This window comes from Halobacteriovorax sp. RT-2-3 (assembly GCF_047085075.1).
Lineage (GTDB): Bacteria > Bdellovibrionota > Bacteriovoracia > Bacteriovoracales > Bacteriovoracaceae > Halobacteriovorax_A.
On record NZ_JBKIYF010000003.1, the window covers coordinates 377,961 to 435,307 of the forward strand.

Annotated in this window: 61 protein-coding genes and 2 tRNA genes (2 of these 63 cut by a window edge); 24 read left to right on the forward strand and 39 right to left on the reverse strand. The window is 34.5% G+C overall.

All coding sequences use genetic code 11. The features are described from left to right. Both ACMAYX_RS12270 and ACMAYX_RS12275 read left to right on the forward strand, forming a co-directional pair. Nucleotides 1–645, forward strand: the 3' portion of a protein-coding gene (locus ACMAYX_RS12270; protein ID WP_103218824.1) for a cysteine desulfurase family protein. 504 nt of this gene lie to the left of the window's left edge; 645 of the gene's 1,149 nt are visible here — the last part of the coding sequence; the start codon falls outside the window, past its left edge; it ends in the stop codon at nt 643–645. A gap of 90 nt (nt 646–735) precedes the next feature. Then, nucleotides 736–1,707 (forward strand): hypothetical protein, encoded by a 972-nt coding sequence (locus ACMAYX_RS12275; RefSeq protein ID WP_412463033.1) that lies wholly within the window; start codon nt 736–738, stop codon nt 1,705–1,707. Here ACMAYX_RS12275 and ACMAYX_RS12280 read toward each other — a convergent pair. Together ACMAYX_RS12280 and ACMAYX_RS12285 are read right to left on the reverse strand one after the other, a co-directional pair. Beyond that, on the reverse strand, nt 1,702–2,493 hold the full coding sequence (locus tag ACMAYX_RS12280) for a hypothetical protein (protein ID WP_412472003.1): 792 nt from the start codon (nt 2,491–2,493) through the stop codon (nt 1,702–1,704). The genes ACMAYX_RS12275 and ACMAYX_RS12280 overlap by 6 nt on opposite strands. Beyond that, a complete protein-coding gene (locus tag ACMAYX_RS12285; protein WP_392990673.1) occupies nt 2,493–3,662 on the reverse strand; it encodes a hypothetical protein in 1,170 nt (389 codons plus the stop codon). The genes ACMAYX_RS12280 and ACMAYX_RS12285 overlap by 1 nt, the downstream gene beginning before the upstream one ends. Before the next feature lie 81 nt (nt 3,663–3,743). On the opposite strand from ACMAYX_RS12285, the gene ACMAYX_RS12290 reads away from it, so the two are divergent. Both ACMAYX_RS12290 and ACMAYX_RS12295 read left to right on the forward strand, forming a co-directional pair. Then, nucleotides 3,744–5,942, forward strand: a complete 2,199-nt coding sequence (locus tag ACMAYX_RS12290; RefSeq protein WP_103218820.1) for a hypothetical protein — start codon at nt 3,744–3,746, stop codon at nt 5,940–5,942. Between the two features lie 14 nt (nt 5,943–5,956). Continuing rightward, nucleotides 5,957–7,042: an RluA family pseudouridine synthase gene (locus ACMAYX_RS12295; protein ID WP_103218819.1), complete on the forward strand. Its 1,086-nt coding sequence runs from the start codon at nt 5,957–5,959 to the stop codon at nt 7,040–7,042. Here ACMAYX_RS12295 and ACMAYX_RS12300 read toward each other — a convergent pair. Next, the gene (locus ACMAYX_RS12300) at nt 7,005–7,733 is read right to left on the reverse strand and encodes an HAD family hydrolase (protein WP_412472004.1); all 729 of its coding nucleotides are present in this window, start codon (nt 7,731–7,733) and stop codon (nt 7,005–7,007) included. The two genes, ACMAYX_RS12295 and ACMAYX_RS12300, sit on opposite strands and share 38 nt — an antisense overlap. A 70-nt stretch (nt 7,734–7,803) precedes the next feature. Next, complete coding sequence (locus ACMAYX_RS12305) at nt 7,804–8,406, reverse strand: hypothetical protein (RefSeq protein WP_103218817.1); 603 nt, start codon at nt 8,404–8,406, stop codon at nt 7,804–7,806. A gap of 162 nt (nt 8,407–8,568) precedes the next feature. On the opposite strand from ACMAYX_RS12305, the gene ACMAYX_RS12310 reads away from it, so the two are divergent. After that, nucleotides 8,569–8,644, forward strand: a tRNA-His gene (locus ACMAYX_RS12310). Nucleotides 8,645–8,798: 154 nt separating this feature from the next. On the opposite strand, the gene ACMAYX_RS12315 is transcribed toward ACMAYX_RS12310, so the two are convergent. Both ACMAYX_RS12315 and ACMAYX_RS12320 read right to left on the reverse strand, forming a co-directional pair. Beyond that, nucleotides 8,799–10,379, reverse strand: coding sequence for a hypothetical protein (locus ACMAYX_RS12315; RefSeq protein ID WP_412472005.1), 1,581 nt, complete (start codon nt 10,377–10,379; stop codon nt 8,799–8,801). Beyond that, nucleotides 10,372–11,118: a TIGR02147 family protein gene (locus tag ACMAYX_RS12320; RefSeq protein ID WP_412472006.1), complete on the reverse strand. Its 747-nt coding sequence runs from the start codon at nt 11,116–11,118 to the stop codon at nt 10,372–10,374. Before ACMAYX_RS12320 ends, ACMAYX_RS12315 begins: the two co-directional genes overlap by 8 nt. A 342-nt stretch (nt 11,119–11,460) precedes the next feature. Here ACMAYX_RS12320 and ACMAYX_RS12325 point away from each other — a divergent pair, with 342 nt between their 5' ends. Then, the gene (locus tag ACMAYX_RS12325; protein WP_412472007.1) at nt 11,461–11,682 is read left to right on the forward strand and encodes a hypothetical protein; all 222 of its coding nucleotides are present in this window, start codon (nt 11,461–11,463) and stop codon (nt 11,680–11,682) included. A gap of 623 nt (nt 11,683–12,305) precedes the next feature. Here ACMAYX_RS12325 and ACMAYX_RS12330 read toward each other — a convergent pair. From ACMAYX_RS12330 to ACMAYX_RS12340, 3 genes are all read right to left on the reverse strand, one after another. Next, a complete protein-coding gene (locus ACMAYX_RS12330) occupies nt 12,306–12,914 on the reverse strand; it encodes a hypothetical protein (RefSeq protein WP_412472008.1) in 609 nt (202 codons plus the stop codon). A gap of 159 nt (nt 12,915–13,073) precedes the next feature. Beyond that, nucleotides 13,074–14,690: a hypothetical protein gene (locus tag ACMAYX_RS12335; protein ID WP_412472009.1), complete on the reverse strand. Its 1,617-nt coding sequence runs from the start codon at nt 14,688–14,690 to the stop codon at nt 13,074–13,076. Nucleotides 14,691–15,120: 430 nt separating this feature from the next. After that, nucleotides 15,121–15,513, reverse strand: a complete 393-nt coding sequence (locus ACMAYX_RS12340) for a GFA family protein (RefSeq protein ID WP_392990647.1) — start codon at nt 15,511–15,513, stop codon at nt 15,121–15,123. Between the two features lie 65 nt (nt 15,514–15,578). On the opposite strand from ACMAYX_RS12340, the gene ACMAYX_RS12345 reads away from it, so the two are divergent. The 3 genes from ACMAYX_RS12345 (at nt 15,579) to ACMAYX_RS12355 (ending at nt 18,372) form a co-directional block, all read left to right on the forward strand. Further along, entirely contained in the window at nt 15,579–15,932 is a 354-nt protein-coding gene (locus ACMAYX_RS12345) for a MerR family transcriptional regulator (protein ID WP_392990645.1), read from the forward strand. Nucleotides 15,933–16,220: 288 nt separating this feature from the next. After that, the gene (locus ACMAYX_RS12350) at nt 16,221–16,781 is read left to right on the forward strand and encodes a hypothetical protein (RefSeq protein WP_392990644.1); all 561 of its coding nucleotides are present in this window, start codon (nt 16,221–16,223) and stop codon (nt 16,779–16,781) included. Between the two features lie 19 nt (nt 16,782–16,800). Further along, nucleotides 16,801–18,372, forward strand: coding sequence for a flotillin family protein (locus tag ACMAYX_RS12355; RefSeq protein WP_412470950.1), 1,572 nt, complete (start codon nt 16,801–16,803; stop codon nt 18,370–18,372). Between the two features lie 26 nt (nt 18,373–18,398). Here the strand turns inward: ACMAYX_RS12355 and ACMAYX_RS12360 are convergent, their stop codons facing one another. The 9 genes from ACMAYX_RS12360 to ACMAYX_RS12400 form a co-directional block, all read right to left on the reverse strand. Beyond that, nucleotides 18,399–19,175 (reverse strand): MBL fold metallo-hydrolase, encoded by a 777-nt coding sequence (locus ACMAYX_RS12360; RefSeq protein WP_412472010.1) that lies wholly within the window; start codon nt 19,173–19,175, stop codon nt 18,399–18,401. Between the two features lie 4 nt (nt 19,176–19,179). Then, complete coding sequence (locus ACMAYX_RS12365) at nt 19,180–20,112, reverse strand: hypothetical protein (RefSeq protein ID WP_412472011.1); 933 nt, start codon at nt 20,110–20,112, stop codon at nt 19,180–19,182. A 160-nt stretch (nt 20,113–20,272) separates the two neighbouring features. Beyond that, entirely contained in the window at nt 20,273–21,943 is a 1,671-nt protein-coding gene (locus ACMAYX_RS12370) for a methyl-accepting chemotaxis protein (RefSeq protein ID WP_412470953.1), read from the reverse strand. Between the two features lie 169 nt (nt 21,944–22,112). Then, nucleotides 22,113–23,072 (reverse strand): FAD:protein FMN transferase, encoded by a 960-nt coding sequence (locus ACMAYX_RS12375; RefSeq protein WP_412472012.1) that lies wholly within the window; start codon nt 23,070–23,072, stop codon nt 22,113–22,115. Then, nucleotides 23,069–23,473, reverse strand: a complete 405-nt coding sequence (locus ACMAYX_RS12380; RefSeq protein ID WP_412469991.1) for a TlpA family protein disulfide reductase — start codon at nt 23,471–23,473, stop codon at nt 23,069–23,071. Before ACMAYX_RS12380 ends, ACMAYX_RS12375 begins: the two co-directional genes overlap by 4 nt. Nucleotides 23,474–23,522: 49 nt before the next feature. After that, complete coding sequence (locus ACMAYX_RS12385) at nt 23,523–24,686, reverse strand: DUF3570 domain-containing protein (protein ID WP_412472013.1); 1,164 nt, start codon at nt 24,684–24,686, stop codon at nt 23,523–23,525. After that, a complete protein-coding gene (locus ACMAYX_RS12390) occupies nt 24,673–24,840 on the reverse strand; it encodes a DUF4266 domain-containing protein (RefSeq protein WP_392990630.1) in 168 nt (55 codons plus the stop codon). Before ACMAYX_RS12390 ends, ACMAYX_RS12385 begins: the two co-directional genes overlap by 14 nt. Before the next feature lie 68 nt (nt 24,841–24,908). Continuing rightward, entirely contained in the window at nt 24,909–26,258 is a 1,350-nt protein-coding gene (locus ACMAYX_RS12395) for a hypothetical protein (RefSeq protein WP_412472014.1), read from the reverse strand. 3 nt (nt 26,259–26,261) lie between these two features. Then, on the reverse strand, nt 26,262–27,656 hold the full coding sequence (locus tag ACMAYX_RS12400; protein WP_392990627.1) for a hypothetical protein: 1,395 nt from the start codon (nt 27,654–27,656) through the stop codon (nt 26,262–26,264). A gap of 131 nt (nt 27,657–27,787) precedes the next feature. Between ACMAYX_RS12400 and ACMAYX_RS12405 the strand changes: the two genes are divergently transcribed. The 3 genes from ACMAYX_RS12405 (at nt 27,788) to ACMAYX_RS12415 (ending at nt 29,401) form a co-directional block, all read left to right on the forward strand. Then, nucleotides 27,788–28,162: a VOC family protein gene (locus ACMAYX_RS12405; protein WP_392990625.1), complete on the forward strand. Its 375-nt coding sequence runs from the start codon at nt 27,788–27,790 to the stop codon at nt 28,160–28,162. 236 nt (nt 28,163–28,398) lie between these two features. Continuing rightward, nucleotides 28,399–29,148: a hypothetical protein gene (locus ACMAYX_RS12410; RefSeq protein ID WP_412463044.1), complete on the forward strand. Its 750-nt coding sequence runs from the start codon at nt 28,399–28,401 to the stop codon at nt 29,146–29,148. Nucleotides 29,149–29,158: 10 nt separating this feature from the next. Then, entirely contained in the window at nt 29,159–29,401 is a 243-nt protein-coding gene (locus ACMAYX_RS12415; RefSeq protein ID WP_412463045.1) for a DUF6868 family protein, read from the forward strand. Nucleotides 29,402–29,406: 5 nt separating this feature from the next. On the opposite strand, the gene ACMAYX_RS12420 is transcribed toward ACMAYX_RS12415, so the two are convergent. Both ACMAYX_RS12420 and ACMAYX_RS12425 read right to left on the reverse strand, forming a co-directional pair. Further along, the gene (locus tag ACMAYX_RS12420) at nt 29,407–30,150 is read right to left on the reverse strand and encodes a hypothetical protein (RefSeq protein ID WP_412472015.1); all 744 of its coding nucleotides are present in this window, start codon (nt 30,148–30,150) and stop codon (nt 29,407–29,409) included. A 51-nt stretch (nt 30,151–30,201) separates the two neighbouring features. After that, complete coding sequence (locus ACMAYX_RS12425) at nt 30,202–30,387, reverse strand: hypothetical protein (RefSeq protein WP_412463047.1); 186 nt, start codon at nt 30,385–30,387, stop codon at nt 30,202–30,204. Nucleotides 30,388–30,563: 176 nt separating this feature from the next. Between ACMAYX_RS12425 and ACMAYX_RS12430 the strand changes: the two genes are divergently transcribed. From ACMAYX_RS12430 to ACMAYX_RS12445, 4 genes are all read left to right on the forward strand, one after another. Further along, nucleotides 30,564–32,153 carry a methyl-accepting chemotaxis protein gene (locus ACMAYX_RS12430; RefSeq protein ID WP_412469995.1) on the forward strand — a complete coding sequence of 530 codons (1,590 nt, stop codon included), beginning with the start codon at nt 30,564–30,566 and terminating at the stop codon, nt 32,151–32,153. A 340-nt stretch (nt 32,154–32,493) separates the two neighbouring features. Continuing rightward, nucleotides 32,494–32,838, forward strand: coding sequence for a hypothetical protein (locus ACMAYX_RS12435; protein ID WP_392990605.1), 345 nt, complete (start codon nt 32,494–32,496; stop codon nt 32,836–32,838). A 73-nt stretch (nt 32,839–32,911) separates the two neighbouring features. Beyond that, nucleotides 32,912–33,484 carry a hypothetical protein gene (locus ACMAYX_RS12440; RefSeq protein ID WP_412463049.1) on the forward strand — a complete coding sequence of 191 codons (573 nt, stop codon included), beginning with the start codon at nt 32,912–32,914 and terminating at the stop codon, nt 33,482–33,484. A 7-nt stretch (nt 33,485–33,491) separates the two neighbouring features. Beyond that, a complete protein-coding gene (locus ACMAYX_RS12445; RefSeq protein ID WP_392990601.1) occupies nt 33,492–34,064 on the forward strand; it encodes a hypothetical protein in 573 nt (190 codons plus the stop codon). On the opposite strand, the gene ACMAYX_RS12450 is transcribed toward ACMAYX_RS12445, so the two are convergent. Beyond that, nucleotides 34,061–34,657, reverse strand: a complete 597-nt coding sequence (locus ACMAYX_RS12450; protein ID WP_392990599.1) for a hypothetical protein — start codon at nt 34,655–34,657, stop codon at nt 34,061–34,063. The two genes, ACMAYX_RS12445 and ACMAYX_RS12450, sit on opposite strands and share 4 nt — an antisense overlap. After that, nucleotides 34,647–35,441 (reverse strand): biosynthetic peptidoglycan transglycosylase, encoded by a 795-nt coding sequence (locus tag ACMAYX_RS12455; RefSeq protein ID WP_103218795.1) that lies wholly within the window; start codon nt 35,439–35,441, stop codon nt 34,647–34,649. Before ACMAYX_RS12455 ends, ACMAYX_RS12450 begins: the two co-directional genes overlap by 11 nt. Before the next feature lie 205 nt (nt 35,442–35,646). Here ACMAYX_RS12455 and ACMAYX_RS12460 point away from each other — a divergent pair, with 205 nt between their 5' ends. Then, nucleotides 35,647–36,489, forward strand: coding sequence for a hypothetical protein (locus ACMAYX_RS12460; protein WP_392990595.1), 843 nt, complete (start codon nt 35,647–35,649; stop codon nt 36,487–36,489). Between the two features lie 16 nt (nt 36,490–36,505). Here ACMAYX_RS12460 and ACMAYX_RS12465 read toward each other — a convergent pair whose 3' ends face one another. The 4 genes from ACMAYX_RS12465 to dapF are packed head-to-tail and all read right to left on the reverse strand — an operon-like array spanning nt 36,506 to nt 38,993. Continuing rightward, on the reverse strand, nt 36,506–37,036 hold the full coding sequence (locus ACMAYX_RS12465; RefSeq protein WP_412472016.1) for a TIGR00730 family Rossman fold protein: 531 nt from the start codon (nt 37,034–37,036) through the stop codon (nt 36,506–36,508). 1 nt (nt 37,037) lies between these two features. After that, nucleotides 37,038–37,823 (reverse strand): TlyA family RNA methyltransferase, encoded by a 786-nt coding sequence (locus ACMAYX_RS12470; protein ID WP_103218792.1) that lies wholly within the window; start codon nt 37,821–37,823, stop codon nt 37,038–37,040. Further along, nucleotides 37,823–38,212 carry a hypothetical protein gene (locus ACMAYX_RS12475; RefSeq protein ID WP_103218791.1) on the reverse strand — a complete coding sequence of 130 codons (390 nt, stop codon included), beginning with the start codon at nt 38,210–38,212 and terminating at the stop codon, nt 37,823–37,825. Before ACMAYX_RS12475 ends, ACMAYX_RS12470 begins: the two co-directional genes overlap by 1 nt. Then, a complete protein-coding gene (gene dapF, locus ACMAYX_RS12480) occupies nt 38,205–38,993 on the reverse strand; it encodes a diaminopimelate epimerase (protein WP_392990592.1) in 789 nt (262 codons plus the stop codon). The genes ACMAYX_RS12475 and dapF overlap by 8 nt, the downstream gene beginning before the upstream one ends. A 132-nt stretch (nt 38,994–39,125) precedes the next feature. On the opposite strand from dapF, the gene ACMAYX_RS12485 reads away from it, so the two are divergent. After that, nucleotides 39,126–39,202, forward strand: a tRNA-Ile gene (locus ACMAYX_RS12485). A gap of 392 nt (nt 39,203–39,594) precedes the next feature. Here the strand turns inward: ACMAYX_RS12485 and ACMAYX_RS12490 are convergent. The 4 genes from ACMAYX_RS12490 to ACMAYX_RS12505 all read right to left on the reverse strand — a co-directional run bounded on the left by ACMAYX_RS12490 (nt 39,595) and on the right by ACMAYX_RS12505 (nt 41,882). Continuing rightward, nucleotides 39,595–39,870 carry a DUF4242 domain-containing protein gene (locus ACMAYX_RS12490; RefSeq protein ID WP_392990588.1) on the reverse strand — a complete coding sequence of 92 codons (276 nt, stop codon included), beginning with the start codon at nt 39,868–39,870 and terminating at the stop codon, nt 39,595–39,597. 462 nt (nt 39,871–40,332) lie between these two features. Further along, a complete protein-coding gene (locus tag ACMAYX_RS12495) occupies nt 40,333–40,698 on the reverse strand; it encodes a cupin domain-containing protein (RefSeq protein ID WP_412470000.1) in 366 nt (121 codons plus the stop codon). Nucleotides 40,699–40,738: 40 nt separating this feature from the next. Next, complete coding sequence (locus ACMAYX_RS12500; RefSeq protein ID WP_412472017.1) at nt 40,739–41,437, reverse strand: type II CAAX prenyl endopeptidase Rce1 family protein; 699 nt, start codon at nt 41,435–41,437, stop codon at nt 40,739–40,741. A gap of 160 nt (nt 41,438–41,597) precedes the next feature. Next, nucleotides 41,598–41,882 (reverse strand): hypothetical protein, encoded by a 285-nt coding sequence (locus ACMAYX_RS12505; RefSeq protein ID WP_412472018.1) that lies wholly within the window; start codon nt 41,880–41,882, stop codon nt 41,598–41,600. Nucleotides 41,883–42,033: 151 nt separating this feature from the next. Between ACMAYX_RS12505 and ACMAYX_RS12510 the strand changes: the two genes are divergently transcribed. Continuing rightward, entirely contained in the window at nt 42,034–43,650 is a 1,617-nt protein-coding gene (locus tag ACMAYX_RS12510) for a GMC oxidoreductase (protein ID WP_412470003.1), read from the forward strand. A 25-nt stretch (nt 43,651–43,675) separates the two neighbouring features. On the opposite strand, the gene ACMAYX_RS12515 is transcribed toward ACMAYX_RS12510, so the two are convergent. After that, nucleotides 43,676–45,220 carry a carbon-nitrogen hydrolase family protein gene (locus tag ACMAYX_RS12515; protein WP_392990580.1) on the reverse strand — a complete coding sequence of 515 codons (1,545 nt, stop codon included), beginning with the start codon at nt 45,218–45,220 and terminating at the stop codon, nt 43,676–43,678. Between the two features lie 124 nt (nt 45,221–45,344). Between ACMAYX_RS12515 and ACMAYX_RS12520 the strand changes: the two genes are divergently transcribed. Then, complete coding sequence (locus ACMAYX_RS12520; RefSeq protein WP_103218781.1) at nt 45,345–45,947, forward strand: radical SAM protein; 603 nt, start codon at nt 45,345–45,347, stop codon at nt 45,945–45,947. Here the strand turns inward: ACMAYX_RS12520 and ACMAYX_RS12525 are convergent. Together ACMAYX_RS12525 and ACMAYX_RS12530 are read right to left on the reverse strand one after the other, a co-directional pair. Next, entirely contained in the window at nt 45,944–47,134 is a 1,191-nt protein-coding gene (locus ACMAYX_RS12525) for a nucleotide sugar dehydrogenase (protein WP_412470004.1), read from the reverse strand. The genes ACMAYX_RS12520 and ACMAYX_RS12525 overlap by 4 nt on opposite strands. Nucleotides 47,135–47,138: 4 nt before the next feature. Then, the gene (locus ACMAYX_RS12530) at nt 47,139–48,692 is read right to left on the reverse strand and encodes a tail fiber domain-containing protein (RefSeq protein WP_412470005.1); all 1,554 of its coding nucleotides are present in this window, start codon (nt 48,690–48,692) and stop codon (nt 47,139–47,141) included. Between the two features lie 117 nt (nt 48,693–48,809). Here ACMAYX_RS12530 and ACMAYX_RS12535 point away from each other — a divergent pair, with 117 nt between their 5' ends. Genes ACMAYX_RS12535 through ACMAYX_RS12550 form a run of 4 tightly spaced genes read left to right on the forward strand, consistent with a single transcriptional unit; the run spans nt 48,810 to nt 51,891 of the window. Continuing rightward, entirely contained in the window at nt 48,810–49,769 is a 960-nt protein-coding gene (locus tag ACMAYX_RS12535; RefSeq protein WP_412470006.1) for an NAD-dependent epimerase/dehydratase family protein, read from the forward strand. Continuing rightward, nucleotides 49,759–50,331: a polysaccharide deacetylase family protein gene (locus ACMAYX_RS12540; protein WP_412463058.1), complete on the forward strand. Its 573-nt coding sequence runs from the start codon at nt 49,759–49,761 to the stop codon at nt 50,329–50,331. The genes ACMAYX_RS12535 and ACMAYX_RS12540 overlap by 11 nt, the downstream gene beginning before the upstream one ends. Then, a complete protein-coding gene (locus tag ACMAYX_RS12545; protein ID WP_412470007.1) occupies nt 50,321–51,232 on the forward strand; it encodes a radical SAM protein in 912 nt (303 codons plus the stop codon). The genes ACMAYX_RS12540 and ACMAYX_RS12545 overlap by 11 nt, the downstream gene beginning before the upstream one ends. Further along, the gene (locus ACMAYX_RS12550; RefSeq protein ID WP_412472019.1) at nt 51,229–51,891 is read left to right on the forward strand and encodes a PIG-L deacetylase family protein; all 663 of its coding nucleotides are present in this window, start codon (nt 51,229–51,231) and stop codon (nt 51,889–51,891) included. Before ACMAYX_RS12545 ends, ACMAYX_RS12550 begins: the two co-directional genes overlap by 4 nt. On the opposite strand, the gene ACMAYX_RS12555 is transcribed toward ACMAYX_RS12550, so the two are convergent. The 6 genes in view from ACMAYX_RS12555 to ACMAYX_RS12580 are tightly spaced (at most 5 nt apart) and all read right to left on the reverse strand, a layout consistent with a single transcriptional unit that may run on beyond the window. Continuing rightward, nucleotides 51,884–52,957, reverse strand: coding sequence for a DegT/DnrJ/EryC1/StrS family aminotransferase (locus ACMAYX_RS12555; RefSeq protein ID WP_412472020.1), 1,074 nt, complete (start codon nt 52,955–52,957; stop codon nt 51,884–51,886). The genes ACMAYX_RS12550 and ACMAYX_RS12555 overlap by 8 nt on opposite strands. After that, entirely contained in the window at nt 52,957–53,634 is a 678-nt protein-coding gene (locus ACMAYX_RS12560; protein ID WP_412472021.1) for a hypothetical protein, read from the reverse strand. Before ACMAYX_RS12560 ends, ACMAYX_RS12555 begins: the two co-directional genes overlap by 1 nt. After that, nucleotides 53,635–54,474: a hypothetical protein gene (locus ACMAYX_RS12565; RefSeq protein ID WP_412463062.1), complete on the reverse strand. Its 840-nt coding sequence runs from the start codon at nt 54,472–54,474 to the stop codon at nt 53,635–53,637. Between the two features lie 5 nt (nt 54,475–54,479). After that, nucleotides 54,480–55,574 (reverse strand): hypothetical protein, encoded by a 1,095-nt coding sequence (locus tag ACMAYX_RS12570; RefSeq protein WP_103218772.1) that lies wholly within the window; start codon nt 55,572–55,574, stop codon nt 54,480–54,482. After that, a complete protein-coding gene (locus tag ACMAYX_RS12575; protein ID WP_412472022.1) occupies nt 55,571–56,476 on the reverse strand; it encodes a radical SAM protein in 906 nt (301 codons plus the stop codon). Before ACMAYX_RS12575 ends, ACMAYX_RS12570 begins: the two co-directional genes overlap by 4 nt. After that, nucleotides 56,476–57,347, reverse strand: the 3' portion of a protein-coding gene (locus tag ACMAYX_RS12580) for a radical SAM protein (protein WP_392990557.1). Its footprint extends 58 nt past the window's final position; the window shows 872 of its 930 coding nt (coding positions 59–930); the start codon falls outside the window, past its right edge — the gene reads right to left on this strand; its stop codon occupies nt 56,476–56,478. Before ACMAYX_RS12580 ends, ACMAYX_RS12575 begins: the two co-directional genes overlap by 1 nt.

The window sequence follows — 57,347 nt, forward strand, 5'->3', positions numbered from 1 at the left end:
CAAGGCGTACCTTACCTTTGTGATACAACTCAATTTGTAGGTAAAACTTGTTTTAACTTTGAAGAGTCAGGTATTGATTATGCAGTGATCGCTGGACACAAAATTGGCGGAATGACAGGCTCTGGTATTCTCGTAGCTAAAGATCCTACAACTTTAAAGCCTCTTATCATTGGTGGTGGTCAAGAAAAAGGCCTACGTGGTGGAACACAAAACTACTTAGGTAACGAAACGCTAGCAGTAGCGCTTACATATTCAATGAATAACCTACAAAAACACGAAGCTATTAATAGCAAACGTGAAGAATTTGAAAAGAATATTAAAGCTAAGTTTCCACAAGTTGTTATCATTGGTGAAGAAGCTCCAAGACTTTCTTCAACAACATATCTTTCATATCCAGGTATCCACGGACAAGCAGTTCAAATGGAACTTGAGTCGGAAGGTATTTATGTAACAACTTCATCAGCATGTTCTGACAATAATCCTCAGACATCTAAAGTTCTTAAGGCCATGGGAGTAGCTGACGATATTGGTCGCGGCGTAGTGAGAATTTCTTTAGGGCTATGTAACGATCCGGCCCTCTATGATAGAATTGAAAATGCACTTACAATTGCATATGAAAAACTATCTAAAATTAGAAGCTACTAGAACTTGAAAAAAAACAAATTACTAATACCTATATTGATACTTATCGGAGTTATCACTTCATGTAGTGATAACTCTCGAAAGTATAGTTATATGAAAGCCGACAAAAGCTTTCTCTCAAAAAAAGACTCAGACACAATCTACTTCGCTTACACTTCTAGTTTAAATTCAAAAGTTGAATCACACAGTGACGAACTTATTGTTTCTTCTAAAATTGAATTTGGTGGAGATGCACTACTTTATAAGTTCATTTCTGCATTAAAAGAAAAGCTTAGTAATCTTGTTCTGATTGATGGTGGACAGATTTTAGAAAAAGAGTATGACCTTGCTGGCGAGTTGATCCTAAATCAATTGGCCAATTTCAATTATGATGCGATTCTCTTATCTGATCATGAATTAATTAATTTTAAAAATAACCTTCTTCCTCGTGAGCTTCCATTTGTAAATTCTAATCTTATTTCACTAGATACAAATTCAGCATTTAATCAATATGGTAATCAAGAGTATGTCGTTAAAGAAGTTGGTGGAATTAAGGTTGGAATTATTGGATTGACGCCATATAAGCCAAAGTTAAAAAAAGAAGATGGCCTAGAAGGGATCCTTTTTGATGATGTTGTTGCTCGTGTAATTGAAATCAAAAAGGCACTAAAGGGTAAAACTGACCTTAATATTGCACTTCTTCACTCACATACAGAGTGTAGCGATAAGATCGATTATAAATTTAAGAATTGTTCACTTGATAAGCAAGCAACAGAGACTATTCTTAAACGCTTACCCCCAGATACCTTTGACTTAATTTTCACTGGAAATAGTTTTGAACCATATATGCAGGTATCGGGCTATCCAATTATTTCAAATATAGGTCATGGTGAATTTATCACTCTTGTAAGCTTTAACAAAAAGACAAAAGAAGTGAAGGCTGAACAAATTAGGGTATGTTCTCATTTTTATCAAGCCGTAGATAGCTGCTATATTGACCCAGAAGATATTGATAGTATCAAGAAAGTAAGAAAATCTCGTATTAAGCTAAAACCTGCTACAGTTTTTGGTAAAGAGATCTTATAAGCAAATAAGAATCCCCTCATCATTACAGAATGTACTAAGTCCAGGAAAGCAAAAACCTGCCGGAGATCCATTAAAACAAAGAGAAGGAAACTTCGTATCTAAAACCTTATAACCACGAGGGCAAGCTGGTTGATTCTTTGTTCCACACTTATCCTTTCCACAAAATTTACTGCCACCTTGTGCACAATTAAAGTCGACGACTTCGTAACTGCCTTCCTCACAAAGATCACACTTATACTTCACCACATCCTTACACTCGATATTCACACCGTGACAAAGAGTTCCACTTTTTAAAGTTTTAGATTTTAAATAATCCAAACCACCATTTACAAATACATTATCAAAATATGATTTCTTAAGTTGATTGTTAAACGGAGAAAACTTTTTAGAAACAGTATGATTTAGAAGAGGATAGTTTACACTCTCTCCATCAATTATAAGATTAAGCTTTATCTTATCCTGTACATGAAGATTCATCTTAAAATCACTAATTCCTTCTTTAGAAAGAATTGCATCATCATTAAAGCTACATTTCCCCGAGGATCTCTTAGTCACTCGGTACTCTCCTAGAGATTTATTAAATGGTGTTTTATAAAAGTAGCAATAGTCATTAAAGGTAAATAGAAGAAGCCATGTATTCTTCGGTTCATAAACCCCTTTACTTCCCTGATAGAGTTCATTAATTTGAAAGTTATTAGTAAAGGCCAACTCTTCTTCCAAAATGAAATTCTTTTGGTTGCAAGAAATGAAATTTAATAGAAGTAATAAACCCATTATAAACTTCATTATAGTGTCCTCATACAACGAAAAGCGATTTTATAATCTGATCCTATCTCGTTAGAAACAAAAGGATCAAAAGCAATATTATTAATGCCAAATCCCTCTCCATCCCAATATCCACGCATTCCAGTCTGATGAGCTTTTTGATGCCAACTAAAATAAAATGAAGCCAATTTTATATTTTCACTTGGATGAATAATATTTCTTAAGTATTCAAGTGGGCCGCCAAAAATTTCATAAACACCGGCCCATGAAACATTGTGACTATTTTTTTGGATATAATTCTGATCCAGACACTCACTAGAATAATCTTTTTTACAAAGTTTAATTCTTTCTTCTTTAGTTATTTCGTCAATATGAAATTCTTTCATGCGCTGAATTTTATTAATTAGAGTTTTGGTGTTCTTTCTTTCCCATGGGTAAAAAGGCGCTCTTAAGTACTTTGTTGTCGTATCATTTAGATCTTCTGGATGAATTGATATAGCATCAAAGACACGGGCACTTAAAATTGATTTCCCTTGAAAAGAACAATAAGCATCCATCTCATCAATTGAAAGCCCGTAAGCATAAGAGTACTTATTTCTATCCTGTATTTTCTTTGCCGCTTCTTGAGCAACTTTATCTTTAGAGATCTTTGCCCAATTTAGAACTTCCCAGTTTTGCACATGGTATTTATCAACAAAAATATTGCGATTGAAGTTATCCCATGAAATAGTTACATCTCTTTTATTGGCCAAGAACGGATAATATCTTTGAGGAACATAGACTTCCTGACAACTGTCGACAAAGCTAAGTTTAAGTTCTTCATCAAAGCCATCGGCCTTAACTGTATAATCATAGTAGCGGTAGCTAGGCATCTGATGGTAGCTGTAGTTACCCTTCAGCGTAATTGGTACTAATTTCTTATTAATATGGACATTGACAAGCTTCTTTTCCAGTAAACAGGCCATATACTCTGGAAAACATTGGTAATACTGGTCATCTACATAGCTAAGCTTCTTACACATTCCCTCTTTATCGAGGTGTGCGTTCTCCCATTCAAACTTTAATGTTTTAACAATTTCGATAATTTCTTCATTTGAAAGCTTAGGGCCAGAGCTTTTCTTCGTGAAAAGCCAATACCCGAGTCCAACACTCAGAATAAGAATGGAAGTAAAGATTATTTTTTTAAACATTTCTCACTTATATGTAACACCCAATCAATGGTAAAATTATAACTAGAAATCCCCTATGTTAAAAGGTTTCAAAGGAAGATTATGGATTGGTTAGATAGTTTAAATGATTTAGAAGTTAACGGAAATGAGACAATGTCATTTTTTGACTACTACGAGCTCTTCAAAAAATTTCCAGATAGGGAATTAAGACCAACTTCGGCCTATCTTCAAGACATGGTGGACTATTTTGGACGCGATGATCACGGACACCTCAATGTTTTTCAAAAAGATGATCAAGATGCTCCTGCAGTTTTTGGTCAATATAAAATTGAAGAAAAAATAATTGAGCAGTTAAGAAATTTTGCTGAAGAAGGTTTCAATAATAAATTTATTTTACTAGTAGGGCCAAATGGTTCATCTAAGAGCTCACTTGTAAAACGCCTTATGAAAGGTGCTGAAGATTACTCTAAAACTGATGAAGGCGCTCTTTACACTTTTAGCTGGATATTCCCAATCAATACTGTCATTAAGGGTAACCTTGGACTTAACCAAACTCATTCTTCGGTAAATTTAAATTCTTATGCTTTATTAGAAGATAAAGATATCTCAGCAATTCTCGCTTCGGAGCTTAAGGATCATCCACTTCTTCTCATTCCAAAAGAAGTAAGAAAAGATATTATTCACTCAGCTTTTAACGACCAACCAGAGAAATTAGAAGAAATTGAAAAATCGTACCTTGTGCGCGGTGATCTTTCGAAAAGAAATCGTATGATCTACGATGCACTCTTAAAAAACTACAAGGGTAAACACGAAGAAGTATTAAAACATATCCGTGTTGAGCGCTATACAGTTTCTCGTCGCTATTCTCGTAGTGCCGTTACAATTGAGCCTCAATTACATGTTGATGCAAAGATGCAACAGATTACAATGGATCAAAGACTTGCATCACTGCCACCTTCTCTACAATCACTGAACCTATTTCAAATGTCAGGTGAAACAATTCATGCAAATCGTGGAATCCTAGAATACTCAGATCTTTTAAAGAGACCACTTGATACTTTTAAGTATCTACTTATGACAATGGAATCTGGTTCAATTAATCTTGGTGGTATTCTAACTGAGCTTGATATTTTCTTTATTGGAACATCTAACGAAGTTCATTTAACAGCATTTAAACAACATCCAGATTTTAATTCATTTAAAGGACGTTTTACATTTATTCGCGTTCCTTACCTACTGGACTATAAGTGTGAGATGGATATTTATAAGAAGCAAATTGATAGCATTAAGGATCGTACTCGATTTGAGCCGGGGTCACTTTCTGCCATTGCAAAATTCTCAGTTATGACGAGAATTCGCTCTTGTATGAGTAAACACTATGAAGATAACAAAAAATTATCTGCAATTGTGACAACTCTTAATCCACTTGAGAAATGCGCGCTTTACTCAAGTGACCGCCAGCTTCCGGCCCATCTTAATGTTGAAGAAGCACAGCTTCTAAAACACAATATTGGAAAAGTTGAATCTGAGTTTGAATTCGATAATCTCTATGAAGGTAAGTTTGGTATATCTCCTCGTGATATCAAGAATATGATTTATCGCCTTGCGGACTTAAATAAAGATATTACTTTCATTGAAGTCCTTGAGTATTTCAGAAGAATTATCAACAAAAAGTCTGAGTATGACTTCTTAAACATGTCTGCCCATGGTGACTACCATAATCCAGAAAAGTTCATCCAACTTATAAATGAAGACTGTCTCGATCAATTTGATCGTCAGCTAAGAGGATGTCTTGGACTTGTCGATGATCGTTCATACGAAGAGTACCTAAAGAAGTATATTCAAAATATCAACGCACTTATTAAGGGTGAAAAGATAAAGAATGAAGTGACTGGAAAATATGAGGAAGGCGATGCTTACCAAATTAAAGAATTTGAAAACAATATTTCTTTAAAAGAAGACCCTTCAACTTTCCGTTCACACTTAATCTCTAAACTTGGGGCATGGTCGTTAGATAACCCAGGACAGAAAGTTGATTATATAAAGATCTTCCCTGAGGTTGTTGATCGTCTTAAAGAATCTTTTAGACAAGAGCAAGAGAAGGTCATTAAGAATATTTCTAAGAACTTAGTCTTCTTTGAAGCTGAAAAAAGTGGCAAGGATGTTCAAGGCCACATTCCTTTAAAGGAAGATATTAAGAAAGAAATTCAACAAATTATTGATAATCTTAATACAACTTATGGTTATTCACAGAACGGATCATTTGCGCTAATAAAGTATCTAATTAAAGAAAGATATTAGTACTTTATTAGATTATGGCCATTCTCAATAAGAAATTTACAACACAAGTATATGAAGTCACTTACTATGTTGAGGAAACTCAGCATGGTATGAGACTTGATCAATATATGCAAATCTATCTTGAGACTTGGTCACGTCAAGAAGTAAAAAAACGTATCAAGGCAGGCGATGTTCAAATCATTGGCCGCCCTGGAAAACATCGTCCTTCAACAACTCTCCACTACAAAGAAAGAATCTTCTTTAGAATCGAAAGAACAACTCAAGAAGATGAGTACTGGCGTGGTGAATTAATTGAGTTAGACGAGAAACCAGAGATTATCTTTGAAGACAAAGAGCTTATTGTTATGAATAAGCCTCCTTATATGGCCTGCCACCCTACTGGCCGCCACCTCTTCTACTGTGCAACTGTTATGTTTGAAGAGAAGTATGAAAAAACCATTCACTCTATTCACAGGCTTGATCGTGAAACATCAGGGGTCATGATGTTAGGAAAAGAGCCCCAGATAGCCAACTTAATGGGAGAAGAGTTTATCCACGATCGCGTAAAGAAGTGTTACTTTTTTATCGCCAAGGCAAATGAAGACTACAACGGCGAAATCGAGTTCTATTCAGATGAGCGACTTGGCGCTGGTGAAGAAGGTTTAAAGCGTGTCTATATCGACTCTTACCCTGTTGATTCCCATGAAGGTAAACACGCCTACACAGACTTTAAGGTTTTATTTAAGGAAGGCGACTATGTTATTGGCTTGGCCTTCCCTCAAACGGGACGCCAACACCAGATTAGAGTTCACGCTATGCTTAGAGGACTTCCACTAGTTGGCGATAAGCTCTACCTTGGCTCATTTGAAATGTTTCAAAGATTTAAGGACAATTTAGCGAGCCCAGAAGAATATGATCAAATGGAGCACAATCGCCACTGTCTCCATGCCATAGGACTCAAGCTTCACTACAAGGGTGAAGATCGCATGTATATTTCTTCACTGCCAAAAGATTTCATTCCACTTATTAGTGAGAGATTTACAACTCCTGTTGAAGAAATTGAATCGACTGTAAAAGATGCTGCTAGAGATTATTTTTCAGGTAGTTTAAAACCCCGCTAGGCCCTGCATTCTCGCTTCCTTCAAGAATTACGTGAGGTCTAACTGCAAGCTTATCGAGAACTGATTTAATATTTGAAACACCAATTGATGTTTTCACTTTATCAAACATTGATTGGTCGTTAAGGCTATCTCCAAAATAGATGGCATCTTCGGCCATATTTAAATTTGGATAGAACTTATTAAAAAGTACTTTCGTCGCATTTGCTTTTGAAAGATTTCCACACCAAAAGTTTAAGTGAACATTTGAAGTTGAATAATTAATTCCCTCTTCATCCATAAGATGACAGATTTCATTTTTAAATTTTTTATCTGCAAGATCACAAAGCTCAATTGCACGATCTGCAACTCGTCCTAGAGAGTCACTTGTTAAATAAAGGTTAGGATATTTTTCTTTAAGCTTTATACAAAAGGCTTCAAGTTTTGCTAACTCACTTTCAGGAACAAGAAATTCATTTTGAATAAGTCCTGCTTTATCACGCCAGCTAATTGCTCCCCCACCTTCAGAGATAACAATTGGAAGTGAAGTAAAGTGAGTGATTAAAAAGTGTGCCCAAGAGATTGAGCGGCCTGTAACAATGACAAAAGGGACTTTCTTCTCATCTGCTAATTTTAAAATATCGAAAAGCTCACTACTCATTTCTGTGTGATGAGTAAGTGTTCCGTCGAAATCTGAGAGAATAATTTTTGTCATTGGATAGTCCTCTTAATTAAAAAGGCGGCACTAGGCCGCCTTCTTAGTTATATATAATTTCTGGAAGATATTATAGTGGAAACGATACACCAGCAAGGAATGCTGTGAATGAATCTTTAAGTCCAACTTGAACTTCCATTGTTCCATTTAGGTGTTTAAAACCTTCGATTGGAAGTTGTCCGTTGATACCAGTGTTAAGACTGATTGTTGTATCGTAAGTTTTAGTGTCACCATTTAGTGAAAGCCCTACTGGTAGTGAAGCATATGGATAAGCTTCTTTACCCCAGAAAGAGAATCCTTTAGTGATAGTTGGTGCCATCGAGATTTTTGTAATCCCTTGGTCAAACTCAGTTGAACGCTCTAGAATCCCTTTCACAGAAACTCTTGGTTGTTGCATATAATCTGGATAGATTTCATAGTCAGCACCAACAAATAGTCTTTGTGAACGCTCACCACCTGAGATACCAATCCCACCATCTACGATTAATTTTTCATCTAGTTTTTGAGTGTAACGAACCTGCATACCCATTCCGCCCTTATCAGATGTAATTCCAGTAAGTTCCGTTGCAATTTGCTTGCTTCCGCTAAGCATTGGCATCGTTGATTGACCAATCCCATAAGCAAAAATTGAAGCTTGTGAAAGCATCATTAATGATAGAAATACCTTTTTCATATATCCTTCCTAGTTTTTTGGTAACTTCACTAATCATTTTAATGCCTTGGAGCATTTATATGCAAGATATTCCTAGGACGCTTCGCACAAACCTTACACATTATGCAATTAACTGTTGACTCATAAGGCCCAAGCATTTATAAATAATTCCACATTCTTATGGTGACCGTAGTTCAGTTGGTAGAGCGCCAGATTGTGATTCTGGTTGTCGTGGGTTCGAGCCCCATCGGTCACCCCATTAAAAAAAGCCCCCGTATTCATACGGGGGCTTTTTTTATTTGTGGATGAATGATTGGGTTTTGTAGCTACGGCAATGTCGTGGGTGGCCCTCACGATGAGGGTCCCCCGCGAGGCCACGATGGCCGTAAAGCGGGGTCACCAACTCTACATACCTAGTAACAACCTTCAATAAAATTCTCATCCTCATTAAGACAAAATCTGTAATATGGTTTCCAATTGATTGTACGGCCATCCACCATCTTGAAGTTAAATGAACCAAAGTTTTCATGGATAGCTGACGCTATTTTACCGTTATCATGAAACTTAATTTCACCATCCAAAACAATTTCCTTCCCTTGTAGAACAGTTTCCATGCTATCAATGCGTCCACTTATTAAATTACCTAAATCATTGAACTCTATTTGCCCGGTAAACTCAAACGATCTGTCTGCTAAGCCTACATTTATAGCAGACTCCGTTATCACTAACTTTGCAATCTCATCCTCGTGAAAAATAACTTCGCTTAAGGTTTCAAATGAAATGCCATTAAACTCAAGATCTCTAGCTTCTCCAAAATTTATTTTTTTAAAACCAAGGTTTGTCTTTAAGCTAAATGAGTTAACGGGGTTCCATTTATTTTGAAAAAACAAAAGCCCGCCGGCCCAGTCAGAAGAAGATGAGCAAGTGAAATCAACGACGTTCCCCATAGAGACTTCCAGCTTTATTTTTCTTTCTCCAGAACATATTAGATTCGTTGAGGATAAATTTAAATTTACTTCACCATCTGTATCAATATTTTTTAAGTTACCATTTTCATTAAATACAACTCTCAAAATGTCTCCATTTAGTATTACCAAATCAAGATCATTTAATTTAAACTTCAATGGGTTATTTACAGAAAAGTCTCCCACTTCCTTTATCTGTGAATTCTTGTAGAATGAGATCGTCTGAGCAGGAAAGTCTATCTCATTACTCCCAATCTTTATTTTTTGATTTTCTTTGTAAGACTCTGCATACCCACTTTTTAACTTGGAATCATTATAAAATGTTAAACCATTTTCTTTTCTAGTACCGTTCCTCCAAGAAAAGAGCGAGAAAGTTACCCCATGTGCATCGAAGTGACGAAAGTCAATTGACTTAATTAACTCAACGTAATCTCTCAGTGATTGGGATGAGATACTATTCGTACTCAAACGAGCGTTTAAATACCTCGCAGAAATAGAGTTTGTGTGACCAGAAATGTTTACAGCTTCTCGAAGAATTAGCTCGTGCAAGATTGCTGAAGCCTTAGAGGTATTATCCATTAAGTCCCATAATTTTTTATCTATGGTATACCTTTTTTGACCTGGAAACCTTGGAGTCCTCTGAACAATAACTTGCTCCAAAGAACAAGAGGGAGGTATTCGGCCATCAATAGTATCTGGAACATCAATTAAGTTATCTGAAGTAAATTCGGTTTCAGAAAAAAATAAATCAAACCAATTTTGATACAACTTTTTTCGACTCGGATTAATATCATTAAGTCGATTTAATGCTAGCTCAACTTTTTTTTCAACACTTAATGTCTCAGCACCAAGATCAATATTTAATCCATAAACAGCTTTAGCCTCATATAGGTCATAGAATTGCACATAGGTCTTTCCATCTGTCTTAGTGCACAGTATTCCATCTCCACCATTTCCTGTCTCATGCCCTGCATACACTGCTCTTGATGTGATAATAGACAAAAATAATAATAAAATCTTTCTATTCATTTTCGATCTCCTTACGCTTCCTACTTAAAGGGAATAATTGAACTGACAATTTATAAACTTCTTTTTTACTTCCAGTTTCGAGTTTCTTAGACAATCGCTTTCTAAACGACTTAATCATCTTTTTTGCTTCATCGATTTTAGAGGGGTCGATGGCCATTGTAACAGTTGAAAAATCCCTCTCTTCAATTGGATCATTGAGAACGGAATTCATAGCGAGTTCTAGAGTTTGAACTGTATGATTCTTTAATGAAACATTTAAGATATCTGTAGGTGTTTTATATTGGATGCCTGATGCTTCAAAGCTTCCATCTTTGTTTTCCACTAACATTTCAAGTTTTATAAGCCTATCTAGAGCGAACTTTGCTTCTCTCCGTGAAATATTTAATCTCTTGGATATCCATTCAGGCTGTGCTTTAAAATTTGGAATTTCGGCCAAAGATAGAATCGCAAAGTAATACCAATCAGAAATAGCCTTAAAATAGTCCAATGATAAATTAGATTCTTCTTTAGCTTTCGTACCTGATAATATTTTCTCAGACTCGATAGGATTAACTCCAAGACCAGACAAAATGTTTTGTCCCATCTTTTTTGTAATGGCTCTTTTTCCATTCAATATCTCAGATAAAGCTGAAACTTGAATGCCTAACCTATTAGCATAAGCCCTCAGCGAATAAGATGGATTCTTTGCCCTTGCATTTGCAAATTCAATTGAAAGTCTTTCTATTATCTCGTTTTGCATAAGAAGATTTTTGCAGATAAACAATAGAACAACAACAGGTTTTAGAACAAAGTGTTCTGTTTTACTTTTAGAACACAGAAATATTGTTCAATCATTTTCCATTACACATTATTCCTTGCCACAGCCGGATGTGACACTACGCTCGGGAAAGTTTTGGCCGTAAACGACAAAGTAGTGGGTGGCCCTAACGATGAGGGTCCCCCGCGAGGCCATGATAGCCGCAAAGCGGGGTCACCAACTCTGCGTTATTTCAAAACCTTTATAAGAACAATAACTTATTTCAAAAATCTAAAGAACAACTCAATATCTAAATATAATCTGAATTTAGTATATAATTAACAAATGAGAGATTTTTTTACAGACATCTTTTACGAATTATTCGTAAACGTTTTGCATTACATCGGTTCATTCGTTAGATGGATATTTTCAGGAAGAAGAACTTCATTCAACGACTTTCATACACAAAATGAAAAAAAATGGTATGACGTTTTTATATCTGTTAGCATCACAATTATTATAGGCTTCAGCATTTACTATACTTATAACCAACTAATAAAGCGATAAGTCTAGATGAACTACTTAATTACATTTTTAATTTGGCTTAGCGTTATAGAAATCCTCAAACAAAGAAATAAAAATTGTAAGATACAGCCAGACTTAAATAAAATTCTTCTAACAAAGAAAGAGTTCTGGGAAAGTTCACCAAGAAAAAAAACAATATATCGCTTTCTTTATTTTATTTTCTTATTATTTTTCACATTTCCAATGCTGGGTGCTTTCTCACAAAGATTTGAGTTAGTTTTTTTCTCTCTACCAATTATTATTACACTAATCTTTATTCTAATTATCTTTTTCAAATGTCCTAACTGTAAAAAGAGTATATTTCTACAGGATCTTTCAACATTAAGTACTAAATTTTCTAAGGTTTGTTTTAATTGTGGTCATCCAGAGTCTTTACCTAAGAACATAGAACCACAAGTAATAGTAAGGCCTTTTATAAAATGGCTTTTTTATATTTTTATCGCTTTTCCTTTAACAGTAATGACGCCAATTATTATCTACTATGGAATTACAGAATACTTTTCAAAATATATGGAATGATAAATATCTATCACAATGGATTAATTTAATTACGCGTTGACAACGAAATAGTACCTACAACAATATTTACTTGTAACTTTACCATCTTATCTCCTATTATTCTTTTTTCTAAATCCATTCCTTGAAACAATATTTATAATACGTTTTAAAAATTTTGATTTAAAATCATAAGCTTCTAATAGATAATCAAAGGAGATGACAATTTTCTCATCTTGTCCAACTATCCACTGTGTAAAATGAACTTTAAATAGAACAATACATCTTCTGAATTCTTCATCAAAAAAAACTTCAAAGCTAGGTTTTTCAGCAGGAGTAACGCGAAACTTAACATTAGTAATCAAAAGTGATGATAGCTTGTCCATATCTTTATCAGGAATAATTTCAAACTTTAAAATTCCATAAACCTTCCCATTTTCATTAGATCTACTATAAGACAAAATTCGACTATTCCCCTTCATCTGTGTGAGATCAATATTAAAAGATCCCTCTTCAACGACATGATAGTTTTTTGCTGGTAGGAGGTCTTTAATAAAAAGAAGTACTGTTGTTACTCCCCAAAATATTAAAAACATATATATTTTTTTGTATTGAATTCTTCCTATAAAATCAATAATCTCAATACGAGTAGAATAAGCAATGGCACCGAACAAAGAGAATATCAGTGATTTGAATAATGAATATGTCATTAGCTGCATAAATAGTACTTTAAAAAACTTAAAGTATTCATATTTATGTCCATTCTGTGCAGTATCTTTATATTGGAAGTCCAATGCTATACCTATTGTTTAAGTGATAAATAATATTGTTATGTTTATATCTATTCATAAAGCCTAAAATAGTTCATATTTATATCCCTATAGTTTTACTGACTTCACATAATCACAAATATATTTCTCATCACCACCACGAAACTTCGGACACTCTTTAAGGATTCGAGACTTCGCAATGGCCCTCTCTTCTTTCTTAAACTCTTTTATATGGAAGTAGTTATAACAAGCTCTAAAGTCTCCATTCTCACAACCAAGTGAGATGAGTTCCTTCTGCTCCAGATATTTATTATTAACGTATGAAATATAAGAAGCTAAACGACAGTAGCTAGTGTCTTCATTCAAACATGTGTTTTTCCATTTTTGAAAATAAGTATCTAATACAGATTTTTCGTAGAGATTACTAAAAGAAATAATATCAACACTTCTTAAGTCTTGGGGCTTAGCAAGGCTTGCAATTAGATCATCAATAGAACGATATTTTAAAATTTCAACTTGTCCAATCCAAGGAGAGCCTAGAGCGCCTTCTTTTAGGGAGAAAGATACCTCATCTCCCTCTTTGATTCTTGGATAGGTATAAGTACAATATGTAGAACTACCAATTCCGAGGCTCTCACCTGTTTCCCAATCTGCAATGTAATAACACTTATGATTATTATTCTTATGCGGAACAAACATACCAGTTAAATAAGAGTGTTTTTTTACTCCTTCGGTATCATCCATATTAATATTCAAAGCCAATAGTGTTCCAGTGACTACAAAAACGGATAAAATCCCAGACATGGCTATCGTAGCTTTTTTCTCGGTTGGAGATATTGATCCTTTGTCATCAGGAATAAAGTTCAAGTAAATATAGTAGAAAACAAATGTAATAGTGAGAGCGTAGCTAAATAATGGAATAAAATCGATTACCCCATCAATTTGTACATTTACTAGTGCAACCATACCAAAGATAGAAAATACCGTGGGTATATTAACAATTAACGTCCACTTTCTCTTAGCTTTTTTCATTTCGGGCCTAGAAAGTGATTCTCTATTTTCTTTTGCATGCTTGGATGAAGATTTTGCTATTTTACTTTGTATATAGCCACCAAAATAAATAATAGCGATAAGAGTTAGTACAAGAGACCAATCACCAATCGTTTTTAATTCATCGTTGTAAAGCCTTGGGGCAATAATAAGGAATGGTACAATTGCAGCAATTACGAAGTTGAAAATCTTCTGCTTCGACTTCTTTTTTTCAATAACATCAGGTGTGACATATTCCTTTGGTCTTATTTGAAGTAATCCTTCAAGATAAACTAGGAGGTCATAAAACTCTTTTTCTTTCATTACTGTAGATGGAATTTCAACATTCTTTCCATTGCTAAGGTCTATTCTAATTGACGGAATTCCACTTCCTGTTATCTGAGTAACATTAACAATTTCATTTATTAAAACGACGTGAACCTTTTTAGAAAAGAGAAGTTTTGGGATGATCATCTTGTCTTCGTAGACTTCAATCTTCTTCTTTACCCTAGAGCCTATGAATGCAATTAAGACAAATCCAAAAAATACTAAGGATACAAAAATAAGTGAAATATTTGCTTCCGTTGCAGCCCTATATAAAGCAAAGAGTGCAAGTCCTCCAAAAATTAAAACACTAATTACAAGCATGGACTTTTGAATGCCATACTCATAAGTCTTGAGTAACTTTTCTTCCATTACCTCTCTATCCCCATATAAACATCTGATATTAGAGAACTTATCGACATATTAAGTAAAAAATTGGAAAGAAAATTTAAAGTCTTACTTTCAGTGACTTAGTAGAAATAACTTTATATTATCTAAAGATTATTTAAATTAACATCAGGAAGCGGAAAAACCACTTTAGCAAAAAAAGCGAACTAAGAAATTAGATATCTACACTTTCAACTCAAAGGATCGAATATCGAGAAAGTTTACGACAACTTTTCTCCAAAGAAAGTGTGACTTTGTGGGCGATGAAAACTTATAAATCGAATCGTAAGCGCTATATCGATAGGATGCGAGATCAAGAGTATAAGCATCTAATATTTCATCACTTAAAAAGTCGAAAAGAAATAAAAAGTTTTTTGATTGAAAAAAAGTGTACAAATATAGTTATAAAATAAAACTACCGAGGATGCTTAAAAAATTGCTTAGCTTCATCGCAAATTTTAATCCAATCAGGCTTTTCTGAGACAAATTCATGAAAGCTATTTTCGAGATCCATATCATCATCTATAAGGTTTGCAGGAATTGGAAAGGAAGTCTCATAAGAAGTAATTTCACCTAATGCCGACCCACAATTAGCACAGAAGTCCCTTTTGTACTTAAAGCCTTCTTCAGGATGATAGGTCTTAATGAACTCATTACCCTTTGTTACTTCAAGAGAGTCTTTTTTAATAAAGACCATCACACTGGCCCCAAGTTTTCGACATCTCGAACAGTGGCAAGTTCCCATCAACGATGGCGCTTCCTTTAGAGTGAATTTAATTTTTTTACAACAACAACTACCAGTTAACATTAATCCTCCAATACGATATGCTAGACATCATAAACTATGACATTGTGTTAAGGTAAAGGGTTACGATGAAAATTAATGAAATTGTTGAGAAAACGAATGTTTCGGCACGCTCAATTAGATATTATGAAAAGATGGGTTTAATTAAACCTGATAGAGGTACTAATAACTATAGGGAATACACTAAAGAACATGTAAAGATCATTGAAAGGATCAAGCTCTTTATTTCTGCGGGTGTTTCTCTAAGTAAGATTCAGTACATAGTCCCATGTACACTTCACACTGATCGCGTGCCAATGTGTAGGGATCTTGAAGAATTATTCTTTGATGAAGTAAAAGCCATTGAACAAAGAATTAAAGATTTAAATAAAAGTAAGAAGGTACTTCTCAAAATAATAGAGAATCGTGTCGTCGTTGAATAAAAACAGATAAGAGAAATTATTTTTAATATACTTGCTCTCTATTTTAAAAAAAAAAATTTAATCAAAGAAAGTGATAAAAAACAAAAATGATCACTTTTAGTGCTCCAAAACAACTGAAACCTCCACAATATAAAATCGAACACTTACAAAACAAACCTATATTTAAAATAAAGAACAAAAACCACCAATTCCCTCTCCCAGAGCCACTCTAGACATTTTTACCCCCTAACTACTAATTCTTTTTTCCATATACTTAAAAATGAACAATATTTAATTTTTGGAGATTGGATGAAAGAGATATTTTCTCAAAACCCAGTTTATGCAGTCATGGCATTTGCGGGAACACTGCTATTTGTTTTAAAAATGCTTCTTCTTTTTGTAACGGGTGATGGAGACACGGACTTCGATGGTGACGTTGACATTGAACATACAGATGGTGGCGAAGCTTTCACTCTTGTTTCGACTCAATCAATACTTGCTTTCTTTATGGGCGCTGGGTGGATTGGACTTGCAGCAAAACAAGAATGGGAAATGTCAGATATGTATGGAGTAATTGCGGCCGGTGTTTTTGGTTTTGTGATGATGCTTTTCAGTTCTTTTATAACTTTTCAAATTAAAAAATTTAATAATATTCCAAAAGTAAATATCAAAGAAGCAATTGGAAGAACAGGACGTGCATATACAAATATACCTGCAAAAGGTGAAGGTATTGGCCAAGTTGAAATAACAATTGGAAATAAACAACAGATTCTACAAGCAAGTAGCAAGGGTGAAGCGATTAATGCATTTGAGAGCATCAAAGTTCACTATGTTGATGACTCAGGAAACTTAATCGTTAAGAAAGCATAATATTTAAGGGAGATTACTCATGCTATTTAGTACTTTTGGAATTATGGGGATAATTGTTGTTCCTGTTTTAATCCTTCTTTTTGCGGCAATCTTTTTATCAAAACAATATAAAAGATGTCCATCAAACCAAATCTTAGTTATCTACGGAAGTGTAGGTACAGGACAATCTGCAAAATGTATTCATGGAGGAGGTTCGTTTGTTATTCCTCTTTTACAAGATTATACATATCTATCACTTGAGCCGCTTACAATTGAAATCGATTTAAGAAGTGCACTTTCTAAAAAGAATATTAGAGTAAATGTTCCGTCAACATTTACAGTTGGTATTTCAACGACTTCAAACATCATGACGAATGCAGCAGAACGTCTTCTAGGTCTTTCGACAGGTGAGATATCAAATCAGGCCCAAGATATTATTCTAGGGCAAATGCGTCTTGTTATTGCAACTCTTGCTATTGAAGAGATCAACCAAGATAGAGAGAAATTCTTAGATCTTGTTAATAAGAACGTAAATCTTGAGCTTAATAAAATAGGTCTAGATGTAATTAACGTAAACATTCGAGATATTACAGATGAATCAGGATATATTGAAGCCATTGGTAAGAAAGCTGCCGCAGAAGCAATCAATAAAGCGAAAGTAGAAGTTGCTGAGCAAGATAAAGATGGTGCTATTGGTGAAGCAAACGCTAATAAAGAAAAAGAAGTTCAAGTTGCCAACCAAGTTGCTGAATCTGAAGCTGGACAAAAAGAAGCTGAGAGAAATAAGAGAATTCGTATTGCAAAATACGAAGCAGAAGGTGTTACAGGAGAAGCTGCTGCATTGAGAGAGCAGGAAGTTGCACAAGCAAAGCAAAGAGCGATTACAGAGCAAGGAAAAAAAGAAGCTTTAAAAGAGCAAAGAGTTTTCGTTGCAATCCAAGAAGCAGAGTCTGTTAAGGGTGAGAATGAGTCAAAAGCAAATATTGCAGAATACGATGCAACCCTAAAAGAAAAGCAAGCCGATGCGGCAAAGCGTGGTGAAGTAGCTCTCGCTCAAGCACAAAAAGCTGTTCTAGAAGCACAAAAACTAGAAGAGATTGCAAGACTTGAAAAAACAGAGCTTGCACAAGAAGAGATTAATAAGAGAAAAGTAGAAATTACAGCAGAAGCAGAAGCCGAAAGACAAAGAAGAATTGCAAAAGGTGAAGCCGATGCAATTTTAGCGAAATATGAAGCTGAGGCACAAGGTATTCAAAAAGTTCTTGAGGCCAAGGCACAAGGTTATCACAAACTAGTTGAAATTGTTGGTGATGATAAGAGGCTTGTTCCTACCCTACTTATGGTAGAACAACTTCCAGAAATCATCGCACAACAAGTTAAGGCCGTGCAAGATCTTAAAATTGATAAAGTTACTGTATGGGACGGTGGCGGAAATAGTCACAATGGAAAGAGTGCTACGTCAAACTTTCTAAGTGGGCTAATCAATTCACTTCCAGCAGTACACGATCTAGCCAAGCAAGCAGGTGTTGAGCTACCAGAATTTCTTGGTCAGCTAACACCAACAGAAAACAAAGCCATTGAGAGTGTCCCTCCAACAAGTCACAATCAATAAAACAATGGCCTTCTTAGTAGTAATTACTAAGAGGGCCTTGTTATTTTTTTAATAGCAGTTCTTGCTAACATTAATAAAATAGAAGGAAGAGTTGTAATATGTCTTCGTGGCCTTTGTGGCGTCGAATCGATTAATCTCTGAATACGTTCTTTAGGAATTGTAACACGTCCATAATGTGCAATTAAAAAATCTGAAATTTCTAAATCAATATAGCGCTTAAGTGATTTTTTATATTCTGAAGGATTAAAGAGTGGGTATGGCCTTGCTGTAAATTTTGGTGAACCTATAAAGTTATCTGCAACATAAGCAAGCTTTGTATCACTGTGATAAATAGTTAAATCAATATCGGTATGCCCAGAAGTCTCAAGAATCTCCCACGATTCAAACCCAGGAACTCTCATACCTTCGCTCAAGACAAGATCAAGATCAATTTTTCTTGGAAAGAGAACATTTTTAACCCCTCTCTTTTTGTTAACTGCAACCATATAAGTAAGAAATATATCGACACAGTAAGTGAAGAAACCAGTTATACCGCTATACCAATCATTTAATCCTTGAGGTCCAGCAACAGTAACACCAAGTTTTTTAAAGTAACTAAGTCCGCCAACATGATCCGGATGAGCATGTGTTGAGATCACGAGTTTAAGATCCTTAAGAGTTTTTCCAAGTTGGTTTTCGATATAGTCATTAATAATGGCCACATCAGGACGACAACAACCATCTAGTAGCAGAAGAGAGCCGTTCTCTTCCACTATATAGATCGTTTGAATATAACCTTTAAGTTGATGTAATTTATAATTCATAGAATTATATTATACTCACAAAATTCTCATAGCGCACAGGTTTGCGTCCATTAGATAATGCAGTTTTAAATGAACTTAAATTGGAGTAATCAATTGTTCCCCAAACATAATCAGCATCATTTGTATTTTCTACAACAAATTTTCTCTGAATTGCTTTAGCAAGTCCCTTCCCCTTCCACTTTTTATCAATGAATATTTCATGGAAATAAATACCATCATGACCTAAAAACGCAGAGCGTTCAGCAGAGATTAAGCCAATTTGTTCATCTCCTAAGAAGACTAATTGTAGGAGCCCTTGCTTCATAGACTCCTCCATCGACTCATGAGTGTTTACACACACTTTCTTAGAAAGCTCTGGAGCATCACGATTAAACTCTTCGTAACCACTTCTATACCAGTTGTAATAAGAGTCATCATTAATAACCTTAAAACTCAACTCTTCCTCTAATGGCCAAGACTTAAGAGATTTCATTTCTCTAGTTGTCGTAACTAAATAAGTTGCAGCGATCATATCTACATCTCTTAACTTCAACGATGAATGAAAACAGATATAAAGTGGTTTAAATTTAACAAACTCATGTTTAACATTCTCGTATAAACTGAGTGCTTCATTTGTCGTTAAATTGAAATTAGCAAGAAATTGGATAAATGGAATATCAACATTACCACCCATATGACGAATTCCATAGATTAGCTTTCTATCATCATCGAACTGAATAACTCTTTCTCTATATTCCTCTGCAAAAACTCCATCAATTGAAAAATAAGAATGCCGTTCTTGCATTACTTCATAAGAATTTAGCTCTTCAAATTCTTCTTTGATTTCAGCGCTAATATTACCAAGTGCTAAACCAATATCAATTTTAAATTCACTTAGATTAAATGTGTCTAATTGCGCCTGTGCAAAAGAATGCACATCATTTTTATTTAAATTCATTTATTTACCCTTTGTATAATTTGATCATTAAAAGGGCATATTTGAAATCTATTTTTAACTGACTCGCAGAGACAAAACGGTGAGAAATTAATGTCAAGATAGATATATCTCTAAAATACACTTAAGCTTAAATCATAAGCTTAAGTGCATTTGGGGTTATTTAAGCGGCCATCTTGTTAGGAGATGACTCCGAGGAATTTTCTTCACCAAGAATAAGTTTTTGGATATTTACGATTGATCCATTTACAGATCCGACCTGTTGTTGCAATTGTTGTGCAATTCCAGACGTTTCTCTAGCAATACCTGTATTCGACTTAGAAAGTACATCAACTCTAGAAATTGAACTTTGTAGTTGAGAAATACCACTAGACTGTTCTTGAGTCGCTGATGAGATTTCAGCGATAGAAGATGAAACACCTGCAACACTTGTAACAATATTTTCAAGAATATCTTCACACTCTTTTGCGATATTTGTACCACTTGTTACATTGCTTCTTGCTGATTCAACGACACTTGTAATCCTTTCCTGTGATTCACTTACAATATGATTTACTTGATCAACACTTGAAGAGAGCATATCAGTGATCTCAACTGCAGCTACACCACTCATCTGTGCAAGTTTCCCAACTTCCTCAGCGACAACTGCAAATCCTTTACCGGCTTCTCCTGCTCTTGCCGCTTCTACTGAAGCATTAAAAGATAGAAGTTTAGTTTGAAAAACAATGTCATTAATAATTTGAGTCTTTTCATCAATGCTGTTTATTAGTGTAGCAATCTCTTTCATTTTATCATTGTTGATATCGAGTTCTTTAACAATAGTATCAATACTTCCATTAATTGAGTCCATTGAGATATTCATATCTCCTACAATGTCCTTCCCCTTAGAAGCTTTATCTAAACTCTCTGTCGCTAGCTCATTTGATCTCTTTGCATTTTCTGCTGTCATTCTAACCATTGAGCTTATCTCTTCTAGAGAAGCACTAGATTCATGTAATGAAGAGTCTTGATTTTCACTTGAAGCTGAAAGTTTTTGAGATGAAGATGAGATATTATCTGCACTGGCAGTAAGAAAGTTAGAGCTATTTGATAGTATGTCTAAAGTATTTCTAATTGATGTTGAGATCTTATTAGCAAAGATAATTCCGATTACAAGACAACTTGAAATACCTGATATTGTTAAAATGATTAGTAATTTATTAATAAATGCGATTGTTTTAGAAGTCTCTTCAGATAATTTAGCGGCTTTAGTAATTTCATCTCGAATACTCTGATTATATTGATCTAGTGCATATTGAAAGTCTGCTGCTGCTTTTGGGCAATGAACTAAAAATATATCTAATAGTTTTGCACGAGACTGAACATCATATACTTTTGCTAGATTGATTGCTTCAACACCAACTTTCTTAAAGCTGGCCCATTGTGCACCTAACTTATTATATAACTCAAGTTCTTCTTTTGTTTTAATCATAGTTTTAAGTTCAGATGCAGCTTCCTCATATTGGCCAACTACTTTTAGAGCTCCTTCAATGGCCGCAAAACGATCCTCTTTACTCAAATTATCTAAACCAAGAGTTCTAACTTGAATTCTCGTTTTTTGATAATTTACATCCATCCTATTTAATAATGTTGTTCTAGGAATAACACTTTGATTAACTTCATCTGAAACTTCAATAAACTTTTTGAAGCCAAATAAAGCAACACCACCAATAATCAAACTTACTGATGACATGAAAAAACACAATAGTAATAATTTCTTTTTAAAACTTGCTCTGAACATTTTTTTTACTCTCCGATGAATGCTTAACGCCCCACTCTTTACTCTAGATTCCATACACAGTATTTACGAAGATAATTTATTGAATTCTCTAAATACTTAAGAACACTTCGTCACCTCCTGTATTTTTATTTAGATAATAAATAAAAAAACTTTCGATCACGCCAAGTAAACAAGGCATATTGATCAAGTAAATTGAAAATTCAGCTACTTGGGATTTATTGATTTATAGTCCAAAAGAAGAAAGTGCTCTAACCGAAAGATGAGTTTTGCCGTTTCTATCAATCACAAAACCAATAAGTTTCTTATTATCTAAATATCTAATTGCTTCAATGACATCTAAATTCATTAGAATAGTGGCCGTAGTATCGGCTTCAACTGTATGTTCTGCAATAACAGTACAAGCTATTATTTCATCATTACTAAAACCACTTCTTGGATTCACAATATGATGATCACTCATCCCCTCACTGTAAGGATTGAAGTGAATATAACCGCCAGAAGAAGCAATACTTCCTGTCGAAACTTGTAATACTCCGATGGACTTTGATGAATCTGCTGAAAAAGGATTTTTAATACCGATACGCCAGGCTCTTGGTGCGCTTGGTAGCGAGTGTACACGAATATCTCCTGAACCATTTATATAGAAGTTTGAAATACCTTCTTTTAATAATAGCTCATAAATCATATCAATCGCATAACCTTTACCAATACCACCAAGTCCAATTCGCATTTGTTTGAAAGGAAGAAAAATGCATTTAGAAAAATAATTCATCTGAATATTGCGATAATCAATAAAAGCTTTCATCTGTGTTCGCTCAAGTAGACTTAGTGTTCTACCATTCTCTTTAGCTTCACGCCATAAATGGCCGATTGTTGCAAATGAAATATCAAATACACCATTAGATTCTCTTGATATCCTATTTGCGATCTTAATAATATTCCAAATCTCATCATCAACCTTAACTGGTCTAATTCCTGCATACTTATTTATTTCATTAAATGGACTCTCTTCAAAGTCTGTAAATTTCGACTGAATACGAAGGACTTCCTTTTCTGCTTTATGAAAAATTTTTAATACATCCTCACGAGATAGAAAGCTTTGTGGAAAGCAAAGAAGTTGAAATTCTCCGCCCATGGCAGAAAACCTATATTCACAAGTTAGTTGATTTTCGTTATGAATCAAAACGATATTTCCTTTGGTGGCCGATCTGAGCTGTATAAAATATTTCGATTTTTATCGATAATAATAGAGCGTGGCAGCTCAGTTACTCCTAGTTGTTTTGAAACTCTTCGGTCACTATCTTCAAGGATAAGGTAAGAGAATTTATTCTTTGTTAAAAATCTTTTTATCTTTTTTCTTTTCTCTCCAGCATTGATTGCAATGAAAAGTATTTTTTTATCTACATATTTAGACTTTAGACCTTCTAGCTCATCGATTTCCTGGATACATGCGCTACACCAAGATGCCCAAAAGTTTAAATAAACTCTTTCATAGTTTTTAGAATAATGAGCTAGATTAAATTCTTCTTTTGTGTCGTAAATAGGAAGTGTAAAATTATCAATTTTGTTCGCAAAAATATTCATTTTTATGAAAAAACATATAATTAAAAGTATGGACTTCATCATTGCCTCCCTAGAATAGAAATCCAATAGAGGATTGAATATATGCATATATTAGGCCATTTGAGCGTTTGGCAAATGTGGCCCCATTATTCCAGATAATATCTTCAAATTCAGTACCATAAATATTTTTAGAATCGTAATTACTAGAAAGAAAAGCACTTAGCTCATAGGATGAAAAGTCCGCGAGATCGGAGTCACTTGTCATAAAATCCTTAGCAGTCACAAATGAGTCTTGGTAGTACTTAACACTTGTTTGATTATGATAACGAAGCGCAAGCTCGAAAAAATTTTCATCATCATTAATTTCTTTAAGCAAAGCAAGTCTTAAAGTGTGTGCCCTCAAATCCCATTGATCAAAGTAATAACGATATGAGATATTTGTAGCGACTTCATCACTATAACCATGAACCCATTTAGAAGAGATTGCGTAGCGACTTCGAGTTTCAGGTAATTTCTCTACTTGCCTTATACCACCAACAGAGACTGAACTGGCAGTTGACTCTAAATACTTACTGGCATGTACAAATGTAAAGTCCATTTGCATAATGTCTTGTCTTGTTAATATTTGCGACGCTGTCAAACTCGCTGCAAAGATATCACGTGGCAGGAAATCTGAGATTTTGGCCGTAGGAGGAGAGCTTAAGTCCTCAAATAACATTACCTCATCATTATAGTATTGAAGATTTAACCCTAATGTAAAATTGTCCTTGGCCATTGACCTCTGAACGCCTAAACTTGCATTAAAGGATCGATAGTCGTACTCAGAAGAGAATCCAATTGATGCACTTGTTTCCCAATCACTAACTTCTTTGCGCACACCAATATTACCTGAGAATCGAGATTGCTCTTTACGACCTGCTCCACTGGCCCCTGTCGCTCCATCAAGCTTTGTATCAGAAGCAGCAGTCCAAAAATCAAAAACAAAATGTGCATTAATAGCAGTACTTTCTGTTATTTGATGTTCTATAAAGATCATAGGCTCAATAACATTTGCTTCTTCCTTTCCGGAGTCATCATAAACTTGATTACCTTCATCACCATTTTGATGATAAATATTAAAAAGTAGTTTAAATTTGGTTTTTCCACTTTCCATCATTTCAGCAAATGTATTTTTTGTTGCAAGAAATAACAAGATACTTCCAAACAATACTTTATTGAGATTAGTTACATCCACATCCACCCCCAACAGCATTTGTACCGCCAACAGCACCTTCTCTAAAAGCACGTACTTCATTTTGAAAAATACTTTCTTCAGGATGGGGATCTAGTTGCATAATTTGTTTTGATAATAGTCCACGATCAATTTGATCGACATTAGCGCAAGACATAAATATTAGTAAAAATATAAATATATAGATTTTCATGGGTATCCTTTTTCACACTCACATCACCTAAGCTATTTTGGAGTCAAAGGACAAAGTGCATCTAGCACTAACGAAGGTGACTTAGTAAAATCATCAAACCATTTACACTCTGACAGATCTCTATAATGATTTGAAAGAAATATTTGACCATTTAATTTTTTACTACAGAGTGAAACAGAGTTCTCCTCACCACTTTGTAAATTTGTTAATTTATCTTTTAAACTTTTTAAAGCTTCTTCTGTAAGAATTTGGTAGATAGTTGCAAGTGCAATTCCAGCTCCGTCAGAGTCGAGATGATTTACAAATAATTTCTTCTCATTACCACGAAGGGGCCAATCCCTTAGCATTTGATTGCGACAAACTTCGAAACGTTCTACGATACTTGCTTCATAAGCAATTGCATCACTCATTAGTCGTGCGACTTCCATATTTTGATAGAAGTTAAACCAATGTGCACGAGATGGCTCAAAAGGTATGGGCTGCTTTGAACTACGTACAAGATAATTATAAAATGAAGTTTGAAATTGATCGTTATAACCCCAAGGAGTGTATTCCATTGCCATATAAAGACCAGCATCTGACGAAAGCATTGTAGATTTTATTTTTGATACGAGAATTCTAAATTCTTCAATATCTCGAAGGTTTTGAATTGGCACAGAAAGTGGATTAACCCCACGAAATTCTGCATAGAGAACAACTGCACGATTAGCTAATTCTCTATTCAATTGTGCTCTTAGCTTTGGCTCGGCCGCTGAATCAAATAAACGAATATATGCTTCAAACAAATTTGTGAAGACTGTGTCATCACCATCTGCACTTCGATTGAATACAATTGTGAACCAAGCACCTGCATATTTATTAAAAGAATTCACATAGCCACTACTACATAACTCACTAAAGCCAAAAAAATCACCATTCACAATTAATTGATTATATCGTGTATTTATGTCGACATAATCAGTATCACGCTCCCGTGCATATGTAGTTTTATGTAGTGCGATTTGGAATGCATTCGTTATTTTTTGATCTTGTGCCTTAAGTATTTTATCAACATGACTACTATAAATATTATTATAATATTTACTGAAGAATGGATTAAATAGGTTTGTTCCAATCACTTTTTGATGAAAATCAAGTTGAATGTTAGATTGCTGTGTGCCTTTAAAGTTCTCGAGATTGAAACATGTATTTGATTGTTTAAATAGTTTTCTTGAAAAACCATCCAGTAATTTAAGATGACCATTAATTTGTGTCACGCGAGGATCATCAATGTAGATTGATGAGTGAAAGTTTTCTTCATTTATTGTATTTTGTAGAGGAAGGGCCATTGAACTGGCCCCGCCTAGGAAAATCACTAAAAATATTTCTAATATTCTTTTCATATATTATGCATCATCAGGAATTATCACTCTGGCCAACTCTGGCATACAGTAGTTATCTAAAAGTGGTGAAACAGGAACCCCCGTAAGTCTTGCTTCAACACACGCAGGTATATTTCTAAAATGTACTTGATCAATACCCTGCTCATGGATTGCCTTAATACAGGCCAAGGCTCCAGTTTCTGGCTCAGGTGTAGGCTCAGCTTGACCATAATTGAAAATATAATTTGCGATTAAGTATTCCTCCACCTTATCAGTTGAAAGAACAGCATCAAACGCCTCTAATGAAATTTCGGAACTCTGACTATTCGGTTGAGAAAGATTTGAGAAGAATGTGTTCTCTGGTTCGTACCCTCCTCCAAAGTCGTCATCAATATTCAAATACTCATCTTCTAAAATTCGTCGACAATTACTTGCTTTAAAATATTGATCTACTTGAGCTCTATCAATACGATCTAGCTCGCTTATAATTTCAGCATTTGCTTCTAAATTCTTCTTTTTCTCAAATAGTAACTTATCTTCTTCATCTTCAAGTTCTAAGAGATCTTGAAATTGAGTATTTTCAATCCAAGGTGCTACTTCCATTGTCGTTATACGACCAGCGTTTGGATCTTGCATTGTTTTTACAACATCACGTACAGAATCTTTAAAGCTGTCTATGTCAGTAGGAATAATATCCGCTAGTTCGCCTTTACCAAGCCCATATGCCCAAATATTGATTTCAAGTCGTTTTGTTTGAGTTTCAGTTCTAAACTCAGTTGATATCGTTGTATCAGTGGATCCACCAGAGAAGAACCCTCGCATTTTAGATTTTAACTCTAACTCAAAATTGACATCTCTTTCAACTGAAGTCGTACGGTAGCGTAGAAGACCAAGAAAGCTAGAGTGTCTCCCAATCGAGCGAACATAATATGGCCCACAGGAATCAAAGAAACCAACCACATCCCCTTTAGTTAAGAGACTTGCAGCACTCTCGCTTAAATCACTATTTCCTTCTGATAAAGAATGGTAGTAACTATCAACATCAATGTCTGCAAATATATAGTGGTAGTGATAGGTAGTATTGCCTTCTACTTCTGAAAAGACATTTACATTATTTTTAAGGAATAAAAATTTAAATGTATTCTTCGTTTCAAATGAACGGCGATATTGTGTTTCCCAATCTTGTTCAATTTCAATGTATCGATATTTTAAGTCATAAGATGGTTGTGTAGTTTCGATCTTACTCAAACAAGTACTTTGATATGTATTTGTAGCTATTGAATATCCCCTGCCAAGTACTGGCGCAATTCCTAAATCTTTTAAACGGTTGTCACGAATTACTCTCGATGAAGCAGAAACAGACGTTGCGACCGTTGAGATAACGGCCAAGGCAACTGCCATATTTGTTAACTTTTTCACATATCCTCCTATGATATTGTTCAGTCCCGAAAAAAATTTGTATATTAAATAAATGCCAGTGAGTAAATCATGTCAAATTAAGCTAAGGTTAAAACAAGACAATTAAAACTAACTCAAAACACGGAGTCTTTATGAGCATGAAAGCAATAGGTATTGCATGTAAAAAAATTGAAAACTCTCTCAGGTTTTACGAACTTCTTGGATTAAAATTTGAAAAGTTTGGTGAAGGACACTATGAAGCGAAAACACAGCAAGGAATCAGAATTATGCTCGATTCGCATGAATTATTAAAAGAAATAAATAACGAATGGAAAGAACCTGTTACTCCAGGAATCACTCTTTGCTTTGAACAAGAGTCATCGAATGATGTTGATCAAATTTTTGATAAAATCATCAAAGCTGGATATCAGAAAGAGAAGAAACCCTGGGATGCTTTCTGGGGTCAAAGATATGCATCAGTGAGAGATCCAGATGGTAATCAAATTGACATATTTGCTCAACTTTAAAAAACAAAAAAAAGGCCCTCGCATAAATGCGAGGACCTCTTTCGATGCCCACAGACAGTAGCTGCGAGCTGAGCAGTCATCCAGAAAGGATTCCTACCATCTTCATAATAGCAGAAAAACAGGTTCATACATTTAATTTCATCTTAATTTTTCCAAATCATAAGCACGTAAAAACTAACCTATTGTTAAGTATGCTTTGGTCTAATAAAATAGATTTATCTAAATTGGAGGCTTAAATGTTAAAATCCCTAGTACTTTTAAGTACGTTACTGATTACTTCTTGTGCAACTAAGGTACATGGACTTAGAAAAACCGCAGATTTTACATATTCAAATGTACAAAATGGACGCCTCACTATTGCTGGAATAGTTCATACAAGTGAGAATTGGGATTATAAAAAACAGATAACAACAGCAAATCAATTTCGAGTTGAATTACAAGAAAAAAGAAGAGATCTAGTTGTCGATAACGCTGGACCTTTAATTAAAAAGATTGGCCGAGGGTTATATCGAGAACTACTAAGAGAAGTAGAAGAAGATGGAATCCTTAGTGAAAACTCACTTACAATACTTTCTCAAAATGTAACGAATCGTCGCTATATAGTATTTGGAAGAGTAGAAAGTGATATTGTTGAAAATGATAGAACTGAAACGGCACTAACGAATTCAGAAGGAAAAGAAACCGGTGATAAAAGTCTTACGACAACAACAAAAAGAAGCATGGATATCAATTTCTCTGTTTACGATATTAGAAATAAATATCTTGCCTGGAATGGTGTTATAAAAAAAACAGATCGTAATGATTTAGAATACACTATTAGAAAAAGAAACGGTGTTGATCAGATCATCGATCTTGTTGAAGCATTTTCATCAAAAAATGCTGAGAGTATGAACAAGAAGTATCCGTTCCCTAAAGCACCTGTTGATCGAGATATTTTATCTTATGCATTCAAAGGATTTGCTGAAAATCTTCCTCAAAAAGACTAAGGTTATAACAATGAATTTCGAAACATTCACATCATTCCTAGGGTATTGTTCTATTATAAATATGAGCTTTTTACTACTATCAACTTTTATGATTTTAGTATTAAAAAAACAAGTCATTGAGATACATTCAAGTATGTTTGGTATTAAAGAAAAGAAGCTCCCTAAGATGTATTTTAAATATTTAGCAAACTTCAAATTACTAGTGATTGTCTTTAATATTACACCATATCTAGTTCTAAAGTTTATTTTATAAAGCTATTACTGGAAAACTAATTCAATCTCTTCGAGAGGAATTTGCACAACTTCTGTTGCGTCATGAACACTTGTGAGTTCTGCAAATTTCCTATCCTCAGATAGCACGATTACACCATCTTCAACTTCACCATTGTTAAGTCGTACAGATACAAATTCACCTTCATAGGTTTGTACTTCTTTTCTCGCAGCAGCAGAAGGATCAAATGAAGAGAAATGATAAACCTCTTCTAAAGGAATCTGATATTTCACCCCTTGTAAATTTTGAAAACTAATAGTCTCACCATCTGTTTTAAAATTTTGACCTTTTATATCCTCAAACTCTAAATTATTTAGAACTCGAACTATTATATGATCTGCACTTGTTTTATTAATTTCAGCAGCAAGAAGTAAACGATATATTTCAACTGAGTTAAGCTCTTTTCCGTTAATTGTTGATATTTCATCATATGAAATTAACTGGTGGCTACCGTAACCTCTAATTTCGATACCACCACGTGCATAAGCAACAATTTTCCCGTTAACCTTTCTTTCATTATCTTTAAGCACAAGATTAACTTTCGCATAAGGCTCAATAACTTTAGGACCTAGGAAAGAGCTAATTGCGCTCATACAATTTTTAACAAGCCCTTCACTTGCGATTGATCGCTGGATTGTTCTTGATTGTTCAATATAGTTTTCAGTAAAGTAAAAAGTAGATGCACCAATTGCCAGTACGGCCACCCCGTACTTTAAGTCTTTTATATTCATAGGGTTCTTATCGACAACCCGAGCATTTTACTTGAGTATTTTTAATGAATGTTACTTTTCTTTTAGCTTCTTAATACAAGCTATTAATAATAGGACAGCACCTGCCTCATCGAGATTGCCAACATATGGAATATTATCTGGGATTATTTCAATTATTCCTGCAGTGGGATTTAAAAGATAAATCACAGAAATAATCAAACCTATGAATGGAAATATTTTGTTTGAAAGTAACTTCATTTATTTTCTCACCAATATTAGTTTTACTCAGATAAATTGTAACAAATTTAATTTCAAACTTACAAAATTGTTAGCTCTTCGAACATAAAAACTGATTAACATCACTAACAAATACATTTCTTTTACCGAAGTTATAGCAAGAATCTTTAGAAAATGTATAGAAAATCAGGAGTATTATGAAAACGTTTGTGAAAAGTCTAAGTTTAAATACTAAGATAATTTTAATGGCCCTCATACCATTCTTTATCTTTACCTCAATCTTCATTGCCTATTCTTATAGCTCAACAAAAGCTGCTCTCTTACAAGAGAAGAAGAATCAAATTGAAGACGTTACTAAGACTGCTTATCATTTTCTTGAATCAATGGATGAGAAAGTTAAGGCCGGAGAATATTCGCTAAAGGAAGCCCAAGAAATTACTAAGCATTACATAGCATCAATTCGTTATGGACGAGATATGGATGATTATGTTTGGATTAACGACCTTGAGCCAAGAATGATCGTTCACCCTAGTAATAGCCTTCAAGGAAAAAGTGTTAAGACATTTGTTGATAAAGCGGGGAAACCACTTTTTAATGACGTTGTTGCACTTGTAAAAAAACAAGATAAAGGTTTCGTTAACTATATCTGGAATAGTAAAACAGATAGTAATAAGTTTGTTGAAAAGTATTCTTACGTTGAGTTATATAAACCTTGGGGCTGGGTACTTGGTACAGGAATTTATGTTGATGATGTAAATGACTATATCTTTAGTGTATTTCTCAATCAGGCCATGTTTGGTTTCGTAGGACTACTAATCATCGGTGCACTTTTTACTTACGTATTAAAAACAAGTGTTTCTAACCCTCTTCTAACGATGGCAAATCAACTTAAAGAAACATCTCTTCAAGTTGCTAATGGTTCTAAAATTACTTACAACACTTCAACACAATTATCGGCTGCAACAAATGAACAAGCAGCTTCACTTCAAGAAACTGTTGCCTCAGTTGATGAAATATCATCAATGATTCGTCGAAACACTGAGTTTGCAGAGGATTCGAAAAAATCGGGTGAGCTTTCAGAAATGGAAGTACAAAATGGTAAACGCACGATTGATGAAATGCTTTATGCAATTGAGAATATTTCTAATAGTAATACTGATGCTATGAAGAAAATGGAAAGCAGTAACGGGCAAGTACAAGAGATCTTGAATATCATTAAAGAAATTGAAGATAAAACAAAAGTAATTAATGATATTGTTTTTCAAACAAAGCTGCTCTCTTTCAACGCTTCTGTTGAAGCTGCAAGATCGGGAGAAAGTGGAAAAGGATTTGCAGTTGTTGCAGAAGAAATTGGCTCACTCGCTTCAATGTCGGGAGCAGCATCAGATGAAATAAAAGTTTTAATTGATGAATCAATCAAGAATGTAGAAGCAATTGTTTCTGGTACAACAACAATGGTGAATGAAGTTATTCAAAGTAGCTCAAAGACAGTCGAAGCTGGTCGCCAGAAAGCAGGACAATGCAAGGAAGTACTAGATAAGATTGTATTCAATGTACAAAACGTAAATGGAAAAATCACAGAGATTGCAAGTGCATGTAACGAACAAACACAAGGTGTAAATGAAATTACAAATGCAATCAGATTAATTGATGAAACAACAATACAAAACAACAATTCTGCACAAGAAGCCTCACGCTCAGCGGCCAACCTTAAAGGCCAAGCAGACAATCTAGACGACATTGTAAGGCTAGTAATAGATCTCGTCGGTGGTGATAAGGCCGCCTAACCATAAATAACCTTGTGAGTAGGGCCCCTCCCTACTCACTCCCTATTTTCAAGTATTTACAATTTTCAATTCAACCTGTTTTATATACCAAACTTTTATTTGACATTAACTACCAAGGTGTTATTATAGTTACAGATTTAGGATTTATATCGGTTAGATGATGTGTTTCAGTATACTTTAATCACTTCTACTTTCTTTTTTATAGCAATTCATTCTTATATATCTTTTTGAACATTCCCAAATACACATCTGACCGTATAAATTTCCTAATATGATTCTTAACTCAAATATCCCAGTCGTTTTCTTTACTCTTTAGTATTTTCCAACGTAAAATATTTATATGGAAAAAAAATTTGAAACATTATTCTATTTTATGAATGAGAATGTATCGATTATCGAAGTAAAAAAGTTGGGATTAGCTGATGACGCTCCAAAGTCAGAAATCTATCACTGGTTTTTTATTTTGAACGAAGAACTCTCTTTAGATAAACTTAAGTTTGAATCTTCATTTGTAGATCAGGTCAATGGCAATGAAATTAATGTGCGTACTTTTGAAAATGCGGAATTTCGTTTTGATGATAGTTTTGGCAAATTTCAAAACAAAGAAGGTGGCCATATTATTATGAAAGTACCTAACAATATCCTTCCAAAACCGCTCTCAGAGCTTATTTCAAACAACATATAAAGAACTTTTTTCTCTCTTAAATAAATTTTAATAATACTTAACAATGAGTTTAAGATTTATTTAAGGGAGAGATATGAAAGTTTTATTTCCAATTTTAATTCTATTTTTATTAACTTCATGTGCAGCAAAATATGGAATAGTTGCTGGTGCACAAATGCCATCATATGAAGAAGAAGCAACAATCAACGATCTCATGAGTGGAACAAGTACAACTCTTCCTCGTTTTAAAAATAGTGGGTTTGGTTATCATATTGGTATCTCAGAAGAAACAGATATTCTACTTACTAAAATTACTTATTTTGCTAATAGCTATGACAAGAAGTCATATACATATGAAAGCGTAACTGAAGATTATTCAATTGAAGAAAGTGGAATCGAAATTAGTACAGCATTTAAACTTTGGTGGTTTCAACCACTTTTCGGTGTGAAATTTTATAATTCAGAGTATACAGGCGAAACAAATAGCAATGAAGGAACATATGCTTCATTTATTTTTGGACTCGACTTTGAAGTGCCTATCTCTGATCGCTTCTATGTTTATACAGGTTATCATTACGAAAAAGGCTATAAGACTAACATCACAACAGAAGTTGATTACTATCACTACAATTATGTTGTTGGCCTAAGATACAATTTTTCAAAGTAAGTAATTAATGAAACTAGTATTAATTTCACTTTTATTTATTTTAACATCTTGTGCTGAAAAGTATGGAATTATCGGTGGTGCCCAAAAGTCGACAGTATATTATGAAACGACATCTTGGGATTACTCGATGGGATTTGAATCTTATGAAATTGATTATAAGAATAAATCAGATACATACTTTATCGGCATGTCTTTTGAAAACGATATTTTCATTGGAAAATTTAGTTACTTTAAAAGCTCATATAAAGACAAGTTAATTGACGAAAATGGCACTGACCAGATTGCGAAATACAATGAGAATGGCTTTGAACTCACATATAGCTTTCCTTATAAATGGCTTCAACCACTTGCAGGAGTAAGACTTATAAAAAATGATTTTGAAAGTAGTAATCAAAGTTCATTTGAAAGAACCTTATTCTTTGTTATAGGCCTTGATGTTGAATATAAATTCAACGAACGCTTTGCTCTCTATGCTGGATATCATTATGATATAGAAATGATGTTTTTATATTCGAGTGCCAATGATGAAAAAAAATATCATTCAAATATTGTAGCTGGTTTTCGCTTTATCGTATTTTAAGACTTAAACTTATCCCACAACTCTAGGAGCTTTATTGGAATAGGCTCCTTAAGTTGTGATATCTTATATTGCTCATAAAGATACTTATTAGCTCTATCCTCTGCGCTTTCATACAAATCATTGCGTTCTTCTTGAATTGATAGATCACTTTGACAGTTCCCACCATCCTCTTGATTCGCTTCACATGGATTAAATGCAATACATCCGTAAGGTTTATGATCAACACCTAGTCCACAACCAAAACTTGGATAAAAATAGAAAGGGCATGTATATGACTTTCTAAAAAACTCTCCAGGGCCTATTTGAATATACTTATCTAGGCGAAACTCTGAAATACAATCTTCAAGCCTTTTCTTAGTTTCATCATTAAGAAGATTCTTCTCTTCAAGAACGGCCATAGCCTCTAGAGCCTCAATTGAAGTCATTTGCATCGAATTTGCTTCATACGTACAACATCGGCCAGTACACTTAAGACAATCAAGACCAGAAGCTTCATTAGCAAACATTTGCTCGACAAGAAGCTCTCGACGCTTCTTTGCTGGTTTCAATGATGTATTTGAATATACTTGCTCCAAGGCACTTTTAAAGCTCAAAGAATTCCTCTTCTAGTATTTGCTTACTTCCACTTTCTTTAACAGTTACCTGCTCAAATGAAAGGGCTTCCTTTTGATAGGCTAACATCTCTTCTTCCGATATGGCCTTAGTAACTTTCATTTTTCGAAGGATTGAGTTAACTGTTGTCGTTGCATACTCAGTTAGCTTTTTGTCTCTAAACGATTGTGAATAAATTTTTGGATTAGGAAGTAACATTGCTAAAAAAGCAGATTCTTTTGGATTTAAATCAGCAGGGCGCTTTTTAAAATAGTACCAACTTGCGTCTTTTATTCCATACAAGCCTTTTCCAAATTCAATGACATTCAAATAGGTTTCAAGAATACGATTCTTTGATAACTTTTCTTCTAAATACATTGTCGTAAAAAGTTCAAAGACTTTTCGTTCAAGACTTCTTTCACTCTTAGTATAAAGATTCTTTGCAAGCTGCTGAGAAATTGTACTTGCACCTCTCAACTTCTCACCTTTTAAGTGATCAGTAACAGCATGATAGATTTGTCTAAAGTCGACACCTTGGTGCTCATAAAATGACCAATCTTCACTAACAATGAAGGCATAGTAAACATGCTTCGGCATAGTATTGATATAGGCCCAATTGCGAGGTCTCTTACTTGTTACAAGATAAGACACATCTTCATTCTTTACAGTCGTTTTAACATAACCACTGGCCAGTCTATTAATGTTTAGAACGGGCACACGTGATAATACATAGCCTGCTAAGACAAATAGAAAGAGGATAAATAGGAACGTAATTTTCTTGAACATTTCTCGCACTTTAACACAAAAACTCGATTCTTGAATAGTCTATCAAAGTGAACAACTACTGTATCAATGAATGTAAATTTAACAACTTAGACTCAACTAAAGCGGCATTATTTACCCTTTTTTCTAAGAGCTCATCAAATTCTACGTAAAGCATGACTTTATCCCGATTTTGTTTGTAACCACACACAATCAAACGGAGTTGTTTATGTTGAAGAAGTCATGTCAAATGATAGCGGCATCCTATTGCCTAATTTTCACCAATATTTCCACGGCCTATGCCAATGATCTTAATGAGAAACCAGCATTTCCTATTGGAAAAATCAACCAACTGAATGCTAATTATACAAGTCCTAAAGGGACGGGAACAAGTAAAGAAATTTCAATTAAGGGCTTTGGAGACTTTATCAATCCAAATCTAGAAGTTGAAAACTATGGTGGAACATTAATCTTCTCTATTGATAACGAATCTTTTGAGTTAGACCTTTCATCACTTCAAATCAACGATGCCGATAAAATTGGAATCTCAAATATTAATTACAATAACGGCGACACTAATATTGGATTGAACTTAAACCAAGTACAAGCTAGTGGAGAAGGATTTTCAACTCGTCTATCCGGAACAAGCTTAGAGTGTCAAAAGCAAAGCCGTGAAGGTAATGAATACGAGCAGCTTCTACAAAACTGTTTTAATTATCTTAGTCTAAATGTTGGTAGTGCCTTTTTTCAAAGTAGTGAGAGAAGTTTCTACAATCTAACAAATGAATATGAAACTCTTGGAAGTGCTGTCGAAATTGATGACTTAAAGCTTAATATTCGTGGTGGAAAGTTTGATGGCCACCTTAAAGGAAATGTTTCTAAAGGTGTAAAAGTTAAGTTTGAAGGACGTGCATCTTACGACCTTGGAAATAAAATTGTTAATATTAGAATTGATAAGGCAAAAGCTGGACTATTTAATGTTCGTCGTACAATTTTCAAAGAATTAGAAAGATTTGAAAATGATAAAATAGAAATCGACGAGCCCAATATTTATATTATTCTACAAGAATAAAATATATGAGAGGATCTTAATTGATCCTCTCCATTAATTCTTCATTTGAATTTAAAATCGTAATCAACTCAAAGTGCTCTTTCGAGATAAATCCCTCAGCAACTGAATTTTCAATATGTTTAATTAAGTGATCAAAGTAGCCGTTTACATTAACTAAATAGATTGGCTTCTTGTGATATTGAAGCTGTGCCCATGTTGTAATTTCAAATAATTCATCAAGTGTTCCAAACCCACCAGGATAAGTCACGAAGACATCTGAAAGCTCATACATTCTTTCTTTGCGAGTATGCATTGTATCCACTTCTATAAACTCAGTTAGACCTTGATGCCCTACTTCCCAATCAATAAGAGACTTTGGCATAACACCAATAACGTGTCCGTCTTTAGCCAGCATTGTATCTGCAATCTTTCCCATTACACCAATAGAGGCACCACCATAAACGAGGTAGTGGTCATTACCGACAAGCTTCTCACCTAAGTCTTTGGCATAATTTAGATACGTTTCACCCTTTCCACTTGATGATCCACAAAATACACATACTCTCATTTTATTCTCCAACTTCTTTATTCAAATCTTCTAGCGAAAGAAGAGATTTAGCGTTCTTCTTTAAATATAAAAAGTATTCTTGATTTCCACTCTTACGTCCTTTAATTACACAAGGCTTAAATCCAAGAATCCCAAGTCCCATGGCCTCACATTGAATCTTCATTTCTTCAACGGCCCTTAGAACATAACTATTATCTTTTACAATTCCCTTCTTACCAATACCATCTCTTCCAACTTCAAATTGAGGTTTAAAAAGAACGATCATTTCAGCATCGTCATTACTGATATCAACTAAATTTTTCCAAATCAAGTTCAGGGAAATAAATGAAAGGTCAACAACACAAAGATCAACAGCTTTGTCTAACTTATGAAGCTCCCTTATATTTGTTCCTTCGAGGTTTACCACTCTAGCATCACTAACAAGACTTGGTGCAAGTTGTCCATGCCCAACGTCAATGGCAAAGACTTTAGAGGCTCCATGATTTAGGCAAAATTGCGTAAAACCACCAGTGCTGGCACCAACATCTGCGACTAATTTATTCTCAATAATAACATCAAATGCTTCGAGGGCACCGGCAATTTTATGAAAGCCACGGCCAACTTCTTCGCTACTTTCATTAAGTTGAACGTCATCGCTACTTGAAACTTTATATGACGTTTTAGTGACAACTTTACCCGCAACAGTAACTTTACCATCACCTATTACCTGTTGGGCACGACTGCGAGTAGCAACAAGGCCAAGCTCGACGAGTTTCTTATCTAATCTTTCAAAATTTTCTTCAGACATTAATGAACTACTGGTTTGATTTTAATTTTTGTTTTTTGACCAAGCTCAGGTTCACTGAAAACAACATCACCCTCAGTTCCTAAATTAAGACTCAGTTCAAAACTCTTTGAGAGCGTTTTGGAAAGAACTCTCCCTTCTATTCTAACCATAGCACCTGGGCCATAGATTTCACCGCTATCAACAAATTGACCACTTAAGAGAAGATCGATCTTACTCTTCATCACAAATCGACTCATCTTTTCTGGCTGAATATTTTCTATGAAGTGAAGTTCACTCATGAGAATCGTTTGCCCTTCGAAGTCCTTTTCATGAGTCATCACAACTTCCACAAAAATTGTGGCATATGTGTTTAGACATAGAAGGAGAAGTAATAAAAACTTTTTAATCATTAAATTCACCAGTATAGACAAGTTTTGTCTGGCCCCCTAGATAGATGAAGCCATCGACTCTTTTAACAAATAGTATACCACCATTTGTGAGAAATTCTATTTCGTCTCTATGTTCATATTCCTTATCCCACAGCATACATGCCGCTGCGACATTCCCCGTCCCACAAGCAAAGGTCTCGGCTTCGACCCCACGCTCATATGTTCGAATACGCCACTCACCTTCATCAATTTGATTAATGAAGTTAGCATTTGAGCCTCGAGGGAAATCTTCATCAAAGCGAATGCGTCTGCCAACAGAATCAACATCAACTTCTTGCGCGTCATAGACCATAAATACACTGTGTTCAACACCAGTATTAATATAGTACGAATCCTGAGCATCTTCATATTTGCTAGAGAGATCGTATAGGTCAGCATCTTTAATGACGGCCATGTGAACCCAGATCACATCACCTTCAATACCCGAAGAGTAGAGCCCACTTCCCGTGGTAAATTTAAAGTCAGTATTCTTTGTTTGCGTCGTACGGCGATAGAAGTCAGTAATGGCGCGAGTTGCGTTTCCACACATACTCTCTTCATTGCCATCGGCATTGAGGTAGCGCATATGAAAGTCATACTTGTCACTACTTTCCAGAAAAACCACACCATCGGCACCAATGCCAAAGCAGCGCTGACATAGTTGCTGCCATTTTTGTGTGTTGCCAACGTCTTGCTTCCCATCGCGATTATCAATGAGAATGAAGTCATTTCCATTAGAGCTATACTTACTAAACTTTGTCATAAATTAATCATTTCATTATTTTGCGTATTTGACTACTCCCGCCAATTACACATCGCACCACTGCCACATAGCAAAATTTTGTAGCCAGATTACCAAAACTTGGATAAATTTAAGTTTCAAAATTCCAATTGAGGGCCATTAGCTCAGTTGGTTAGAGCCCCCGGCTCATAACCGGGTGGTCGCAAGTTCAAGTCTTGCATGGCCCACCAAATATAAAAACCACCCTTGCGGTGGTTTTTTTATTTTCCACCAGCGGTACGCGCCACCTTTTGAAGATTACAACGACTTACAAATTTAAAATGACTTTTTTAGCTTCTATTAATGGATTATTTAACATTTTATAAATATCGCTAATACAGCATGACATCAAACGTAAGAACAAACTTATACTCCAATCAAATTTTGGGAAAAACAAAAATAATTAACTGCTAAAGAATTGAAATACTCAAAAGGTGGCGCGTACTGATCAGGGAAGGGCGAGAGAGCATCCCTCTCACACCACGAAACCAATTCTAAAAATGAAGCCGAACAAATTCGAGTCTGCATGACTTAACAACAAAAAAGCCTTCTATAGAGAAGGCCCTTATTTTTAAAAATAAATTTAAGACTCAGCTGTGGTGGGATCAATAATAGTTCCAACCTTAGCAATACTAGTAATAGGAAAATCACCCTTATGTGCGTGTTCCCTAATAAGATCTTCATTAGGAGCAATGTACTCACAATAGATCTTATCATTTGTTACATAGCTTTGTACCCACTGAATACTTGGTCCCATTTCCTCTAAAACATCACAAGATTTCTGAGAGAGACCTTGTAGATCCTTTTGCGATAATTTACCAGCACCAGCAAGCTCCCTTTCAATGATGTATTTTGGCATGATAACTCCTTAGTTTAGATTATGTACGATGACTCTACACCTAAAGTGTTAACCAACTATTAAAATTAATAGTAGAAAGTATAATAGTGTTCAATCCATTTAGATCAACAACACTGAGGAAAAGTTATTTTGAAAAAATACTAATTATTCTCAATTCTGATTTTTTATTGAAATTATTCACCCAAATTTCCCCTCTTCCATACATAAGCCCCGTTGACTTACAGAAAAAGGAATCTTGATCTTGTTTTAGAATTATTCTTTTAATTTTTTTATTAATAATAGAATCGTAATTTTGTATAAATTCACTTTTGCTTTTCACAACTTTTTTCTCAGAAAGCCTCAGAGGATAGTTAATCATACTGGCAAGTTCTGTTTTTTTATCTTCTTTAATATGGCCAACTAACTTGTTGTGAAATTTTTAAATAATTTTATAACTCTCTCCACGAATTAGTCTATCTTTAGTTAATGGTGTGAATCTTCAGGTACCCAATAGGGTGCTGTAATTATCAAATAAATAAATTCGTCATTACCATCATTTATAAAGGCATGCTTTTCATTCGGTTTCGTATAGACCAAACTTCCGGCCTTAATATGATTCTCGACTCCATTAATAATTGCCCTTCCTGTACCGCTAATTACAAAGTATGACTCTTCTCTTTCTTTATGATAATGCTCGTCTGACTTTGTACCTGCAGGAAGTTTTACAATTGCAACTGTATGGTGCTCGCTTGCACCTGTTGAGTCATGCCTTCCAACAAGTACGCTGAACATATCTCCACCTGGAAAAGTTTTAAAATTAACATCTTTTACTGAGTCGATAATTTTCATCAAATCTCCAATAATTTATAAGGTGGCGCGTATCTTTTTCTTAAACTTTTAGAATCGTATCTAAGACGATATCTGATACTTGATGTGATGACCAAGATGAAACTAAATTAGATGTTCTGATATAAACATAGCTAAAAAAACAAGACCCTAAGAACACAAGACATTTAAACTCAAATGGATATTGAGTATGTGTACTAACCATAATCAATGATGGAATGACTATCGCAATCCATTTATTGCGGAATAATGCTAGAGTAACACCAACAAGTAGGGCCCTATAACTTATTTCTTCATAATAATTAGAGAAAATATTCCCAAGAATACTTTGAGAGTTAATTAGAAATTGAAAATCATATCCGCGGATTAACCAATAAATAATAAAAAGCACAGATAAAACAAGAGCACTTACGATACCATATAAGAGGGCCGCCTTTATATTAACTAAATACTTTGGGAGTCTTATTACGCCTAATTTGTAAGCAATAAAAATCATAATATATGAGCAAATCGCGCTAAATATTGATCCATAAATAAGTAAGTGACTAAAAAAAAGCTTTGGTTTTAAAACTCCGTTTTTAATATAACCATAGAAAAGATTCATTAAAATATCTTTCCCATAGTACCAACTTACATAATAAATAGTTATGGCCATGATAAATACGGCCACTCTTTTTAAAAGTTCGCAATCTTCATAGTATAATTTTTCATTTAAATTAGAATTCATAACCTCTACTTTCATTTATTCTCATATAATCGTCTATTTCATAGGTGCATATATCATTTTCAATATAATGACAGAATTAATAGAATTGAGGTCATAATTGGAATCATTACAGAATACTGTCTGAAAAACATACAAGTCTAACTAAACTATACCGTACGCGCCATAAAAACGATGATTAGCTACAAGTAGGATCAATATCCACGTCGCAAATTCCGCACATCTCTTTCTTATCAGCATACTGTGTGTTTTCACAGTAGCCAGCATAGTCACCGTGGTCTAAGTGATCTTGAACTGCGTTTTTGTTGATTGTGATTTCCTTGGCCTTATCTGGATTTCCTGGAGGCACGTGACAGATAATAATCTTGTTATCTTGCTTTGGGCATCTAAGAAGTGGTCTTCCTTTGGCGAAGATAGAAGACGTTGCCATGGCCAATACTAAGAATGTGATTGTTGCTTTCATAATTCCTCCAAAATCTCCTTTATTATAACATCAAATAAGGAAGCTCCTGCTTTTGTTAAACCATTAAAAATACGAGAATTTTCAAGATTACTTTAATCAATAATTAATATTCAAACACTCAACATATTGAAATCCTTATGTATAATTATGAGTGATCGAAAGTTTTGAGGGATATATGCCAAATACAACAATCAGAGAAAGTTACGACTATATTATTATTGGATCAGGTTTCGGCGGTTCGGTTTCAGCACTAAGACTTGCTGAAAAAGGATATAGTGTCTTAGTCGTTGAAAAAGGGAAAGACTTCTCTGATACAACGAAGTTTCCAAAAACTAATTGGAATCTTCCAAGGTGGATGTGGCTTCCTCAGTTGAAGTTCTTTGGTATCCAGCAATTGACCTTCTTTAAGCATATTTCAGTTCTAAGTGGCGTTGGTGTCGGTGGCGGATCTCTTGTCTACGCAAATACACTTCCAAAGCCTAAGTCACAATTCTTTAATCACGGCCCTTGGAAAGATTTAAATAATTGGGAAGAAGAGCTCTCTCCATATTACGATCTTGCTTGGAAAATGCTTGGTGCAGAAAAGACAAGACACTATGGTGATGCAGATCACACAATGCTCGAACTTGCTAAAAATATTGGACGAGAAGATTACTTTGATTCAACAAAGGTCTCTGTCTATTTTGGAGAAGAAGGTAAAGAAGGTGTAGAAGTAGCAGATCCATACTTTAATGGGAAAGGCCCAAGCCGCTCTGGCTGTATCTCATGCGGTGCCTGCATGACAGGTTGTCGTCATAATGCAAAGAATACTCTTGATAAGAATTACCTCTATCTTGCACGACAACTTGGAGTTGATATTCTTGCTGAAAATAAAGCAGTAAAAGTTTCACCTCTCGATGGTGCTAATGGAAAGACAGGTTACGAAGTTACTTTAAAAGAATCGACAAGGTACTTTGGAAAAAAAAGAAACCTGAAGGCCAATGGGGTTATCTTTAGTGCAGGTGTTCTAGGAACTATTAACTTACTACTTGATTTAAAAAAGACAACGCTTCCAAAATTATCACCAGCTCTCGGTGATACTATCAGAACAAATAATGAAGCGCTTATTCTCAATACGACCTATAGGAAAGATATTGATATGACCAAGGGAGTTGCTATTGGTTCAATTATCGACATTGATGAGCACTCTCATCTTGAGCCAACTCGTTACGGCAAAGGATCGGGATTCTGGCGTGTGCTTATGGTTCCAATGATTTCAGAGCCTAATTTCTTTTTAAGAATGATTAAGCTTGCGATAGAGCCATTAAGAGATCCTATTAAGTGGTTTAAAGTTTTAACAGTAAAAGATTTCGCAAAACAAACAAATATCCATCTATTTATGCAGCACCTTGATAGTACTCTAAAATTCACAAAGGGTATTTTTGGAATGAAGTCAGTTCTCTCAAAAGGAGAGGCCCCTACTGCGTTTATTAAAACAGCACATCAAATGGCCAAAGAGTACTGTAAAATCATTGATGGAAAGCCAATGGTTATGTTTACTGAAACCTTAACAGGGATTCCTTCGACGGCACATATTCTGGGAGGAGCATGTATGGGAGAAAGTGAAAAAGAAGGTGTTATCGACAAAGACAATAAAGTATTCAATTACGAAAATATGTATGTCTTTGACGGATCAATGATCTCAGCGAATCCTGGAGTTAATCCTTCATTATCGATTACTGCAATTACTGAATATGGAATGAGTAAAATACCAGCTAAGAGCAATTAAGATACTGGTGGCCACTTAAGGCCACCTACTTCCCATGCCAGACGACAGAATATAAATCATGTCTGCGATCTTTTAAATTTTTCACAGCTCCATTTTGTCTTGCTTCTAAAAGTGTATCAATTCTTAAGTCTGCAATTGCGACCATCTCAACATTTGGCGTTGTATCTGCAGCAATTCCATCTTTTGCAAAAGGAAAGTCACATGGAGTTAGAATACAACTTTGAGCGTATTGGATATCGACATTGTTTACACGAGGAAGGTTTCCAACATTTCCGGCCATGGCCACATAGATTTGATTTTCAATGGCACGGGCCTGACAACAAAACTTCACACGACAATAGGCTTGTCGGTTATCAGTTAAGAATGGAACAAAGAGAATGTTTATCCCTTGATTGGCGAGGTGTCTTGTGAGCTCTGGAAACTCACTATCGTAACAGATTAAAACACCAATCGGGCCACAGTCAGTATCAATAACCTTAACCTCATCTCCCCCTTCAATATTCCACCAATATTGTTCATCTGGCGTTGGGTGGATTTTTGCTTGTTCGTGAATCTGTCCATCACGAAGGCAAATATAGCTAATATTATGGACACGATCCCCAACTTTTGTTGGATGAGAACCAGCGATAATATTGACGTTATACTTTACAGCGAGGCGCTGAAAGAGCGCTTTTACATCTTCTGTGTAAGCAGTCATATGCTCAATTGCAACATTGGCCTCAACTTCTTCATTTTTGATTGAAAGTAGCTGCATCGTAAACAATTCTGGAAATAGAACGAAGTCAGCACGATAGTCTGCCGTTACATCAACATAGTATTCAACAAGATCTTCAAACTCCTTGAAGCTAGAAATACCTCGTTGTTGATACTGAACACTAACGACTCGAACTGAGTTTTGCTGAACAGGGCGATCTTTCTTACTCTCTTGCGCTTGATATTCAGGGTTCTCCCAAATCAAGTGAACTCCATATCCCATCGACTCTTTATCAGTAGGAAGATATTTTTCAAGAACACCTAAAACTTCAAAACCATTTCGAAGTTGGAAGCCAAGAGTTGTATCTCTAATTTTTTTCTCTTTTACTTTTTCAATATAATCTTCAACACTTTCAACTTGTTTGATACGTCGATGTAAACTTGGAATACGACCGACAAATACGATACCTTTTAATCGCTCATACTTAACAAGTCTTTTTCTAGCATTATATAATCTTTGACCTATTCGATGACCACGAATTGATGGGTCGACACAAGTTTCATAACCATAGAGATAATCACCATCTTCGTCATGAGTCGAGCCATATCCCCTTCCTGTAATACTGGCCCATGTGTGTTTTTTAAATACTGTTTTTTCAGGAAGTAGTATACTTGCCGAGTAGCCAACAATTTTACCATTTAGTGTAGCAACAAAGTTTCCTTCTGGATAATTTGTAATCTGACCGCGAATCATTCCCTTTGTATAATCATCAGGAAACCCAGTATAAGAACGGGCCACTAAATCATGAATTCCATCAATATCTTTTAAATTAGAAAGCCTTACTTCAAGCTTCACATCTTTTGCTTTTATCGTCATTTCATCATCCTTGATAAATCTATTTTATCAATAAAATCGCTGCTTTCAAGGCTCACTTAAGTATTTAAAATCTTTAGAGAAAATAAAGCTTTTTTACAATTTTGGACCATGTTACAATTAACATATGACAGCAAAGCGTGATGAATTCACTATCATTACTACATTCAACTGCAATTGGGATTGTACTTACTGCATAATTGATACTCATGAGCGCAATAAAAAGAATCCAATTAGCAAGGAGATGCTGCTCGACAAAGTTTACTCTGTTACAGAAGGTGCACAAGTAAGCTTAAGCGGGGGTGAGCCAGGCCTTATCGATCCCAAAACAATGGAAAAGGTTTTTGATCATTTAGTAAAACTGAATTGTACTATTGATGTTTTTACAAATGGTCTTTTTATCAAAAGATACGGTGATAAGTATTTAAAACATATTGATGAAGTCCTTTATCACTGTGTTGAGTATCTAGATCACGAAATCGAATTTCCTGACTTAGATGAAGAACAAGTCACCTACGTAATTATTGTAACAAATGATAATCATCATCAAGTTGATGACTTCCTTGATCGCTACCCTCATATTTCATTCAAACTGGCCTGTAACTCGAAACATGGCCAAACCCTGAACCGTGGTGATGCCTTTAAGCTATTTATGAGAAATAAGCATAGAATTAGCGAAGATAGTTTTGAAACTCTCTTCCGCTATCACTGTGATTGTAACCTTATCTAATAATAGACCTTGATCGAACTACTTAACTCGTCTCTTAGAACTTGAGCAAAGTCTAAAATAGCACCGCTTTGATTAACAAGATTTAACCAATCATTCGCAGTCATTTCGACAAATTCATTATGAGCAACGAGTGTTAGAACAAAATCAAAGCCGCTGTTTTTATCTTTTTTATGATCACGATAAGGATCATAAGCTTCGACAACTCGATCACTTATATTCTTAAGTTCTTCATAGACTTGCATCGCTCTAGAGTCTCTAAAGTCATTACAATTCTTTTTATACGTAAGACCTAGTACGAGAATTTTATCATTATTCTTAGTTAAGGAAATAACCCTACTTACAATAGACTCAACCATAGAATCATTTATACGGCGTGAGTGAAGTATTATAGAATCTGAAGAGTTATCTAGGAACTTAGAAAGGTAGTGCGGATCAACACTAATACAGTGTCCACCGACAAGGCCCTTATTAACATTTGGGAAATTCCACTTTGTTCGTGCAAGCCTTAGGGCCTCATTGAAATCGATACCTTTGCTTATTGCACCAAGATAGAATTCATTCATCATGGCGATATTGATATCTCTAGACGTATTTTCTAGAAGCTTAGCAAATTCACTTGCAATGATGTCATAGCTTCTCTCAACTTGCTTAAATATCTTATTATAAATTCCAACAAGTTCTTCAAGCTTCTCACTAGACTCACAGGCTACAACCTTAACAATGTCTTCAAACGCTACAGTATTATCACTGGGACTAATTCTTTCAGGAGAAAAAGCAAAGTTCACATCATCCCTACCAAGATACTCTTTAAGCGCGTTTGTAGTACCAGGTACGACAGTTGATTCGATAACTATCGTATCTCCAGGGTTCAGGTAATCTCTAAGCCCCTCTATGGCCTTAATAACAAGATCCTGGTTTGGTTGTTGATTAGAGTCTATAGGAGTAGGAACCGTAATTAGATAGAAATCAACGGCCTTTAAAGCAGATACATCAGAGCTGAAATTACAGCCACATTCAAGAATGTCATTTTTAGAGAACTGATTAGACGGATCGACACCTTCCTTTAGAAGGTTGATCTTTTCTTCATCAATATCATATGCAATTGTTTCAAAGAATTGTGGGAATCTAACAGCTAAGTTGATTCCCACATATCCGACACCGATAATGGCGATTTTTGTCTTATTCATTTTTTTATTCTAAAGGTGCTATAGGAATAGAGCAAACCTCTTCATACTTATGTGCATCTTCACCATTACAAAGAGCATTCATTAGTAGATTTACTCTAAACTTGAGTTCATCGTTTTCACGCTTAAGCTCTTTAATGGCGGCAGTGTTTACTGCTGGCATTTTTGTATATTGTACATTCAGTAAACCAGTTTCAGGATCTCTCTCAACAACTTCAGGAAATACCTTTTCTAAATCTTGTGCGATATAACCAATATCTTTTCTTCCAGTATCCTTCCACACAAATGAAACACCTTTTACTCTTTCAAGTTTATCTAGTACCCCATCTAATACTGCTACATCATCTTTAACACTTTCGTCTGAAAGGAAGTTAATGTACGAACCGTCATATAAATTAATAACTCTAGTAGTGGTAATTGTCGAACTTGGATCACCTATATTCAAATTACCATATAAATTCAAATGCGCTACTTCTTGTGATTTACCAATTGTCACACTTGGTCCATATGGATTTAAATGTAAGCCTCCAGTTGATGTACCATTTGACACCTGAATCTCATTTTCATCAAAGGCCATAAAAGTTGAACCTGCTCCCATAACTTTAAGAGGCGCATTCGCAGGTGCTGTTGTTCCATTACTAATCTCTGAAGATCCTGCACCACCACCAACTTGGACACGGCCAAATGGGTTTAATTCAAGTGGACCACCATTCGTTTGTATAGAACTATCATCAACAGATAAGTATCGACTTGCACTTCCTAGTTTTACTCGTAAAGGAGCATTGGCGGCACCAGCATCACCAATTGCAGCAGAATCACTACTACCAATAGTTACAGCATTAGTAATTGAAGTATCTGGCGTAGTTTTAAGAGTTGTTAGCTTAACGTCTTTACAACCACCATCGACTCCATCAATTGTTCCACCTAGATTTCGACAAGCACTATCAAGGAACTCATCCGCTGTACTATAACAAGACTGTATTTGTCCTGCAGCATTTACAACGACCATCATGCTGATTCGCTTTGTAATATCGATACTACCAACAGAACTCTTCTTAATAACATCATCACTTGTTCCAACTGTTCCCTTTCTAAATGTGATGAGTAGTTGTGCTTCTAACTTTGTAAAAGGGACTGCTCCAACTGTATAATTTTGAAGAGAACCATAAGTACCTGTCTTAGGATCAAAGTATCTTCTTACCTGCATTGAATTAACGTTTACAGTATCTGGACCTGCACCTAATTCCTTACCTATTGTATAGATATTATCGTCATTTGCATCTTTAATCGCTGGTACATTTTGAGTAGTTGAATAATTAGGAGCATTACCGATATCTATTCCTTGTAACGTATTCTTACAGGCATCTCCATTAGATAAAATCCCCGTAATTCTTTGTGTTTCTTGCTGAACATTAAAGACTTGAGATGCACGCTTAGAAGTTCTGTTAATATTACTCATCATATTAACAACCGCAAGCGATAGTACACCGATAAGACCGGCCGCAACCATTACTTCAGCGAGAGTAAAACCAAATTGATTTGAGTTATTTTTCTTCTTCATTGAGACACCCCAGAAACATGCAATATGCTATAATTATAAGTGTAATTAAAATTTGATGCATTATTATTAACTAAATAATTTTACCAATAGATAAAATTACTGCAAGTGGCTGAATTTATGACCAGACGTAAAATGATAGTAAGTGGTGGCCTTGGCTTCCTTGGTAGCGAAATCGCCAAGAATTTCTTTCAAGAATTCGACATCACGATAATCGACAATTTATCGACAAACGTCCTTACAATAGACGATTTAGCACGTATATGTGGTGAAATCTCGTACAAAAATATGGACTTGGCCAATATGTCTGAAGAGGATAAAATCTGGCTTAATACTGAACTAAAAGACACCACAATTTTTTGTCACTTTGCTGCCGCTGTAGGAGTAAAAAAAATTGATCAATCACCTAGAGATGCAATCATTAATGAGAACAAGATAAATCACGATCTACTACCACTTTTGGCCAAATTCAAAACAAGGTTGATCTTTGCATCAAGTTCTGAGGTTTACGGTAACCAAGAGGATTGTAAAGAAGAGCAAAATCTACAAATAGGCTCTCCCGATACACTTAGATGGGGATATGCCTGCAACAAGCTTATGACAGAGTTCTTAATCAAGAGTCACGAAATTCCACATATTATTTTAAGACTATTTAATGTAACAGGACCAGGACAATCACCTGAGTATGGCATGGTTATTCCTAAAATGGTTAGGGATGCTAAAAGAGATGGAAGAATACAAATATTTGGAGACGGAAAACAAACGAGGGCGTTTTGCCACGTTAAGGACCTTATCAGCGCAATGAAATATCTTATCAACGAAGATCGATTTGATAATCAGACAATTAATATTGGAAATGATAAAAATCGAGTCACGATCGAAGAATTAGCAACTCAAATCAAGTTAACATTAGATAAAAGTATAAAAATAGAAAAGATACCTTTTAACCATGAGTATAGTAAGAATTCAAAAGATATTTTGAAGAGATCTCCAAATATTGAAAAACTAAAAAGCTTCTATACTCCTAAAGTTACACTTCAAGAAATAATTAAAGACATAGTGCAAGGTTATGATGAATAAATTGGATAAACCTATATTAATGATTCATGAAGTATATGAATGGATGCTTAATTTGGATCTTTCAGAATATATCATTACATTTGATGATGGTCTTTATTCTCAGTACAAATACTTAGAGCATTTCTTAAAATTTGACACACCAAAAATCTTTTTTATTTCTACAAATATAATTTCTCCAGAAGACGAAATTCAAAATAAAGAGACAATTCCATGTGCAAGGGCACATGAGCTTTTCTTTAAGAATAAAGTAACAAATAATTATATGAAATGGAGCCAAATTAAAGAAATAGCAAATACAGCAAATTGCTATATAGGTGGCCACTCTCATAAACATAAAGATCTAAGAAAAAATATAAGTTTAAAAGAACTACATAGTCACTTAAAAAATGATACCGACACGATGATAAGTGAATTCGAGAAGAAAGGAATTCAAATCAAAGACTTTTGTTTTCCATATAATTACGAAGCGCCATTATATAAAGAAGTCTTAAAACAAAAAGGTATTACTAATATATATGGGAGCGGACGAATCGCAATTGAGGAACTCAAAAATGCAATATAACAATCAAGACATTATTGCTATTGGAGAAGGATCCCCTCTAAACATAAATTGGGAGATGGTATCTCATTGTCAATTTGACTGTAGTTATTGCTATTACAGACCTTTTACAAGTGACACTAATTATACAACATTAAGTAAAATCGTTTTAAAGAAACTCAAGGCAATAGAAGAAGACTTCATCATTAATTTAATTGGTGGTGAACCCACTCTACACCCAAATTTCCTAGAAATAATTGAAGAATTAATTAAGATTGAAAAATTAAGAGAAATTAGAATAGTTACAAATTTTGTAAAACCTGAGAATTTTTGGTCTAAAATACCTAAGAATAACAAAATCAAAATCACTGCAAGTTTTCACCCTGAATACCCAAACAAAGATTTTGTAAAAAAAGCGGATATTCTATCTGGCCAGTATAAAATTGATATTGCCTTTCTATTCACTAATAAAATAGATGAGTATAATCAATATAAGAATATATTTGATGATTTATACCGACTAGCTTCAAATAAAAAATTAACTTTAAATTGCATAAGACTACACAATGAGACACAACAACAAGTTTCATATGAAGCATATCAAGAAGTAATCGAATCCTTTATAAAAGAATGTGAAGCTAAAATAACTCTACTAGAAAATAAAGAAACAACCTTAATAAAATTAAAAAACTCGATTCACCACCTTTCTAAATCAGATTTTTTAAATCATGGTTATAATAGGCTTAAAGGTTGGAGGTGTGACATTAGGGCATTTATCATTCATTATGATGCTCAAGTATCCTATGCTTGTAAAAACACGAAAAAACACATTCTAACTTGTGACTTTAAAACGACAGCAATCACATGCCCTTTTGAAGTCTGCCAGTGTGATGATTATTGGAGTTTTGAAAAGGTAGCGCCATGAAAAACAAAGTATTAGTAGTAGTTGCCCATGCAGATGATGAAGTACTAGGTTGTGGAGCAACAATTAATAAACATATTAATTGTGGTGATGAAGTATTCATACTAGTCCTAACGGACAGTACTTCTGCACAAGGGAAAGATGTAGAAAACCGTCATCAAGAATTCCTAAAGGCCATGAATATCCTAGGAGTAGAAAAATTTAAAAAGTTAGATTTTAAAGACAATCGCCTAGATGGCCATGAGCTCATCGACATAATACAGAAGATAGAATCTGTTAAAAAAGAATTTTGTCCCAATATTGTCTACACACACTCATCTAATGATTTGAATATTGATCATCAAATCACCAATAAAGCAGTATTAACTGCTTTTAGAGCACTACCAGAGAATTTAACCACCCATATTTTTTCTTTTGATATACCTTCAAGTATTGAATTTCAATCTTCGCAATATCAACAAACAAGAAAAAACTATTTCAATTCAATAGATAGTGAGGACTTGAAAATAAAGATTAAGGCCATGTGCGCTTACGAAAGTGAATTGCATGCCTTCCCTCATCCTCGTTCGATTGAAAATTTAGAAGTTCTCGCAAAAACAGAAGGCACAAAGTGCGGGAAATTATTAGCTGAGTCCTTCTACATCGAGCGTATTATTAATTAGAATAAAATTTAGCTATAAGCTCCACGATGTAACTTATTTCATTATCTTCGAGAGTTTCGTAAAAAGGTAAGCTTAAAGATGTAGAGTAATAGCTTTCAGCACCTGAAAACACTAACTCATCTTTTTTCCAATATGAATGTAAATGAAGAGGTTTAAAGTGAATAGATGTTTGGACTCCATTATCAGCCAAATGAATTTGAAGCTCTTTTCTATTTTTAGCATGTATGACAAAAAGAGAGGAAATAATATTTTCACTATGATCTAAACAAGAGATTTGTGGAATATCCTTAAGAAGATTCTGATATCGAGCAACTCTTGATTGTCGACGTTTTATTTTTTCATCAAGAGCATATATCTGATCTTTCAAAATAACTGCACTAAGATCAGTCATATTTGCTTTTCGGCCAAGACATTCAATATCATATTCTATCGGAGAAATACGCTTAATTCCATGCAAGCGAACCTTACGTAAATCTTCTAATTTACTTTCATCAGATAGAACAAAACCACCTCCATCAGGCGATGATAGTATTTTATTAGGATAAAAACTAAAGAATGCTGCATCAACAAAATGATCGAAACAATCTTTATAAATAAGTTGAGCTAAATCTTCAATAATATCAAATCCATAGCTTTGTTTTAATTCTTTAAGCTTCTCTCTGTCATAAAGATGCCCGCCAATTGATACGGGAATAACACAATCAACTTTATGAGAATTTAATATCAATTTTAGAGACGCTATATCAATCATTCCTGTTTTTACATCTACATCACAGAAAATAACCTTATGCCCTAATCTTCGAGGTACTTCTGCAGTAGCTGCGAATGTATTCACTGGAACAACGATATTGACCTTTGAATCAGGATAAAATGTATCTATTAAAATTTCAAAGGCTGAAGTAGCGCTACTTGTACAAGTAAAATTGGGAAAATTAAATGTTTCAGCTAATATATTCTCAACCTCGCTAACTTCACGTCCACCAGTCCAGTGACCTGATTCAATCACCCTTTTAATTTCCATTGGTAATGAGCTACTAGAATATGGACGAAAAAGAGGTATTTTCATTATTTATATAAAATTTTCTCTTGGGCTTCATACACAGGGTACTCTCGCGACAAGATATCCTTTAAGTCGTAGAATGGATTGAGATTTTTTTCAAAATAAAATATTGTATTTATATTATAATCGCAGATATACATAAAAATTGGTCGACGTTTTTGAATTTCAACATATTTTAGATCGACAATTTTAATTTCACCGCTGTCTAAATGCTTATACACTTTAGAATAGAGTTGATTATAGAAAGGGAAAAGCACATTTCGATCACTTCCCCATAAATTTCTTGTTAAGGTTACAACTGTTTCACAATCGCTTTTTTTAAGATCATCCATCTTGAACCAACCATCTTCTTCGCGATAATATTCAAAAACAAGAAAACTCACAGATTCTTCTAGAAGCGTAGGTAGAATTGTTTTTTTATTCATTACTTTACGATATTTATTCAAGAGATCATCAAAAGTAAAATTCAGTTTACGATCGATATCTGGAGCATCAGTAACAAGATACTTAAGCGCCGGCTTAAAAACATATTTACGATTACCTACAGGTATAAAATAAAAGCTTTTACTCTTACCAAATCCTGTACCGACTGGTACATCGATATCAAATTCCTCTTTTAGCTTTTTTTGAGCTGCATAAAGAAATTCAATCTTTTTTTCTCGCATGATATGTTCAATATCCATCTAGACTTCCTTCATCCTTTTGAAGTAGGCAATACGCTCTCTAACTTTATCATACTTTGAGCTAGGATAAAGATGCTCATGCCAAAAGTAGATATTCTTCAATTTTTCTTTAGGGAAAGTAGAAATAGATGCATATCCTTCACCTACTTGATAATACTGAATTGGAAAAACATCTAGTCGGCCTTCATTATAAGCCTTCTCTATTACATATTCTTCCAAGAAGTACTTCTCTACATTTTGACAATTTTTTTGCCAACGCTCATCACCATTAGTTTCATAAAGCTTCATAAGTTCTTCAAAGAAAAATTTATAAAATTCACTTTCGCGGCGAGAAATGATAAATCCAGTATCGAGAGGATTATCCCAATCTTCTCCGATAAAACGCTGGTCTTTCTTAGAAATATCATCATACTGCCCTACAACAATCTTATTTTCATTGTAAACGACATCAAATAAATTTGGATCAATTGGTTTAATTAAATTCATATCGAGATCAATATGAATTAGAATATCTTCCTCTAATTCCTGTTCAAGAAGCATTCCACAAAAAGGAACATTCACAAAACCTGATTCAAAATACTTTGTTTCTTCGTGATACTTTTCTATATAGGTAACATCTAGTTCCTTGAATTTCTCTTTAGTCTTTTGCGAAACAGTATTGTGAGTTGGGCAATAAGTATATATTGGAATATCCTTCAATTCACCAGCGTTAGTTCGCCAATTCTCAAAACAAAGAATCGCCTCATCTTCATAATGTCTTTGATTTTCAAAAGTAATCCCCTTCTCATCGTTAGTGCTTTGGCCATTACTTTCAATCATTGTTATAAGTGCAATCTTCATATGTACTACTTTGTATAATCGATATATTCATCGTCTCTATTTATATCCAGGGTAGAGCAATGTATCCCACCACCAAATATTTCACAATTCTCTAATCTAACAGGATGAGGTTTAAAACCATGCTTATCTAAAAGTTCAATGACATTTACAGCACTTTCACTTACTAAAACATTTTCTTCATCAACACTTACTATATTGATATCCATCCCACGTGTACTTGCAAGTTGAATATCGATATCCGTTTTACCGGATTCAATAACTGGCTCTGCCTTATAGTCATCAGGAAATAAACAATCCCAATTTTTAAATTTATCAGGCAAGAAATCTTTTATATTTCGATACTTAGGATTTACTAAAAATGTACCAGGCTTAAGGCAAACGAGAACACCATCAATATGATTATCCGCTACATTAACAATATGGAAATCACTCTCGGGAAAAAATGACTTCACCCATTCAAGTCCTAGATAGTGATTATAAGAATTAACATTCACAATGACATCTTTCCCAATACGTAGAAATTGTGCTCCATCAATGGCCATTGTATATTTAGAACGATCAAAATTTTCATAATCTCTTACTGAATCCCAAGGACTTAAATCCATAGTTTCTTCAATTAACTTATTGTGTGGTGAGCGAATCCATTTTCCACCGCGTCCCCCATCAAATAATCCGTTGTACACATTATACAAAAGGGTATTTTCAAAAAATCTATTTCTTACATAAGTTGGAGTTTCAATAATATAGTCACGATATACCAAAGATACATCACGTACATTACTGGCACTTGAAAGCTCTGTTTTATAATCAGGCGTTTTAATTGTTACGACCTGCCCCAATCGCTCAGGACGATATACTTCAATACCAAGTCTTTCAAAAGTGTTTGCCAAATCATCGAGCTGTTTGTTTCGTTTTAATAGAAGATCATGATTCACATAGTATTCTTGACCAGCATGTTCTAGCCTATCATATACTGCATGTGTTAAATTTTCTCCGTAGAAGTGCTGGAAAGTAAAATCAGCGATACGCTTACTAATCTCAAGTTCTCGTCCAACTATTATAGAGTTTAACTTACCAAATGAGGTATTACTTTTAATCACGAAATATCCTTAATACTTTCTAAATCATCATATTCAAAATCATTCATATAAAAATCACAATTAAGTTTACACTGCGTGGTATTTCCTAGAGCTTGATAGCAGTTACAAAATTCTTTTGAAAATTTTATAAAATCAGAAAAAAACTCAAAAGTACTCTCATATGAATAGATATTTACTGGCTTTACTTCTGTACTTGCATAAATAAAAGAAACGCACGGATAACAACTTCCATCAGAGTTGATATAAATTCTTTTAAACCAGGGCACAACAGGCTTTGAATACTTCTTATCATAAAGAAAATCCATATTCCCTTTAACACTTCTCTTTCTTGGAGGCTTAATTTTTCTCGTAACTAATGTAGTATCTCTAAATAATAAATCCAGGCTAAATTTTTTATTTATTAATTCCGCAGTTTCAATTGCATATTCTTCGTTAAGTTCATGCCTAGAAAAAATTGGTTCAATATTTAAAAAGTTTTTTGTTTGTTCAATATTACTTAAAACTTTAGTAAAACTACTTCCACAACGTGTTAGTTCATGTATCTCTTGTCTTGGTCCATCAATGGCAACCTGAAAGACCATGTTTTTATATTTTTTTAGTTTATCCACATCGAGACTGAGTAGGTTTTCCCCATTAGTTGCAATAAGGATATCTTGTGAGAAATTTTCCCCCAATGAAATGAGGATATTATTAATATCACTATGCTCTAATGGTTCACCATCATTACCACAGACAAAAACTTCTTTAGGGTTAAATTTTTTGATTATAGGCAGGACTTTTGAAAAATCGAGCTCTCTTCTATTTTTATGACCAGGATTAAGGCTTGGACAACCCTGGCACTGTAAATTACAGCTGTTATTTAAACTAAGTTCTATGAATTCAACAAACTTATTATATTGCATTATAGAATCTCAAGCTCCCACATATCCATTAGTCGCTTGCAGTTCTTTTCACAAATTTGACAACATTCATATTCGAAATTTTGAATTTTTTTATAATCAAGATCCCACTTTTCTAAGCGACTTTCTTCAAGCCATACATAACATGGAAAGACTGTACCATGCTGATCAATATGAATACTTTTATTGTGAAATGAGCGACAATCGATATCATAATCTTTACTACCACTAACTTTCTCGCCCCATTTCTTCTTGGCCGAGTTTATAATGACATCATACTTTCTCTTAAGTTCAGGCGTAATAAGCATTTTATCGAGATTAAAAGGGTTCTTATATACCTCTGTTTCTCGGCGATACAATGTTTGCGTCAAATTGATATTACTAAACTCATTTAAAAGTTCATCCATACTTCCATTTTCAAGATCTTCAGCATTGTAATCGAATAAGATATGTTGGATATAATCAATTCCATAGGGATTTGTTTCACGAAAGGCCTTCGCATTGGCCCTAATATTAGCAAGACTAGTATTAACTCGATAGATTTCGTGAAGCTCTTGTGTTGAACCACAAACTGTAAAGTAGACACTATCATCAGGACCTAATATCGTACCTAACTCGGCCCACCATTCAGGATTGTGCGTGTCACCATTTGTACATATTTCGATAGCGATATCTCTTTTTCTTAAATAACGACAAAGATCAAAAATAGAGCGATATAATGTTGGTTCAGAGAAAGCACCTACCAAATGTACATACTTTGCATTTGGAAACTGATCTAATTGATTAGTAATCTCATTCAAGTGTCTCTCATTATATTTAACTTCAATATGCTTATAGTTACGAGCACACAAAGGACACTTTGCATTACAAGTAC

Excerpts from the sequence above, each read along its gene's own strand:
- ACMAYX_RS12275 (WP_412463033.1), top strand. The coding sequence starts at position 736 with ATGAAAGCCGACAAAAGCTTTCTCTCAAAAAAAGACTCAGACACAATC.
- ACMAYX_RS12280 (WP_412472003.1), bottom strand. The coding sequence starts at position 2,493 with ATGAAGTTTATAATGGGTTTATTACTTCTATTAAATTTCATTTCTTGC.
- ACMAYX_RS12285 (WP_392990673.1), bottom strand. The coding sequence starts at position 3,662 with ATGTTTAAAAAAATAATCTTTACTTCCATTCTTATTCTGAGTGTTGGA.
- ACMAYX_RS12290 (WP_103218820.1), top strand. The coding sequence starts at position 3,744 with ATGGATTGGTTAGATAGTTTAAATGATTTAGAAGTTAACGGAAATGAG.
- ACMAYX_RS12295 (WP_103218819.1), top strand. The coding sequence starts at position 5,957 with ATGGCCATTCTCAATAAGAAATTTACAACACAAGTATATGAAGTCACT.
- ACMAYX_RS12300 (WP_412472004.1), bottom strand. The coding sequence starts at position 7,733 with ATGACAAAAATTATTCTCTCAGATTTCGACGGAACACTTACTCATCAC.
- ACMAYX_RS12305 (WP_103218817.1), bottom strand. The coding sequence starts at position 8,406 with ATGAAAAAGGTATTTCTATCATTAATGATGCTTTCACAAGCTTCAATT.
- ACMAYX_RS12315 (WP_412472005.1), bottom strand. The coding sequence starts at position 10,379 with ATGAATAGAAAGATTTTATTATTATTTTTGTCTATTATCACATCAAGA.
- ACMAYX_RS12320 (WP_412472006.1), bottom strand. The coding sequence starts at position 11,118 with ATGCAAAACGAGATAATAGAAAGACTTTCAATTGAATTTGCAAATGCA.
- ACMAYX_RS12325 (WP_412472007.1), top strand. The coding sequence starts at position 11,461 with ATGAGAGATTTTTTTACAGACATCTTTTACGAATTATTCGTAAACGTT.
- ACMAYX_RS12330 (WP_412472008.1), bottom strand. The coding sequence starts at position 12,914 with ATGCAGCTAATGACATATTCATTATTCAAATCACTGATATTCTCTTTG.
- ACMAYX_RS12335 (WP_412472009.1), bottom strand. The coding sequence starts at position 14,690 with ATGGAAGAAAAGTTACTCAAGACTTATGAGTATGGCATTCAAAAGTCC.
- ACMAYX_RS12340 (WP_392990647.1), bottom strand. The coding sequence starts at position 15,513 with ATGTTAACTGGTAGTTGTTGTTGTAAAAAAATTAAATTCACTCTAAAG.
- ACMAYX_RS12345 (WP_392990645.1), top strand. The coding sequence starts at position 15,579 with ATGAAAATTAATGAAATTGTTGAGAAAACGAATGTTTCGGCACGCTCA.
- ACMAYX_RS12350 (WP_392990644.1), top strand. The coding sequence starts at position 16,221 with ATGAAAGAGATATTTTCTCAAAACCCAGTTTATGCAGTCATGGCATTT.
- ACMAYX_RS12355 (WP_412470950.1), top strand. The coding sequence starts at position 16,801 with ATGCTATTTAGTACTTTTGGAATTATGGGGATAATTGTTGTTCCTGTT.
- ACMAYX_RS12360 (WP_412472010.1), bottom strand. The coding sequence starts at position 19,175 with ATGAATTATAAATTACATCAACTTAAAGGTTATATTCAAACGATCTAT.
- ACMAYX_RS12365 (WP_412472011.1), bottom strand. The coding sequence starts at position 20,112 with ATGAATTTAAATAAAAATGATGTGCATTCTTTTGCACAGGCGCAATTA.
- ACMAYX_RS12370 (WP_412470953.1), bottom strand. The coding sequence starts at position 21,943 with ATGGAATCTAGAGTAAAGAGTGGGGCGTTAAGCATTCATCGGAGAGTA.
- ACMAYX_RS12380 (WP_412469991.1), bottom strand. The coding sequence starts at position 23,473 with ATGAATATTTTTGCGAACAAAATTGATAATTTTACACTTCCTATTTAC.
- ACMAYX_RS12390 (WP_392990630.1), bottom strand. The coding sequence starts at position 24,840 with ATGTCTTGCGCTAATGTCGATCAAATTGATCGTGGACTATTATCAAAA.
- ACMAYX_RS12395 (WP_412472014.1), bottom strand. The coding sequence starts at position 26,258 with ATGAAAAGAATATTAGAAATATTTTTAGTGATTTTCCTAGGCGGGGCC.
- ACMAYX_RS12405 (WP_392990625.1), top strand. The coding sequence starts at position 27,788 with ATGAGCATGAAAGCAATAGGTATTGCATGTAAAAAAATTGAAAACTCT.
- ACMAYX_RS12410 (WP_412463044.1), top strand. The coding sequence starts at position 28,399 with ATGTTAAAATCCCTAGTACTTTTAAGTACGTTACTGATTACTTCTTGT.
- ACMAYX_RS12415 (WP_412463045.1), top strand. The coding sequence starts at position 29,159 with ATGAATTTCGAAACATTCACATCATTCCTAGGGTATTGTTCTATTATA.
- ACMAYX_RS12420 (WP_412472015.1), bottom strand. The coding sequence starts at position 30,150 with ATGAATATAAAAGACTTAAAGTACGGGGTGGCCGTACTGGCAATTGGT.
- ACMAYX_RS12425 (WP_412463047.1), bottom strand. The coding sequence starts at position 30,387 with ATGAAGTTACTTTCAAACAAAATATTTCCATTCATAGGTTTGATTATT.
- ACMAYX_RS12430 (WP_412469995.1), top strand. The coding sequence starts at position 30,564 with ATGAAAACGTTTGTGAAAAGTCTAAGTTTAAATACTAAGATAATTTTA.
- ACMAYX_RS12435 (WP_392990605.1), top strand. The coding sequence starts at position 32,494 with ATGGAAAAAAAATTTGAAACATTATTCTATTTTATGAATGAGAATGTA.
- ACMAYX_RS12440 (WP_412463049.1), top strand. The coding sequence starts at position 32,912 with ATGAAAGTTTTATTTCCAATTTTAATTCTATTTTTATTAACTTCATGT.
- ACMAYX_RS12445 (WP_392990601.1), top strand. The coding sequence starts at position 33,492 with ATGAAACTAGTATTAATTTCACTTTTATTTATTTTAACATCTTGTGCT.
- ACMAYX_RS12455 (WP_103218795.1), bottom strand. The coding sequence starts at position 35,441 with ATGTTCAAGAAAATTACGTTCCTATTTATCCTCTTTCTATTTGTCTTA.
- ACMAYX_RS12460 (WP_392990595.1), top strand. The coding sequence starts at position 35,647 with ATGTTGAAGAAGTCATGTCAAATGATAGCGGCATCCTATTGCCTAATT.
- ACMAYX_RS12465 (WP_412472016.1), bottom strand. The coding sequence starts at position 37,036 with ATGAGAGTATGTGTATTTTGTGGATCATCAAGTGGAAAGGGTGAAACG.
- ACMAYX_RS12470 (WP_103218792.1), bottom strand. The coding sequence starts at position 37,823 with ATGTCTGAAGAAAATTTTGAAAGATTAGATAAGAAACTCGTCGAGCTT.
- ACMAYX_RS12475 (WP_103218791.1), bottom strand. The coding sequence starts at position 38,212 with ATGATTAAAAAGTTTTTATTACTTCTCCTTCTATGTCTAAACACATAT.
- dapF (WP_392990592.1), bottom strand. The coding sequence starts at position 38,993 with ATGACAAAGTTTAGTAAGTATAGCTCTAATGGAAATGACTTCATTCTC.
- ACMAYX_RS12490 (WP_392990588.1), bottom strand. The coding sequence starts at position 39,870 with ATGCCAAAATACATCATTGAAAGGGAGCTTGCTGGTGCTGGTAAATTA.
- ACMAYX_RS12495 (WP_412470000.1), bottom strand. The coding sequence starts at position 40,698 with ATGAAAATTATCGACTCAGTAAAAGATGTTAATTTTAAAACTTTTCCA.
- ACMAYX_RS12500 (WP_412472017.1), bottom strand. The coding sequence starts at position 41,437 with ATGAAAGTAGAGGTTATGAATTCTAATTTAAATGAAAAATTATACTAT.
- ACMAYX_RS12505 (WP_412472018.1), bottom strand. The coding sequence starts at position 41,882 with ATGAAAGCAACAATCACATTCTTAGTATTGGCCATGGCAACGTCTTCT.
- ACMAYX_RS12515 (WP_392990580.1), bottom strand. The coding sequence starts at position 45,220 with ATGACGATAAAAGCAAAAGATGTGAAGCTTGAAGTAAGGCTTTCTAAT.
- ACMAYX_RS12520 (WP_103218781.1), top strand. The coding sequence starts at position 45,345 with ATGACAGCAAAGCGTGATGAATTCACTATCATTACTACATTCAACTGC.
- ACMAYX_RS12525 (WP_412470004.1), bottom strand. The coding sequence starts at position 47,134 with ATGAATAAGACAAAAATCGCCATTATCGGTGTCGGATATGTGGGAATC.
- ACMAYX_RS12530 (WP_412470005.1), bottom strand. The coding sequence starts at position 48,692 with ATGAAGAAGAAAAATAACTCAAATCAATTTGGTTTTACTCTCGCTGAA.
- ACMAYX_RS12535 (WP_412470006.1), top strand. The coding sequence starts at position 48,810 with ATGACCAGACGTAAAATGATAGTAAGTGGTGGCCTTGGCTTCCTTGGT.
- ACMAYX_RS12540 (WP_412463058.1), top strand. The coding sequence starts at position 49,759 with ATGATGAATAAATTGGATAAACCTATATTAATGATTCATGAAGTATAT.
- ACMAYX_RS12545 (WP_412470007.1), top strand. The coding sequence starts at position 50,321 with ATGCAATATAACAATCAAGACATTATTGCTATTGGAGAAGGATCCCCT.
- ACMAYX_RS12550 (WP_412472019.1), top strand. The coding sequence starts at position 51,229 with ATGAAAAACAAAGTATTAGTAGTAGTTGCCCATGCAGATGATGAAGTA.
- ACMAYX_RS12555 (WP_412472020.1), bottom strand. The coding sequence starts at position 52,957 with ATGAAAATACCTCTTTTTCGTCCATATTCTAGTAGCTCATTACCAATG.
- ACMAYX_RS12560 (WP_412472021.1), bottom strand. The coding sequence starts at position 53,634 with ATGGATATTGAACATATCATGCGAGAAAAAAAGATTGAATTTCTTTAT.
- ACMAYX_RS12565 (WP_412463062.1), bottom strand. The coding sequence starts at position 54,474 with ATGAAGATTGCACTTATAACAATGATTGAAAGTAATGGCCAAAGCACT.
- ACMAYX_RS12575 (WP_412472022.1), bottom strand. The coding sequence starts at position 56,476 with ATGCAATATAATAAGTTTGTTGAATTCATAGAACTTAGTTTAAATAAC.